The organism is Micromonospora sp. WMMD730 (assembly GCF_049178955.1).
GTDB lineage: Bacteria > Actinomycetota > Actinomycetes > Mycobacteriales > Micromonosporaceae > Micromonospora > Micromonospora wenchangensis.
Window position 1 is genome coordinate 2980201 of record NZ_JBMHML010000002.1, and the last position, 57313, is coordinate 3037513.

51 protein-coding genes, 2 tRNA genes and 2 pseudogenes (1 of these 55 cut by a window edge) are annotated in these 57313 nt (G+C 73.1%); 32 read left to right on the forward strand and 23 right to left on the reverse strand.

Annotated features, from left to right (window positions below):
* From ACN265_RS13015 to ACN265_RS13025, 3 genes are all read left to right on the forward strand, one after another.
* Window positions 1–245, forward strand: the end of a protein-coding gene (locus tag ACN265_RS13015; protein ID WP_421407692.1) for a D-alanyl-D-alanine carboxypeptidase family protein. 988 nt of this gene lie to the left of the window's left edge; the window shows 245 of its 1233 coding nt (coding positions 989–1233); its start codon lies beyond the left edge, outside the window; the stop codon is at window positions 243–245.
* On the forward strand, window positions 242–1084 hold the full coding sequence (locus ACN265_RS13020; RefSeq protein WP_421407693.1) for a M15 family metallopeptidase: 843 nt from the start codon (window positions 242–244) through the stop codon (window positions 1082–1084). The genes ACN265_RS13015 and ACN265_RS13020 overlap by 4 nt, the downstream gene beginning before the upstream one ends.
* A 142-nt stretch (window positions 1085–1226) precedes the next feature.
* The gene (locus ACN265_RS13025) at window positions 1227–1733 is read left to right on the forward strand and encodes a DinB family protein (protein WP_204928503.1); all 507 of its coding nucleotides are present in this window, start codon (window positions 1227–1229) and stop codon (window positions 1731–1733) included.
* 29 nt (window positions 1734–1762) lie between these two features.
* Here the strand turns inward: ACN265_RS13025 and ACN265_RS13030 are convergent, their stop codons facing one another.
* Complete coding sequence (locus ACN265_RS13030) at window positions 1763–2539, reverse strand: alpha/beta hydrolase (RefSeq protein ID WP_421407694.1); 777 nt, start codon at window positions 2537–2539, stop codon at window positions 1763–1765.
* Window positions 2540–2606: 67 nt separating this feature from the next.
* On the opposite strand from ACN265_RS13030, the gene ACN265_RS13035 reads away from it, so the two are divergent.
* The 6 genes from ACN265_RS13035 to ACN265_RS13060 all read left to right on the forward strand — a co-directional run bounded on the left by ACN265_RS13035 (window position 2607) and on the right by ACN265_RS13060 (window position 7101).
* The gene (locus ACN265_RS13035) at window positions 2607–3179 is read left to right on the forward strand and encodes a hypothetical protein (RefSeq protein ID WP_420117060.1); all 573 of its coding nucleotides are present in this window, start codon (window positions 2607–2609) and stop codon (window positions 3177–3179) included.
* A 291-nt stretch (window positions 3180–3470) separates the two neighbouring features.
* Window positions 3471–3543, forward strand: a tRNA-Trp gene (locus tag ACN265_RS13040).
* A gap of 24 nt (window positions 3544–3567) precedes the next feature.
* Window positions 3568–4767, forward strand: a complete 1200-nt coding sequence (locus tag ACN265_RS13045) for an RtcB family protein (RefSeq protein ID WP_421407696.1) — start codon at window positions 3568–3570, stop codon at window positions 4765–4767.
* 31 nt (window positions 4768–4798) lie between these two features.
* Window positions 4799–4871, forward strand: a tRNA-Arg gene (locus ACN265_RS13050).
* Window positions 4872–4930: 59 nt separating this feature from the next.
* Window positions 4931–6109: a MalY/PatB family protein gene (locus ACN265_RS13055; protein ID WP_421407697.1), complete on the forward strand. Its 1179-nt coding sequence runs from the start codon at window positions 4931–4933 to the stop codon at window positions 6107–6109.
* Between the two features lie 296 nt (window positions 6110–6405).
* Window positions 6406–7101, forward strand: coding sequence for a trypsin-like serine protease (locus ACN265_RS13060; RefSeq protein WP_421407699.1), 696 nt, complete (start codon window positions 6406–6408; stop codon window positions 7099–7101).
* 170 nt (window positions 7102–7271) lie between these two features.
* Here ACN265_RS13060 and ACN265_RS13065 read toward each other — a convergent pair whose 3' ends face one another.
* The 6 genes from ACN265_RS13065 to ACN265_RS13090 all read right to left on the reverse strand — a co-directional run bounded on the left by ACN265_RS13065 (window position 7272) and on the right by ACN265_RS13090 (window position 12568).
* A complete protein-coding gene (locus tag ACN265_RS13065; RefSeq protein WP_208570657.1) occupies window positions 7272–7952 on the reverse strand; it encodes a response regulator transcription factor in 681 nt (226 codons plus the stop codon).
* Between the two features lie 108 nt (window positions 7953–8060).
* A complete protein-coding gene (locus tag ACN265_RS13070) occupies window positions 8061–8726 on the reverse strand; it encodes an AMIN-like domain-containing (lipo)protein (protein WP_421407700.1) in 666 nt (221 codons plus the stop codon).
* Between the two features lie 125 nt (window positions 8727–8851).
* The gene (locus tag ACN265_RS13075) at window positions 8852–9373 is read right to left on the reverse strand and encodes a hypothetical protein (protein WP_421407702.1); all 522 of its coding nucleotides are present in this window, start codon (window positions 9371–9373) and stop codon (window positions 8852–8854) included.
* Between the two features lie 180 nt (window positions 9374–9553).
* The gene (locus ACN265_RS13080) at window positions 9554–10717 is read right to left on the reverse strand and encodes a helix-turn-helix domain-containing protein (RefSeq protein ID WP_421407704.1); all 1164 of its coding nucleotides are present in this window, start codon (window positions 10715–10717) and stop codon (window positions 9554–9556) included.
* Window positions 10718–10767: 50 nt separating this feature from the next.
* On the reverse strand, window positions 10768–10914 hold the full coding sequence (locus tag ACN265_RS13085; protein WP_421407706.1) for a hypothetical protein: 147 nt from the start codon (window positions 10912–10914) through the stop codon (window positions 10768–10770).
* A gap of 457 nt (window positions 10915–11371) precedes the next feature.
* The gene (locus ACN265_RS13090) at window positions 11372–12568 is read right to left on the reverse strand and encodes a helix-turn-helix domain-containing protein (protein WP_421407708.1); all 1197 of its coding nucleotides are present in this window, start codon (window positions 12566–12568) and stop codon (window positions 11372–11374) included.
* A gap of 496 nt (window positions 12569–13064) precedes the next feature.
* Here ACN265_RS13090 and ACN265_RS13095 point away from each other — a divergent pair, with 496 nt between their 5' ends.
* The 5 genes and pseudogenes from ACN265_RS13095 to ACN265_RS13115 all read left to right on the forward strand — a co-directional run bounded on the left by ACN265_RS13095 (window position 13065) and on the right by ACN265_RS13115 (window position 17343).
* A complete protein-coding gene (locus tag ACN265_RS13095) occupies window positions 13065–13646 on the forward strand; it encodes an HD domain-containing protein (RefSeq protein WP_420117053.1) in 582 nt (193 codons plus the stop codon).
* A gap of 21 nt (window positions 13647–13667) precedes the next feature.
* Window positions 13668–13831: pseudogene (locus ACN265_RS13100) on the forward strand (GntR family transcriptional regulator); the annotation flags it as partial.
* Between the two features lie 573 nt (window positions 13832–14404).
* Window positions 14405–15028 (forward strand): RICIN domain-containing protein, encoded by a 624-nt coding sequence (locus ACN265_RS13105; RefSeq protein ID WP_421407710.1) that lies wholly within the window; start codon window positions 14405–14407, stop codon window positions 15026–15028.
* 301 nt (window positions 15029–15329) lie between these two features.
* Window positions 15330–15527 (forward strand): annotated as a pseudogene (locus ACN265_RS13110) (hypothetical protein); the annotation flags it as partial.
* Between the two features lie 313 nt (window positions 15528–15840).
* Entirely contained in the window at window positions 15841–17343 is a 1503-nt protein-coding gene (locus ACN265_RS13115; RefSeq protein ID WP_421407711.1) for a carboxylesterase/lipase family protein, read from the forward strand.
* Here the strand turns inward: ACN265_RS13115 and ACN265_RS13120 are convergent.
* From ACN265_RS13120 to ACN265_RS13135, 4 genes are all read right to left on the reverse strand, one after another.
* On the reverse strand, window positions 17290–18357 hold the full coding sequence (locus ACN265_RS13120; protein WP_421407714.1) for a helix-turn-helix transcriptional regulator: 1068 nt from the start codon (window positions 18355–18357) through the stop codon (window positions 17290–17292). The two genes, ACN265_RS13115 and ACN265_RS13120, sit on opposite strands and share 54 nt — an antisense overlap.
* A gap of 116 nt (window positions 18358–18473) precedes the next feature.
* Window positions 18474–20753: an FtsX-like permease family protein gene (locus ACN265_RS13125; protein WP_421407715.1), complete on the reverse strand. Its 2280-nt coding sequence runs from the start codon at window positions 20751–20753 to the stop codon at window positions 18474–18476.
* Window positions 20750–21430, reverse strand: a complete 681-nt coding sequence (locus ACN265_RS13130; protein WP_204928519.1) for an ABC transporter ATP-binding protein — start codon at window positions 21428–21430, stop codon at window positions 20750–20752. Before ACN265_RS13130 ends, ACN265_RS13125 begins: the two co-directional genes overlap by 4 nt.
* Entirely contained in the window at window positions 21427–21951 is a 525-nt protein-coding gene (locus ACN265_RS13135; protein ID WP_204928520.1) for a PadR family transcriptional regulator, read from the reverse strand. Before ACN265_RS13135 ends, ACN265_RS13130 begins: the two co-directional genes overlap by 4 nt.
* A 278-nt stretch (window positions 21952–22229) precedes the next feature.
* Between ACN265_RS13135 and ACN265_RS13140 the strand changes: the two genes are divergently transcribed.
* Together ACN265_RS13140 and ACN265_RS13145 are read left to right on the forward strand one after the other, a co-directional pair.
* On the forward strand, window positions 22230–23969 hold the full coding sequence (locus tag ACN265_RS13140; protein WP_421407717.1) for a M28 family peptidase: 1740 nt from the start codon (window positions 22230–22232) through the stop codon (window positions 23967–23969).
* A gap of 85 nt (window positions 23970–24054) precedes the next feature.
* Window positions 24055–24468 (forward strand): type II toxin-antitoxin system Phd/YefM family antitoxin, encoded by a 414-nt coding sequence (locus tag ACN265_RS13145; RefSeq protein WP_204928522.1) that lies wholly within the window; start codon window positions 24055–24057, stop codon window positions 24466–24468.
* 296 nt (window positions 24469–24764) lie between these two features.
* On the opposite strand, the gene ACN265_RS13150 is transcribed toward ACN265_RS13145, so the two are convergent.
* Both ACN265_RS13150 and ACN265_RS13155 read right to left on the reverse strand, forming a co-directional pair.
* The gene (locus ACN265_RS13150; protein ID WP_421407719.1) at window positions 24765–26027 is read right to left on the reverse strand and encodes an MFS transporter; all 1263 of its coding nucleotides are present in this window, start codon (window positions 26025–26027) and stop codon (window positions 24765–24767) included.
* Window positions 26024–26596: a winged helix-turn-helix domain-containing protein gene (locus ACN265_RS13155; protein ID WP_204928523.1), complete on the reverse strand. Its 573-nt coding sequence runs from the start codon at window positions 26594–26596 to the stop codon at window positions 26024–26026. The genes ACN265_RS13150 and ACN265_RS13155 overlap by 4 nt, the downstream gene beginning before the upstream one ends.
* 247 nt (window positions 26597–26843) lie before the next feature.
* Between ACN265_RS13155 and ACN265_RS13160 the strand changes: the two genes are divergently transcribed.
* Entirely contained in the window at window positions 26844–27698 is an 855-nt protein-coding gene (locus ACN265_RS13160; RefSeq protein WP_421407721.1) for a hypothetical protein, read from the forward strand.
* Window positions 27699–27725: 27 nt separating this feature from the next.
* On the opposite strand, the gene smpB is transcribed toward ACN265_RS13160, so the two are convergent.
* Entirely contained in the window at window positions 27726–28229 is a 504-nt protein-coding gene (gene smpB, locus ACN265_RS13165) for an SsrA-binding protein SmpB (RefSeq protein ID WP_420117045.1), read from the reverse strand.
* Between the two features lie 83 nt (window positions 28230–28312).
* Between smpB and ACN265_RS13170 the strand changes: the two genes are divergently transcribed.
* The 8 genes from ACN265_RS13170 to ACN265_RS13205 all read left to right on the forward strand — a co-directional run bounded on the left by ACN265_RS13170 (window position 28313) and on the right by ACN265_RS13205 (window position 37252).
* Window positions 28313–28852: a DinB family protein gene (locus ACN265_RS13170; RefSeq protein WP_421407722.1), complete on the forward strand. Its 540-nt coding sequence runs from the start codon at window positions 28313–28315 to the stop codon at window positions 28850–28852.
* Between the two features lie 39 nt (window positions 28853–28891).
* Window positions 28892–29560 carry a class I SAM-dependent DNA methyltransferase gene (locus ACN265_RS13175; RefSeq protein WP_421407723.1) on the forward strand — a complete coding sequence of 223 codons (669 nt, stop codon included), beginning with the start codon at window positions 28892–28894 and terminating at the stop codon, window positions 29558–29560.
* A 65-nt stretch (window positions 29561–29625) separates the two neighbouring features.
* Window positions 29626–31527 (forward strand): molecular chaperone HtpG, encoded by a 1902-nt coding sequence (gene htpG, locus ACN265_RS13180; RefSeq protein WP_363657642.1) that lies wholly within the window; start codon window positions 29626–29628, stop codon window positions 31525–31527.
* Between the two features lie 110 nt (window positions 31528–31637).
* Window positions 31638–32846, forward strand: coding sequence for a D-arabinono-1,4-lactone oxidase (locus ACN265_RS13185; protein WP_421407724.1), 1209 nt, complete (start codon window positions 31638–31640; stop codon window positions 32844–32846).
* Entirely contained in the window at window positions 32843–33253 is a 411-nt protein-coding gene (locus tag ACN265_RS13190; protein ID WP_420117041.1) for a sensory rhodopsin transducer, read from the forward strand. Before ACN265_RS13185 ends, ACN265_RS13190 begins: the two co-directional genes overlap by 4 nt.
* An 8-nt stretch (window positions 33254–33261) precedes the next feature.
* Complete coding sequence (locus ACN265_RS13195; RefSeq protein ID WP_421407726.1) at window positions 33262–34401, forward strand: FUSC family protein; 1140 nt, start codon at window positions 33262–33264, stop codon at window positions 34399–34401.
* Between the two features lie 129 nt (window positions 34402–34530).
* The gene (gene nhaA, locus ACN265_RS13200) at window positions 34531–35859 is read left to right on the forward strand and encodes a Na+/H+ antiporter NhaA (RefSeq protein WP_421407727.1); all 1329 of its coding nucleotides are present in this window, start codon (window positions 34531–34533) and stop codon (window positions 35857–35859) included.
* Window positions 35860–35971: 112 nt separating this feature from the next.
* On the forward strand, window positions 35972–37252 hold the full coding sequence (locus ACN265_RS13205; protein ID WP_421407728.1) for a cation:proton antiporter: 1281 nt from the start codon (window positions 35972–35974) through the stop codon (window positions 37250–37252).
* Here the strand turns inward: ACN265_RS13205 and ACN265_RS13210 are convergent.
* The 7 genes from ACN265_RS13210 to ACN265_RS13240 form a co-directional block, all read right to left on the reverse strand.
* Window positions 37234–38532: an ArsB/NhaD family transporter gene (locus ACN265_RS13210; RefSeq protein WP_357768090.1), complete on the reverse strand. Its 1299-nt coding sequence runs from the start codon at window positions 38530–38532 to the stop codon at window positions 37234–37236. The genes ACN265_RS13205 and ACN265_RS13210 overlap by 19 nt on opposite strands.
* Entirely contained in the window at window positions 38529–38978 is a 450-nt protein-coding gene (locus ACN265_RS13215) for a CBS domain-containing protein (RefSeq protein WP_357768087.1), read from the reverse strand. The genes ACN265_RS13210 and ACN265_RS13215 overlap by 4 nt, the downstream gene beginning before the upstream one ends.
* Window positions 38979–39148: 170 nt before the next feature.
* On the reverse strand, window positions 39149–40210 hold the full coding sequence (locus ACN265_RS13220; protein WP_421407729.1) for an ABC transporter ATP-binding protein: 1062 nt from the start codon (window positions 40208–40210) through the stop codon (window positions 39149–39151).
* Window positions 40207–41037 (reverse strand): ABC transporter permease, encoded by an 831-nt coding sequence (locus ACN265_RS13225; protein WP_421411482.1) that lies wholly within the window; start codon window positions 41035–41037, stop codon window positions 40207–40209. Before ACN265_RS13225 ends, ACN265_RS13220 begins: the two co-directional genes overlap by 4 nt.
* On the reverse strand, window positions 41013–41843 hold the full coding sequence (gene modA, locus ACN265_RS13230; RefSeq protein WP_421407731.1) for a molybdate ABC transporter substrate-binding protein: 831 nt from the start codon (window positions 41841–41843) through the stop codon (window positions 41013–41015). Before modA ends, ACN265_RS13225 begins: the two co-directional genes overlap by 25 nt.
* Complete coding sequence (locus ACN265_RS13235; RefSeq protein WP_420117035.1) at window positions 41840–42265, reverse strand: TOBE domain-containing protein; 426 nt, start codon at window positions 42263–42265, stop codon at window positions 41840–41842. Before ACN265_RS13235 ends, modA begins: the two co-directional genes overlap by 4 nt.
* A 257-nt stretch (window positions 42266–42522) precedes the next feature.
* Entirely contained in the window at window positions 42523–44586 is a 2064-nt protein-coding gene (locus ACN265_RS13240; protein WP_421407732.1) for a M4 family metallopeptidase, read from the reverse strand.
* A gap of 470 nt (window positions 44587–45056) precedes the next feature.
* On the opposite strand from ACN265_RS13240, the gene ACN265_RS13245 reads away from it, so the two are divergent.
* The 7 genes from ACN265_RS13245 to fxsT all read left to right on the forward strand — a co-directional run bounded on the left by ACN265_RS13245 (window position 45057) and on the right by fxsT (window position 55127).
* The gene (locus tag ACN265_RS13245; protein WP_421407733.1) at window positions 45057–45959 is read left to right on the forward strand and encodes a DUF4231 domain-containing protein; all 903 of its coding nucleotides are present in this window, start codon (window positions 45057–45059) and stop codon (window positions 45957–45959) included.
* Window positions 45960–46098: 139 nt separating this feature from the next.
* A complete protein-coding gene (locus tag ACN265_RS13250; protein WP_269757004.1) occupies window positions 46099–46230 on the forward strand; it encodes a hypothetical protein in 132 nt (43 codons plus the stop codon).
* Entirely contained in the window at window positions 46202–48526 is a 2325-nt protein-coding gene (locus tag ACN265_RS13255) for an FxsB family cyclophane-forming radical SAM/SPASM peptide maturase (RefSeq protein WP_421407735.1), read from the forward strand. Before ACN265_RS13250 ends, ACN265_RS13255 begins: the two co-directional genes overlap by 29 nt.
* The gene (locus ACN265_RS13260; RefSeq protein ID WP_421407736.1) at window positions 48517–49311 is read left to right on the forward strand and encodes an aminoglycoside N(3)-acetyltransferase; all 795 of its coding nucleotides are present in this window, start codon (window positions 48517–48519) and stop codon (window positions 49309–49311) included. The genes ACN265_RS13255 and ACN265_RS13260 overlap by 10 nt, the downstream gene beginning before the upstream one ends.
* 74 nt (window positions 49312–49385) lie before the next feature.
* Window positions 49386–50072 (forward strand): TIR-like protein FxsC, encoded by a 687-nt coding sequence (locus ACN265_RS13265; protein ID WP_204928535.1) that lies wholly within the window; start codon window positions 49386–49388, stop codon window positions 50070–50072.
* Entirely contained in the window at window positions 50059–51231 is a 1173-nt protein-coding gene (locus tag ACN265_RS13270) for a TIR-like protein FxsC (protein ID WP_420117347.1), read from the forward strand. The genes ACN265_RS13265 and ACN265_RS13270 overlap by 14 nt, the downstream gene beginning before the upstream one ends.
* Window positions 51228–55127 carry an FxSxx-COOH system tetratricopeptide repeat protein gene (fxsT, locus tag ACN265_RS13275; protein ID WP_421407737.1) on the forward strand — a complete coding sequence of 1300 codons (3900 nt, stop codon included), beginning with the start codon at window positions 51228–51230 and terminating at the stop codon, window positions 55125–55127. Before ACN265_RS13270 ends, fxsT begins: the two co-directional genes overlap by 4 nt.
* On the opposite strand, the gene ACN265_RS13280 is transcribed toward fxsT, so the two are convergent.
* The gene (locus ACN265_RS13280; protein ID WP_204928538.1) at window positions 55121–56071 is read right to left on the reverse strand and encodes an alpha/beta fold hydrolase; all 951 of its coding nucleotides are present in this window, start codon (window positions 56069–56071) and stop codon (window positions 55121–55123) included. The genes fxsT and ACN265_RS13280 overlap by 7 nt on opposite strands.
* 209 nt (window positions 56072–56280) lie before the next feature.
* Window positions 56281–57252 (reverse strand): helix-turn-helix domain-containing protein, encoded by a 972-nt coding sequence (locus ACN265_RS13285; RefSeq protein ID WP_204928539.1) that lies wholly within the window; start codon window positions 57250–57252, stop codon window positions 56281–56283.
* Window positions 57253–57313: the final 61 nt, after the last annotated feature.

Here is a 57313-nt window from a genome sequence, read left to right on the forward strand (position 1 = left end):
TGCCCCGGGGCGCGGCGGTCGGCCGGCTGGTCAACCCGGGCGAGCTGACCGCCGGCCCGTCCGCGTCGGCCACCGCCACCCCGCCCGCACTGGCCGCCGCCGGGGGACCGGGCCGGCTCGACCCGGACGGTCACCCCTGGTCGCGTCCGCTGCTCGCGGTCTCCCTGGCCGCCGTCGTGGCCGGGCTCGCCGGGCTGCTGCTCGCCCTGCGGCACCGACCCCAGCACGGACGCCGACAACGGTGAGAGCCGGCGCGGACCACCCCCGGTGGCTGCCGCTGCGGTTGCTGGTCGCGGCGGCGGTGCTGGCGACGCCGGGCTGTGGCCGGCCGCCGCAGCCCGCGCCGGTGCCGAGCGCCGCCATGCCCACCCCGAGCGGGCCGCGCGCCCCCGCCGACGTGGTGCTGCTGTCCGAGGTCGACCCGAGCATCGTCGTCGACATCCGCTACGCCGGCCCGCACAACTTCGTCGGCCGCCCGGTGGACGGCTACGACGAGCCGCTGTGCCTGCTCACCCGGCCCGCCGCCGAGGCGCTGCGCCGGGTGCAGGCCGCCGCCCGCGCCCAACGGCTGAGCCTGCGGGTGTACGACTGCTACCGGCCGCAACGCGCCGCCGACGAGTTCGTCCGCTGGGCGAAGGACCCCGCAGCGCAGCAGACGAAGGCGGAGTTCTATCCCCGGGTGGCCAAGTCGAGGCTGTTCGCCGACGGCTACCTCGGTGCGCCCACCGCGCACAGCCGGGGCAGCACCCTCGACCTGACCCTGGAGCCCCGCCCGGCCCCGCCCCGCGCCTCGTACGCCCCGGGCCAGCCGCTGGTGGCCTGCACCGACCCGGCCGACCGGCGGTTCGCCGACGGCACCCTCGACATGGGCACCGGATTCGACTGCTTCGACCCGCTCGCGCACACCGCCGACCCCCGGGTGACCGGTGCCGCCCGGACCAACCGGGGCCTGCTGGAACGCCTGATGACCGAGGAGGGTTTCGTCAACTACGACCGGGAGTGGTGGCACTACCGGTACGCCGACGAGCCCTACCCCGACACCTACTTCGACTTCCCGGTGGCCCGCGCGTCCCTGCCCCGCTGAGCGGCCCGGTCGCCGGCTCCGGCGTCGGGCCGCCCACCGCCGGTCGGGGTAACTGCGGTGGGTCGGCGGCGGCAGGCCGCTAGGCTGCCCGACGGCTCCCGGCCGCCCGCCCGGGGCGGTCCCGTCCCGTGAAGGACCCGACATGACCACCGAACGGATCGGCCCGCCGCTGCTCGCCGGGGAGCGGGAGACGCTGCGTGCCTTCCTCGACTTCCACCGGGCCACCCTCGCCATGAAGTGCGAGGGGCTGACCGACGAGGAACTGCGCCAGCGGGCCGTGCCGTCGTCGCAGCTGACCCTGCTCGGCCTGCTGCGGCACCTCGCCGAGGTGGAGCGCGCCTGGTTCCGGCGGGTGATCGACGCGCAGGACGTGCCGCTGCTCTGGTCGGACACCGGCGACTACCAGCAGGCGTACGACCCGAGCGGGTCCACCGGGGCGGAGGCGTTCGCGGCGTGGCAGCGGGAGGTGGAGCACTCCCGGCGGATCGAGCGGGCGGCGGCCTCGCTCGACGTCACCGGTCACCAGGCGCGCTGGGGCGAGGACGTGTCGCTGCGCCTGGTGATGCTGCACATGATGCACGAGTACGCCCGCCACAACGGCCACGCCGACCTGCTGCGGGAGGCCGTCGACGGCAGCGTGGGCGTCTGACCCGCCGACCCGACCCGACCCGACCCGGCTCAGCCGGCGGCCGGTCGGGTGCGCAGCGGCAGCCAGGCCAGCACGTCGCGGATCGTGGCGTCCCAGTACGGCCAGTCGTGGTCGCCGGGGGAGAAGTCCACGGTCACCGGCACGCCCCGGCCCCGGGCCGCCGCGACGAAACGTTCGTTGTCGTCGTAGAGGAAGTCCTCGGTGCCGCAGGCGACGTAGAGCGGGGGAGTGTCGGCTCCGGCCCGACCGACCAGCGCCACGGTGTCGTCGTCGGGGCCGGCGGTCGGGGCGTCGCCCCAGACGGTGTGCCAGACGTCCGGGTCGAGCGGACGGTCGGGGGCGTGGCGGCGGTGGGCGACGTTCAGCGCCCCCGACAGGCTGGCCGCGGCGGCGAACCGCTCCGGCTGCCGCAGCGCCCACTTCACCGCCCCGTAGCCGCCCATCGACAGCCCGGCGACGAAGGTGTCCTCCCGGCGCTCGGAGAGCCGGAAGAACGACCGGCAGACCTGCGGCAGTTCGTCGGTGAGGAACGTCCAGTACCGGTTGCCGTGCGTCTCGTCGGTGTAGAAGCTGCGCCCGGCCTGGGGCATCACCACGGCCAGGCCCAGCGGGGCCACGTAACGCTCGATCGCGGTCTGGCGGGTCCAGGCGGTGTCGTCGTCGCTGAGGCCGTGCAGCAGGTAGAGCACCGGCGGGCCCGCGTCGGCGGGCGTCGGCCGTGCCGGGTCGGGTTGCGGCAGGATCACCGTCATCGACGTGCTCATGCCCAGGGCCTCGGAGTCGAACTCGCACCGCATCAATGCCATGGCCGACCGTACCGCGTGCCGGCCCTGCCGGACACGACGTCGCCGCCAGCGGCCCTAGGCTGTCGCCATGCCCGCCGAGGACGCCGTGATCGACCTGGACGCGCACCGGAACGAACCCGTCGGGCCGACCACCGGCCGCGTCCGGCGTACCGCCCGGCCCGGGGCAGTCCTCGGCCTGGTGGCCGCCTTCGCGGCCGGCGTCGTGCTGGGCGGCTGGGGCGTCGACCGGTCGCGGGAGGCCCGTGCCCGGCAGGAGCGGGACGCGACGGTGGCGCTGGTGGCCGTCGCCACCGGAACGAGCGGAGGCGGCGTGAACTCCGGGGGCCGAGCCCGGATCGAAGGGTCGCTGGCCGTGGTCAACGCCGGGCCGTCCCCGATCACGGTACGGTCGGTGCAGGCGGAGAGCCCCACCACGGTCATCCGCGATCTCGGCCGGACCCGGCTGATCCGGGCCGGCGGCACCGGCTGGATCGACGTGGTGGTGCTGTTCCAGTGCGGGGAGCCGGCCACACCGGAGCCGCTGTCGGTGCGGTTCTCCGTGCAGACCGCCGACGGGCAGGTCAGGGAGGCCCGCTACCCGGTCGCCATCGTGGGCAGCGTCTGGCTCGACATGCTCCCCATGATCTGCGGGCCTCGATAGCCGGAACGTCAGCAGCGCGAACGTGGATATCCGTTTGCGGCGGTGCGGGCGTCCGCCTAGGTTCAACGGCAACGTCACACCGACCAACCGGGGAGCACACCGTGTCGCCGTACCTCAGCACCGAGACCACGCGGTCCCAGCCGCGCGGCGGCGTGCTGTTGCCAGCCGGCGAACGAACCCGGGGTTGTCGGTGGCGATCGGGGTGGCGGCGCGGATAGCGCCGGCGCGACCTGCGCAGCCGCCCACCCCACCAGGGGACCGGGCGGCTTTTTCGATCCCCGACACCCGCCGAGGGGTGTAGCTCAACGGGTAGAGCACCGGATTCCAAACCCGACGGTCGCAGGTTCGAATCCTGTCACCCCTGCTCCCACGAACGAGGAGAACGACCATGGCATTCACCCCGCTGCCGGGCACGAAGGCGCCGGTACGGGTCTGGACCGACCCGTACGGCATCGAGCCGCAGGCCGCGCAGCAGTTGCGCAACATCGGCGCGCTGCCCTGGGTGCAGGGCGTCGCCGTGATGCCGGACGTGCACTACGGCAAGGGCGCCACCGTCGGCTCGGTGATCGCGATGCGGCAGGCCGTCTCGCCGGCCGCCGTCGGGGTGGACATCGGCTGCGGGATGAGCGCGGTCCGCACCTCGCTCACCGCCGCCGACCTGCCCGACGACCTCGCACCGCTGCGGTCGGCGATCGAGGCGGTGGTGCCGGTCGGTTTCGCCAAGCGGGACGACCCGGTCGACCCGCGTCGGGTGCGGGGCCTGGAGCAGCGCGGCTGGGACGACTTCTGGGCCCGGTTCGCCACCCTGGACCGCCGGGTGGCGCAGCTGGAGAGCCGGGCCCGGCACCAGCTCGGCACCCTCGGTGGGGGCAACCACTTCATCGAGGTCTGCGTCGAGCAGGACGGCCCGGACGCCGGGCAGGTCTGGTTGATGCTGCACTCCGGTTCCCGCAACATCGGCAAGGAGCTGGCCGAGCGGCACATCGGGGTGGCCCGTGCCCTGCCGCACAACACCGACCTGCCCGACCGGGACCTGGCGGTGTTCCTCGCCGGCACCCCGGAGATGGACGCCTACCGGCGGGACCTGTGGTGGGCGCAGGAGTACGCGCGGCGCAACCGGGCGGTCATGCTGGCCCTGCTCTGCGGCGTGGTGCGGGACGCCTTCCCGCAGGTCAGCTACGGGGAGCCGATCTCCTGCCACCACAACTACGTGGCGGAGGAGCACTACGACGGGGTGGACGTGCTGGTGACCCGCAAGGGGGCGATCCGGGCCGGCCGGGGGGACCTGGGCATCATCCCGGGGTCGATGGGCACCGGGTCGTACATCGTGCGGGGGCGGGGGAACCCGGACGCGTACTGCTCGGCGTCGCACGGGGCCGGGCGGCGGATGTCGCGGGCGCAGGCGAAGCGGACGTTCACCGTTGACGACCTGGCGGGGCAGACCGCCGGGGTGGAGTGCCGCAAGGACGCCGGGGTGGTCGACGAGATCCCCGGCGCGTACAAGGACATCACCGAGGTCATGGCGCAGCAGGACGACCTGGTCGAGGTGGTGGCCCACCTCAAGCAGGTGGTGTGTGTGAAGGGTTAGACCGGCCGACGCCCCCGGGCGTCGGCCGTGAGCCCCGGTGGCGCAGCGGACAGCGCGCCGGTCTACGAAACCGGAGAGCCCAGGTTCGAATCCTGGTCGGGGCACTCTCCGCCCGGCTGCCGTGCGACCGCGCGGTGGCAGGGGGCGGAATAGTCTTCACGTCATGAGTGGTGCGCACCAGGGCTCCCGGGACCAGGCGAATCCCCTGCGCCAGCTTCGGCTGGACCAGCTGCGGCGACGGACGAGCGTCAAGTGGCGGGAGTACCCGGACGACGTGCTGCCGCTCTGGGTGGCGGAGATGGACGTGCCGCTCGCCGAGCCGGTCGCGCGGGCCATCACCGACGCCGTCGCGCTCGGGGACACCGGCTATTCTGCCGGCACGGCGTACCCGGAGGCACTGGCGGAGTTCGCCAGGCGTCGGTGGGGCTGGGACGGGCTGGCCGTGGAGCGGACCGCGCTGGTGCCCGACGTGATGCACGGCGTGGTCGAGGCGTTGCGGCTGCTCACCGGGCCCGGTGACGCGGTGGTCGTCAACTGCCCGGTCTACCCGCCGTTCTACGGGTTCGTCGGGTACGCCGGCCGCCGGATCGTGGAGGCACCGCTCGGCGACGACCTGCGGATCGACCTCGGCACCCTGGAAGAGACGTTCCGGGAGGCCCGCTCCGGCGGGCGACCGGCGGCGTACCTGCTCTGCAACCCGCACAACCCGACGGGCGTCCTGCACACCGCCGACGAGTTGACCGCCGTCGCCGCGCTGGCCGGGCGGTACGGGGTGCGGGTGGTCGCCGACGAGATCCACGCCCCGCTGGTCGGCGCGGGAGCGCGCTTCGTGCCGTACCTCTCGGTGCCCGGCGCGGAGCACGGCCTGTCGCTGATGTCCGCCTCCAAGGGGTGGAACCTGGCCGGTCTGCGGGGTGGGCTGCTCGTCGCCGGCCCGGCCGCCGCCGGGGACGTCGCCCGGGTTCCCTTCGAGGTCAGCGTCGGCACCAGCCACCTCGGGGTGATCGCCCACACCGCCGCGTTCCGGGACGGGGGTGACTGGCTCGACGCCCTGCTGACCGGCCTGGACGACAACCGTCGGCTCCTCGCCGCGCTGCTCGCCGAGCACCTGCCGGCCGTCCGGTACCGACCCGGACAGGCCACCTACCTCGCCTGGCTCGACTGTCGGGGGCTGGGCCTCGGCGACGACCCCGCCGCCGTTCTCCTGGAGCGGGGCCGGGTGGCGCTCAACTCCGGTCTGGCCTTCGGCACCGGCGGCGTCGGTCACGTCCGGCTGAACCTGGCCACCTCCCCGGAGCTGCTCACCGAGGCGGTACGCCGGATGGCCACCGCCGTCACCTGAGCGCAGCGGCTCCGGGGGGCGTGCTGAAGACCCCTGCCCCATCCCATACGGAGCCGTCTGGCGTCAATCCTCCACTCTGGAGTTCTGGCATACGGCCTGCGCCACCACGAGGTGACCAGCAGGCGGGATATGCCGATCCCCATACGCAGTACAGGATCGAGTAGTCCCAATCCGGTGGCCGACACGTCCGCGAGCCGGCGACCCACTGCCGAAACGGCATCGGGAATCCCTACACCTGTACTGAAGTGGAGAGACGTATGCGTACACCATCGTTACTGCGGCGGGTCGCCGTTGCGGTGACCCTGTCCCTGACTCCCATTGCCGCCGTGGCCGGCACCGCGCAGCCGGCCGGCGCCGTCATCGGCGGAAACTCCGCCGGTTACCTGCGCGGTCAGGTGCAGATCTTCGTCAACGACTCCTACAAGTGCACCGGCACGCTCATCGCCAGCAACTGGGTCCTCACGGCCCGCCACTGTTTCGACAACACCGGCGGTAACGTCAACAACAGCCTGGTCGCCGCAGGCGAGCGCACGCTCGCCAAGGGCCACCTGATGGCGATCGCCGGAATCTACAAGGAGCCCTTCCAGGACGCGATGCTCCTCAACCTCTGGCAGGACGTCCCGAACTGGTCCCGGATCGTCGTGGGCTACTCGCTGGCATATCCCCCCATCAACTCCACCCCGTCGATCAGCGGTTGGGGGGCCACCACCCGCGGGAGTACCACTCCCGCCTCCTTCCTGCGGATCTGCGGCATGCGGGTGACGGACTACAACATTCACCACGATCTCGTGGGGGCCGGCAACAGCGCCATGCGAATGGTCAGCTATGGAAGCGGCGTGCCGGGGCAGGGTGATTCCGGGGCCGGGATCTACTGGCTCGACAAAATCTACGGTGTCCACATCGCGAACAACGAGACGGACCTGGCCTACGGCCTGACGACCCACTATCTCGCCGATTGGATCGAGGCCGTAAGCGGCGTCGGGCCCAGCTGAGCGTCGGGGTGGCCGGTCCGGCCCCCGGACCGGCCACCTGGGGTCGTGACCTGGCTCGGTGCCGGGGCGCTGCCGCGCCGGGGCCGGTCACCGGTCGTGCCCCGGCACCGGCACGGGGTGGGTGGCTTCGCCGCAGCGGGGACACCACCGGTCGGTCACGAGGGGCGAGGTCACGCCGCGTCGAGTTTGTAGCCGACCCCGCGTACGGTGCGCACCAGCCGGGAGGCGGCCGGGTCGTGGTCGACCTTGGCCCGTAGCCGCTGCACGGCCACGTCGACCAGGCGGGAGTCGCCGAGGTGGGAGTGCCGCCACACCCGGTCCAGCAGCGCCTCCCGGGTGAACACCTGACCGGGCCGGCGGGCCAGCTCGGTCAGCAGCCGGAACTCGGTGGCGGTGAGGGGCAGTTCCCGCCCGTCGCGGCGGGCCACGAAGCGGGCCGGGTCGACCTCCAGTGGCCCGACCGTCAGCACGGGTTCGGTGGGCACGGCGTACCCCCGCCGCAGCGCCGCCCGGACCCGGGCCACCAGTTCCGCCAGGTCGAACGGTTTACGCAGGCAGTCGTCGGCCCCACACTCCAGGCCGACCACCACGTCGATGGGGTCGGTGCTGTCGGTGAGCAGCAGGATCGGCAGCTGGCTGCTGCGCCGGACCGCCCGGCAGACCTCCAACCCGTCGAGGCCGGGCAGTAGCACGTCCAGGACGATCAGGTCGACCTGCTGGGCCCGCCAGGTGGCCAGCGCGGTGCGGCCGTCGGCGGCGGTGCTGACCCGGAACCCGGCCCGGCGCAGACCGAGGGCGGTGACCTCCCGAATGGAGGCATCGTCCTCGACCAGCAGCACCCGGCCGTCCATGGTGTTCCCAGGGTAGTCCCGGGGCGGTCGGTCCCGACCCGGCGCAACGGCCGGTGCCGGGAGCCGATCGACGTCGGCCCCCGGCCCGACCGGTGGTCACCGTCGCGGTCACTCCTGCCACTGGTGCGCCACGTCGAGCACGATCCGGCTGTGCGTGCCGGGGCCGGCGAGCAGCAGCACCCGGAACGGCAACTGCGCCCGGACGCCGACGGCGAAGGTGCTGTAGCCCTCGAAGGTGCCGCCGTAGACGACGTCGCGCAGGGTGCGGTAGCCGAGCACCGCCGCCACGTGGTCGCCGGCCCGGTACGGGTAGCCCACGGCCGGCTCCCGCAACTGCACCCGCAGCACCGCCCCGCCCGCCGTGTACGGCGACATCGCCAACCCCTGCCCCTCGGTGAACACCTCGCCGTAGCCGACCGAGTAGCCGTCGGCGTTCCCGTCGAACTCGAAGACCAGCCGGTCGTAGCAGTCCTGCTGGCCGGTGCGGGTGGTCAGCAGCGGGGCGGGGTTCAGGTCGCCCCCGGTCTTCCCGGCGCTGCCCCAGGTGATCCCGCAGTAGGGTGCGGCGGTGACGTCGGCGCGGAGCCGGCCGGCGGCGGTCGCCGTACCGACGGTGGTGAGCAGCACGGCCAGCACGGCCGTGGCCGCCATCAGGGTCCTGGTGGAACGCATGGTGACCTCCCGGTCGACGGTGTCCGGCCACGGTGGCCGGTCGAGGTCGACGGTGCGCCACCTGTGCCACAGCGCCCGCACCGTGACGTAACAGCGGGGCAACAACCGCGACCCTCGTCGCCTCCTGCGCTCAGGCGCGGGTCAGGCCGATGGCGGCGGCCTGGCTCAAGCAGGTGGTCTGGGTGGGGAGGCTGCCCACGATCGTGACAGGCTCCCTGTCGCGACTGCTAGCCGAGGTCGTGTACCTCCAGCCCTCGCATGATCAGCATCTGCATCGAGCCGATCCCGTAGAGATCCGCGTCGGATGACAGGTTCGCCACCTCGCGGAGCACCGGTTCGACGTCGATGGCGCACTCGCGGGCTCGGTTGCACAGCCACCAGATCGTCATCAGCTCGTCGCGCGGATCGGCACCCTGATCCATAGCGGAGACATGGACAAGTCGTCGGCGGAACTCTCCGACCGAATTCCACACCACCGGTAGGTGGGCAGCCCAGCGGAAGGACGGGTAAGCCCGAAAGATGTCTCGGACCTCCTCACGGGCCGGCGCTCCGCCGGTCTCGTACGCATCCAACAGCGCATCGAGCGCGGCGGACGCCTCGGCCGCCACCCCGGCTTCCTCCACCGGCGACTGCGCCTTTCGGATCTCGGCCAGCGCGTTCGGATCGCTGAGGTCGACCGGGCGCTTGGCGACGTACCGCAACAGGTCGTCGATCACCGCGACATCCGCACGGACTGCGGCAAGACTCATGCCGTCATTGTGCTTGTCCCCCAGGAGATCGACCAGTTCAGGAGGGCCGCTGGGGCTCAGGGCCGGCGATAGGCGTAGTAGCCGCTTACCGGTCCGAACTCGTTGGCGGTTTGCTGGCTGATTGTCAGGTGCGCTTCCTGGACATCACTCCACGGCCGGTCCGGCCACGAGGTGTACAGGTCAGGGGCGGGTCAGCCCGATGGTGTCGGCGAGGCGGGCGACGTCGGCCGGGGTGGGGCCCGTGCGGAGCACGGCGGTCAGGGCGGCGCGGGCGGCGGGGCGGCTGCGGGTCTCACCGGGGGCGGTGCGGTCGGCGGTGAGCAGGGCCCGCCCGGCGGCGTCGGGGTCGCCCAGGTCGAGGTGGCTGCGGGTGATGTCGATGAGGTGGGCGGCGCGGTGTTCGGCGGGGAGTTGCCGCCAGCCTTCCTGCCCGGTGGCCCGGCGGTGCAGGTCGACGGCCCGGTGGTGGTCGCCGAGGTGGGTGGCGGTCAGGGCGCGGGCGAGTGCGACGCTGGTCGGGCCGAACGTGATGCCGTCCGGGTCGGGCGGCTCGTCGGCGGTGGCGAGCGGGGCGGCGCGTTCGGTCAGGTCGTGGGCGGTGGCGGCGTCGCCGTAGCTGGCGGCGGCGAGGGCGGCCTCGATCAGCAGCGCCCCGGTCAGGGCCAGCGCCGGCGGGTCGCCCTGCGCCGCCGCCGGGTCGAGCTGGCGTACGGCGGTGAGGGCGGCGGTCCTGGCCAGCCGGCCCCGCCGCAGCGCCCGGAGCACCTGCGCGAGGGTCACCGCCGCCCGGCCGATCCGCACCGGGTCGCCACGGGTGGCGGTCATCATGGCGCGGTCGGCGGCCAGCCAGGCCAGGTGGGCGTCGCCGAGCTTGACCAGCGTCTGGGCGGTGAGCCGGTGCACCCGCACCAGCAGGTCGAGGACGGGCGGGTCCACCGGGCCGGTGTGGCCGGCGTGACGGCTGTCGGCGAGCAGGTCGGGCAGCATCCGCAGCACCTGCGGGTGCTGCCCGTTGCGGTACGCCGCCCAGGCGTAGCCGGCCTGGTCGTCGAGTTGCCGCAGCAGGGGACCGGCCGGGACGGACGCCGGGGGGTCGTGGCGGGCCAGCGCCGCCCTGACCCGTTCCATGCCGGCACCGACGTCGGTGACCGGTGCCGGCGGGTTCCGCCCGGCGAGCAACAGTTGCGGCGCGACACCGAGCGCGCCGGCCACGGTGTCGATGACGGAGAGCCGATCGAGGGTACGCACCCCCCGTTCCACCTTGTCGACCCAGCTCTTGGACTTGCCGATCCGGTCGGCGAAGACCTGCTGGCTCATGCCCCGCCGGGCGCGTAGCTCGGCCATCCGGCGGCCGATCGCCGGCTCGTTTCCGGTTCGCTGCCGGCCGGGGCCGGTCACCGGTCGTGCCCCGGTACCGGCATGGTGTGGGTGGACCCGCCGCAGCGGGGACACCACCGGGACTTGACCCGGAACGCGAGCAGCCCCAGCAGGAAGCCCGGCACCAACCCCCCGAACAGGACCGACAGCAGACCGGGAATCACGAGCGCTCCCGCTCTCCGGCTCCGGCAACGAGGCTGTCTGCCGTGGTGTGGTGGTGGGACCAGGGGTTGACGACAGAGCCGTGCTGCATGGGGCCGCTCCTACGCGGGTCGATTCCGTGGTGAACTGTCGGCCGTCCGGCCGGATCGGGTGTCATCCGAGGCCATCCGGTCAGTCGCGCTCATCCTGGGCAGGTTCGGCAGGCCCAGGCGCTGTTAATCGCTGATGTACTGCTCGCGGTTGCCTGTCCAACCGGTGGGTCGTGGCTGGTCACCGCTCACCGTCCCCGGGAAGTACCGGCTGACGACCCGCCGTAGAAGTCCGATACTCACCGTCATATGACCGACCCCCCGTCGTCAGGACGCGGAGGGCCCTGCTGATGTGCCTCGTCCCGTGTCCGGCTTCAGTGAGGTTCAGCGTGCCGCCCGACTCGCCTTCGATCCAGAAGGTGATCGTCCGCTAACCGAGCGTGCTGTCCGCTGGTGGCTGCCGTCCGGGTGCGTACTCCATGCACGCGTCACGCAGTGTCGACGCCTCGGGTGCTCCCGACTGCTCCACCTTTGCCAGCAACTCCGCAGCCCGCCACCAGTTCGACGGCACCACCCGGCCGGACGTCACCGCCTGCGCCCCCAAAGCAACCGCCTCGTCCGGCTGGCCGGCGGCGACCAGGGCGAGACCGAGGTCGAGGCGGGCCGACGCCGATCGGCGGGGCCGTGCTCCACCGTCGCCGTGCGGGTCCAACTCGGTCAGCACCGCCCGCGCCACCTGCTCCGCACCGGGGTCACCCGCCCACGCCAAAGTCGTGGCCGTGTATGCGGCGGCCTTGGCCGGGTCGTAGCGATAGTGGTGCTCGGCCCGCTCAGGGACGGGCAGATTCGCCGTCAGACGCTCCACCCGGTCCAATGCTCGCCGGGTCGCACCGATGTCCCCGATCCGCGCCCATGCACGAGCCTCCTGAGCAGTCGCCTGAATGCGGGCAGAACTCCCCCTCGGAGCGACCCGCTGCGCTTGACGGGAAAGATCGAGTGCCGCCTGGTAGTCACCTTGGGTCAACACGTCCCAGGCCCGGGTTTCGAGACACCACGCCTGGATCTCGCCATGCTCAGCATGTTCGGCAAGATCATGAGCAGCACGCAGGTGAGCAACCGCAGCAGTCCGTTGCCGCAGGTCGATGTGAACCGTCGCCCGCAGCACCGCCAGCCAGCCACCGGCCACCAACAGCCGTCGCTGCTGCGCGAGCGTCACCCGGCCATCCAGCAGCCGGCCCACGTAGGAAAGGTGCCGCCGCACCAACGGCAAGAGATCCGTAGGAGCCATCGTCGGATAGGAACTGGCGAGATCGTCAACACCCTGCTCGATCCGATCCAGGATGTCCCCGCTGACATCGCTGGCGGCAACTCTCGCCCGCAGCTCACCGGCCTCGGCTGCATGGTCGACTGGCGCATCTGCCAACCGAGCGAGCGCACCCCCCGCTTCGAGAACCCGGTCCAGGTGACGTGCCGTGTCGACCGTCGGAGCCTTGAGCCCCGCCTCCAACTCGTGCAGATGACTCTTGCTCCGATGAGCAAGCTGTCCCAGGAGCCGAAGCGACAAACCTCGCCGCTGCCTAAGCTCACGCAGAGCTGTGCCGAAGCGCGGATCAACGGGCGAGACCATAGCGCCGCTCCAAGCTCACGAGGCCCTGGCAACCTCAACCGGCAGCCACCTCGTCGGACGGTACCCCGACACGTCGCGCGCAGAGTCCCCCCTCGCCTGCAACCTCCGGATGTTCCGTTGGGTTCCGTCCACGCACATCATCCGAAGTCGAGATCATCTATTCGGCCCGTCGAGTGCGCCGTACGTGATCGGCGTTGACCGCCGCATGGGGCACGCTGCGAGCACGGCTGGCTGGGTGCTTACGGAGGGCATCGAGGCTGGGGCCATGTTGCTGTGTGGCGCGCTGAGTTGCCTATTCGTCTGCCTCATGCTTTGGGCCGCTGCTGCGGCTTGGGCCACTCGGCCCGAACGTGGGCGCTGACCCCACGGATCGACCTTCGCGTCCCGAACGAATGATCCGGATCGATCAAAAGAAACTGTGCAAGCAGCCGAAGAGCCAACCCTCTATCGTCTACAGCCTGCGAGCAGACGGAGTCACCGGCACAGGGACGGGCAGATGAACGACGACCACGACGCCGCCGGAGCCATGAGCTTCATCTTCGAGGCTGGCGTACTCAAACGCGCCGCCCGTACCGGCTGGTGGTTCGCCGGCATCAAGCACCCCGAGTCCATCGCCGACCACTCGTTCCGGACCGCGCTGATCGGGATGATGCTCGCCGCCATGGAAGGTGCCGACCCGGCCCGGGTGTCGATGCTGTGCGTCCTGCACGACACCCAGGAAACCCGGATCACCGACATCCCCCACATCGCCCGCCGCTACCTCACCGCCGCACCCAACACCATGGTCACCGCCGACCAGGTCGCCGCCTGCCCGCCGGTTGTCGCCGACCTCATCAACGCCGCTGTCGCAGAATACGAAGCGGGCGAGACACCGGAGGCCGTCGTCGCCCGCGACGCCGACAAACTCGAATGCCTCGTCCAGGCAGTCGAATACCGCCACCAGGGCATCGACAACGTCCAACGCTGGATCGACAGCTCACGCGCGGCGCTGAAGACCGCCAGCGCCCACCGCCTCGCCGACGCCGCCCTCACCGGACAACCCCTCGCCTGGCTCACCCCTCGCCCACCACCGGCATAGCCACCAGCCACCTATGAGCAGATCGCCGACGACCTCGCCGAACGCATCAAGTCCGGTGAGTTCCCGCCCGGCTCCAAGCTGCCCAGACGCCGAGAGTTGATCGAGCACTATCGCGTTACTGAGCCCGCGTCATGCAGGTGCTACGGATCAGGGGCATGACCGGGACCCTGCCTGGCGTGGGCGTCGCGCGTCATCGAGGAACCACCGCGCGGCACGTTCGTCCGCGCCGTCGAGCTGACCGAGACGGTGACTCTCCTCAAGGGCGACACCGCTACCGCCCGGATGCCTGCCCCCGCCGAGCGACGCGAGCTGGAAGATGGCTGAGGGCATCCCGGTCATCGTGATCTTCCGCGCCGACGGCTCCCGCGAGCTGTACGCTGCCGACCGCATCCGCGTGGGTCGCTGACCCTCGCCCAATTTTGGGAAGCCCCGCCGCGGGATGCGGCCTGAACCTGTCGACTGGTGACGATCCGGGGCCTTGAGCAGGTGCCGGACGCCATCGGTTCAGGCGCAGGTTGACCTGTGTCGACGCTTGCACTGTCTTCTTGCCGCTCCGCGCCGCCCAGTACCGGTCGCTGTTCTCCGCCCGCAACACCGCGTTTTCCTGCCGCAAACCGGCATTCCCACGCCTGGTGCCCGCGTCTCGGAAATATCGCTAGGCGATCAGGAGGAGGGGCGGTGATCGATGCAATGGTCGAACGGCTATTGCAATCTCCTTCTCGCGTCCGGATACTCATGAGTGGCATTCACATCTACGAATGGATCAACGCATGAATCATCTCCATCGTGATCGTCGTGCCCTCACGGCAGGATTCGGAGCCGTCCTTCTCGCGCTGAGTCTTCTGGTGTGGCCGGCCGCCGGCGCGACGGCGCACCTGGAAGCGTCCGATCGGAATGGCACACAGGCGGGTGTCAACGCTAACTACTATCAGCTCAAGAATCCAGACTCCGGATTGTGTCTGACGCTCTACAACGGCAACATGTTCGATGGCGCACCGCTGGTCGTCATGCCATGCGCCCAAGGTGGGAAGCCTATGAGCTGGGCTTTCAGTGCTGGGAACGCTGGCAGCCTTTCCTCCCAAGCCGATCCGAGCCGATGTGTCGATGTCCTGAATGGCGTGACCGCCGACGGAACCTCCGTGCTCGACTGGACCTGCGGCTCCACCAACCAACAGTGGACTCTCACCAATGGTGGCAGATTGCTGAGCGGTCTGTCAGGCGGTTGGTGTCTCTCTATTTACGGGAATAACCCGGCACCGGGGACGATCGTCGTCCTGATGTCGTGCCTGAATGCGGGTGGAAGCCCTGCACCCTCTCCCTCTTCGTCGCCATCCTCGCCTCCGAGTGGGGCGGGCGACTACGCGAAGTGGGTTATCAGCTAGTGGCATGACCATGAACGTTCGCGGCGTTGGGCCGGGCAGTCGGTGGCGGGCCGGCCAATGGACTTGGACGACGTAGCGCTACCCTGGCGGCGTCCCCTCGCCCACTGGTCGTGCCAGCCGTCCCGGCCGCCGACAGGGCTACGTTTCAGCGATGTGGCGGTATCCAAGGTGCGGGGATACCGCCACATCGGCGGAACGCGAATCCGGATTCTGGTCAGGCTCGTGTACGTGGCGTTATCGAGATGCCGGAAGGGGGAGTGGGATGGCGCCCGAACTCTCTCCCGGCCAGCACGTACGTCTCGACGTCGCCCGCGACGCCAACAAACTGGAATGGCTCGTTCAAGCAGTCGAATACCGCCACCAGGGCATCGACAACGTCCAACGCTGGATCGACAGCTCACGCGCGGCACTGAAGACCGCCAGCGCCCACCGCCTTGCCGACGCCGCCCGCACCGGACAACCCCCAGCCTGGCTCACCCCACCCCCACCACCGGCATAACCACCGGGCGCCAGTGCTTCGACTTCCCTGCCGCGCCGTCAGGCCCTGACGACTCCTGAATCGTCGCGGAACCGGAACGACGCCGGGTTGTGGCAACGGGCTGGTCGCGGGACGGCGTGGCGGTCGAGCTGGCACCGGCGCGGCCGGAACGGGCCGCGTCATGACCGGTGTCCGGCCGCCCCGACCCGATCTCGTACCGATGACCGACGACCACGCCCCGGCGGTGCCCGACATCTCGTTCGAAGGCCCTAAATGGTTTGCCGGTGGTCGGCGGGCGCTGGGATGCTGCGGCCGGGAGCGGGGAGGGGCCAGCATGCCGTCGGAGTCCGAGCCGGAAGTCCGTACCGTGGCCGGTGTCCTGCGTGGCTGCCGGGAGGCGGGCCGGGCGGTGTTCCGGGGCATCCCGTACGCCGAGCCGCCGGTCGGTGCCCACCGGTTCGCCGCACCGCAGCCGGTACGCGGCTGGGACGGCGTACGCCCGGCGCTCGCCTTCGGTCCGCCGCCCCCGCAGCCCGACGCGTTCGGGACCGCCCCACAAGCCACCGGCGACGACTGGCTGACGCTCAACGTGTGGACGCCGGAGCCGGACCCGGCGGCGGGGTTGCCGGTGCTGGTGTGGATTCCCGGTGGCGGTTACCTCGTCGGCTGTTCCGGCCTCCCGGAGTACGACGGCGGGCACCTCGCCGGCGGCGCAACCGTGGTGGTGACGCTCAACTACCGCCTCGGCTTCGAGGGTTTCGGGCTGCTCGACGGTGCCCCGGCCAACCGGGGGCTGCTCGACCAGGTGGCGGCCCTGGAGTGGGTGCGGGACAACATCCGCGCCTTCGGCGGCGACCCGGGCCGGGTGACGGTCTTCGGGCAGTCGGCCGGCGGCGGTTCGGTCGCCGCGCTGCTGGCCATGCCGCGCGCCGCCGGGCTGTTGCGGCGGGCGGTCGCGCAGAGCGTGCCGGGGACGTTCCTCTCGCCCGAGCTGGCCGCCGACGTCACCGCCGCCTGCGCCGCCGAGCTGGGGGTACGACCGACCCTGGCCGACCTGTCGACGGTGGCTGCGGACCGGCTGCCGGCCGTGGTGCAGGCGATCTCCGCCGGGATCGTCAGGTGGCGGGAACGGTGGGGACAGATCACCCACCGGCCGATCCCGTTCGCGCCGGTCGTCGACGGCGACGTGCTGCCGGCGACCCCGTGGCGGGCGCTGGCCGACGGTGCCGCCCGCGACGTCGACCTGCTCGTCGGGCACACCCGCGACGAGCACCGGCTGTTCAGCCTGCTCGACGGGGTGCTCGGCCAGGTCACGCCCGAGCGGACCGGGACGGCGCTGCGGATGCTGGCCCCGGGCCCGGACGGTGCCCACCGCTACCGGGAGGCGTTCCCGGCCGCCACCGACGAGCAGCTCTACGAGCTGGTCAACGCCGACTGGTTGTTCCGGATGCCGAGCCTGCACCTGGCCGAGGCGCAGGTCGCCGGTGGCGGCCGGGCGCACCTCTACGAGCTGACCTGGCTGGCGCCGGGCCTGGGCGGCGCCCTCGGCGCCTGTCACGGCCTGGACGTGCCGCTGGTCTTCGGCAACCTGACCAGCGGGCAGCCCGCGATGCTGATCGGTGATCCGCCTCCTCCGGCGGCGTACGAGCTGTCCGAGCAGTTCCGCAGCGCGTGGACGGCGTTCGCCGCGACCGGCGACCCCGGCTGGCCGCCGTACGACGCGGGGCGCGGCACGCGCGTCTTCGACGAGCGGCCGACGGTCGTGGCGTACCCGGAGGAGACCTCACGGCTGCTGTGGCGGGACCACACCTTCGCCGCGCTCCCGCTGCTGGCCTGACCGCGTCCCGGCGACGGAACCCGGCGGCCTCCCGGCGGCGGCAGCACCGGTGGCGGTGCGGGCGAACCGGTCGGCCAGCAGCGCGAACGCGTCGGCGAGCGGCGGCGGGTCGACGACGGTGATCGCGGCGTCGTACCGGGCGACGGCGGCGGCGAGGCTCACCCAGGACCACGACCCGAGGGTGAGCCGGCACCGGTCGGGGGCGACCTCCTCGACGAGGCCGTCGCGGGTGTACCGGGCGACGGTCGCCGCGGGCAGGTCGAGCAGCACGGTGCCCCGGCACGGCCAGTCCGCCGACCCGCCGGCCGACCCCCGGAACACCCCGGTGAGGTACGTGGCGACGTCCCCGCCGGGCAGCGGCCTCGGGGTGAAGCGCGGCCCGTGGGGCGGGCGCAGGGTGATCCGGTCGACGCGGAAGGTCCGCCAGTCGGCCCGGTCGAGGTCCCAGGCGACGAGGTACCACCGGTCGTCCCAGGTGACGACGTGGTGCGGTTCGGCGTGCCGGGCCGGCCCGTCGGTGCTGTCGGGCCCGTAGTCGAAGCGCAGGATCTCGCGGGTCCGCACGGCGGCGCTGAGCGCCAGCAGCACCCCACCGTCGACCGGCGCGGTCGGCGTGGTGGCGGGCCGGGCGACGGCGGTCACGCTGAGCGCCCCGACCCGCTGCCGCAGCCGGGTGGGCAGCACCTGCCGTACGGTCTGCAGCGCCCGCGCGGCGGCGTCAGCCAGCGCACCGTCCGCGCCGGTCGCCGCGACCTGGAGCGCGACGGTGAGGGCGACGGCCTGCTCGTCGTCGAACAGCAGCGGTGGCAGTTCGGTGCCGGCGTCGAGCCGGTAACCCCCGTCGGGGCCCTTGACGGCGGCGACGGGGTAGCCGAGTTCCCGCAGCCGGTCGACGTCGCGGCGCACGGTCCGCAGGCTGATGCCGAGGCGTTCGGCCAGCACCCCGCCGGGCCAGTCCCGACGGCTCTGCAGCAGCGACAGCAGGGCGAGCAGTCGGGCGGACGTGGTCGGCATGGATCTCATTCTGCCCGTGGTAGGTGCCACATCCTGGCCTCTACCACCGCGACTCGACGTCGGCCCGACCGCGACCCGGTCCGGGTCGGCGCGGTCGCCGACCCGGACCCGGGAGGTCATTCGGTGCGCAGCCCGTCGGCGCGGGTGAGCCGCCACAGCAGGGGCAGGCTCAGGCCGGTGATCACCAGGACGGTCAACGCGCCGAGTCCGACCGAGAAGCCGACCACCGGCCAGGCGACCGTGACGGGGGCCTGCACCATCCGCAGCAGGGCCGCGCCGAGGCCCAGCCCGAAGCCGGCGGCGAGCACCAGCCCGACCCCGACCGGCAGGGCGGTCTGCCACAGCACGGACCAGCCGAGGGTGCTGCGTCGGGTGCCCACCGCCACCAGCATCGCCAGCAGGCGGCGGCGTTCCCGTAGCTGCTCCAACGTGCCGACCAGCATGCTGGTGGCGATCAGCGCCAGGGTGACGACCGTGCCGATGGCCAGGCCGCGCTGGATGTCGGCGAACCGGGGCGACACGATGGTCGAGGACAGCACGGACACCGGGGTGGTCAGGTCGATCGCGGCGGTGGCGTTGCGGACGTGTTCGACCGCGTCGGGGGCGGCCGGGTCGAGCTGGAGGTAGACCGTCGAGCGCAGCGGACCGAGGGTCCGCGGGCCGACCGCGCCGGGGGTGACCAGCACCGCGTTCTGCAGCCAGCCGGCCGGGTCGGGCCGGGCCGTCGCGGGCCGCGCCGTGGTGGGCACCCGCCACCGCGACCCGTCCTCGACGGTCAGCGTCGTGCCGGCGGGGACGACCGCCGGGTCACCCGGATCGGACACCAGGAAGGTGTCCCCGTCCACGCACCGGTCGAGGTGGGCGAACTCGGCCAGCGCGGCGCAGTCGCCGACCCGGATCTCCACCGGTGGGCCGTCCGGCGCGCCGACGTTGGCCCCGGTGCTGAGGGTGCCGGTCGCGGCCGTCACCCCCTCGGCCCCGCCGAGCTGCCGCAGCACCCGGGCCAGGTCCGGCTGGTTCGGGAACTGCACCTGCACCTGCGCCCGGGAGGTGTCCTGGCCGCTGGCGGTGGTGAAGTCCCCGGCGATCCCGGCGAAGAGCATCTGCAGGCCGATGGTGCCGGCGACGGCGACGGCGATGCCGTTGACCAGCCGGGCGGAGGTGGCGCTGTCCAGCTGCACCCGGCGGACCGCCAGCTGCCAGGACACCGGGCCGCCGCGCAGCCGCCGTACCAGCAGGTCGGTCAGCCAGGGCAGCAGGGTGACCGTGCCGATCAGCAGCAGCACCGCGCCGGCCGGCACCACCCACCGGGTGATCCCGCCGTCGCCCTCGCGTAGACCGGCCACGGGCAGCAGCAGGGCCAGGCCGGCCGCGGGCAGCAACAGCCGCCACCAGAGCCGACGGCGCACCGGGGTGCCGCGCCGGGCCACCCCGAGCGGCTCCACCACGACCGCGCGCAGCGCCAACATCGCCACCAGCACGGCCAGTGCCGGCACCGCCAGCACGACGGCCAGCAGCAGCGCGGTGGGCGGCCGGATGTCGGCGGCGTACACGCTGATGTCGTAGAGGGTGACCAGCGGGACCAGCTGGCGGCCGGCGAGCAGGAACCCGATGCCGACGGCGACCCCGAGCAGGGCGCCGGCGGCGGCCTCCCCGGCGGCGATCCGCCGGACCATGGTGGTGTCCGCGCCGACCAGGCGCAGCGCGGCGAGCCGCCGGTCACGTCGTTCGCCGCCGTAGCGCACGGCGGAGCCGAGGAACACCGCGATGGGCAGCAGCAGCACCACGAAGATGACCGCCACCAGGAGCATCAGCACCGGGCCGAACCCCTCGCCGGGCAGCCCGCCGCCGAAGCTGTCCAGCCGGGTCGCCCCGGACGTGTCGGACAGCCGGTCGTCGCCCTGGTAGTAGGCCAGTTCGTTGGGGCCGGCGAGGCCCTCGTCGGCGATGGTCCCGGTGACCTTCGCGCCGCCCAGCCGGGGGGCGAACAACGGGCCGTCGGAGGAGTCGAGCAGCCGGCGCAGGGCGGGGGAGACGACCACCTCGCCGGGGGCGGGCAGGGCGGTCAGCCCCGGCGGGACGGGCGCGGCCGGACCCTCCGGCCGCAGCAGCCGGCCTCGCACCGGCCGGCCCCGGAACTCGGTGTCCAGCGCGTGCACCAGCAGGGTGCCGGGACCGGCCGCGACCTGTTCGCCGAACCGCAGGTCGTCGCGGGCGTCGCCGCGCGCCTGCCGGGCGTCGAGCGCCCCGGGCACGGCGGTGGCCAGCAACAGCATGGCCACCCCGATGCCGACGCCGACGGCGGTGAGCAGCGCCCGGGTCCAACCCTCCCGGCCGCCGGTGAGCGCCATCCGGGCACCCATCGCCAGGTCCGCGAGCGCGCCCCGACCGGTCACGCCGCCACCTCCAGGTTGCGGGTCCGCCCGTCGCGCACCACGACCTCCCGGTCGGAGTACGCGGCCACCCGTGCCTCGTGGGTGACCAGGACCACCGCCGCCCCGGTGTCCCGGGCGGCCTCGGTGAGCAGCCGCATGACCCGTTCGCCGTTGAGCGAGTCCAGCGCGCCGGTCGGTTCGTCGGCGAAGATCACCCGGGGGCGGGTGACCAGCGCGCGGGCGACGGCGACGCGTTGCCCCTGGCCGCCGGAGACCTCGCCGGGGCGCTTACCGGCCACCTCGGTGACCTCCAGCCGTTCCAGCCACTGCCCGGCCCGCTGCTCGGCCTCGCGGCGGCCGACGCGGGCCAGCCGCAGCGGCAGGGCGACGTTCTCCAGGCAGGTCAGCTCGGGCACCAGTTGCCCGAACTGGAAGACGAACCCGAAGGCCTCCCGGCGCAGGGCGCTGCGCTGGGCGTCGGTCATCGTCACCAGGTCCCGGCCGTCGAAGACGACCCGGCCCCGGTCGGGGCGGACGATCCCGGCCAGGCAGTGCAGCAGGGTGGACTTGCCGGAGCCGGACGAGCCGAGCACCGCGACCACCTCGCCCTCGTCGATGCGCAGCCCGGCGTCGACCAGCGCGACGGTCTCGCCGAAGCTGCGGTGCAGGCCCTCGGCGACCAGCAGCGGGGCGCTCATGCGCGTACCCGCGCGGCCAGCTCGTCGAGCCGGGCGGTGGTCAGTTCCAGCCAGCGCAAGTCGGCCTCCAGGTGGAAGAGTGCGTGATCGCAGATCAACTGTTCGGCGAAATCGCCGCCGCGCTTGCGCCGGGTCAGTTCCCGCATCAGGCGCAGGTGCTCGGCGCGCTGCACGTCGAGCAGTTCGGCCGCCTCGCGGCCGGTGAGCAGGGCGAGCACGACCTTGGTGTAGAGCACGCTCTGCAGGTAGGGCTCGGGCTGTTCCGGGCGGGCCAGCCACTGCGCCACGTCGGCGACGCCCGCCTCGGTGATGGCGTACCGCTTGCGGTCGGGGCCCTCGCCGGGCTCGACCGCCTCCACCTCGACGAGGCCGCCGCGCAGCAGCCGGGACAGGGTCGCGTAGACCTGGCCGTAGGCGACCGGGCGGGAGTGGCCGAAGTGTTCGTCGTAGCGCCGTTTGATGTCGTAGCCGTGCCGGGGGGTTGCCTCCAGCAGGCCGAGGAAGGTCTGGCCGATGGACATGCGGGGGACTATACACACCGCGTATACGCGCGTTGTCTACACCCCGCGCCGACCTCGTCCCGACCGGTGTCCGGCGTCGCGACCTCCGGCGTCCGCGAATGTGACACCGTCCGACGCATTGACCCGCAGATTGATACATGTCAGTGTTTGCTTCCCCGGCGTTTCCGCCGCGATCCCACCCCCGGATCGCGGGTCTCCCGTCCACCCCCCGGTCGCCTCCGACAGACGGGACGGTGACGCCTGGGCGGATGCCCCGCCGACCCCCATGAGGAGCTCGCATGAAGCGCAGAACCCTGGCGATCGCCGCCGTCACCGCGGTGACGCTCGCCCTGGCCGCGCCACCGGCCTCGGCCACCCCGACCGCCCGGCCGGCCACCGCCGCGCCGGCCGTCGCCGCGCTCGCCGCGCCGGACGTCCAGGTCGCCAACGTGCAGGCGCACCTGGCCCAGTTCCAGAGCATCGCCACCAGCAACGGCGGCAACCGGCGGGCCGGCTCGGCCGGCTACACCGCCTCGGTCGCCTACGTGAAGTCCAAGCTCCAGGCCGCCGGCTACACGGTCACCGAGCAGACCTGCACCACCTGCACCTACCGGGGCAACAACGTGATCGCCGAGTGGCCGCAGGGCCCCGCCGACGACGTGATCATGTTCGGCGCGCACCTCGACGGCGTCGCCGCCGGACCGGGCATCAACGACAACGGCTCCGGCTCGTCGGTGCTGCTGGAGAACGCCCTGGTGCTCGCCCAGCAGAGCCCGACCATGACCAAGCGGGTCCGGTTCGCCTGGTGGAACGGCGAGGAGCAGGGCCTGCAGGGCTCGAAGTTCTACGTCAACTCCCTGACCACCGCCCAGAAGGGCTACATCAAGGGGTACTACAACTTCGACATGGTCGCCTCGACCAACGGCGGCTACTTCATCAACCGGGTCACCTCCACCACCGCCGCGCCGCTCAAGGCGTACTGGGACTCCCTCGGGCTGTCGCCGGAGGAGAACACCGAGGGCCAGGGCCGCTCCGACGACTACTCGTTCCAGCAGGCCGGCATCCCCACCTCGGGCTACGCGATGGGGGCCAGCGCCCGCAAGACCAGCGCCCAGGCCAGCAAGTGGGGTGGCACCGCCAACGCCGCGTACGACCCGTGCTACCACTCGTCCTGCGACACCACCAGCAACATCAACGCCACCGGGCTCAACCGCAGCGCCGACGGCGTCGCGTACGCCATCTGGGACCTCGCGGTCGGCGGCGGCACCCCGACCAACGACTTCTCGGTCGCGGTCAGCCCGACCGCCGGCGGCGTCGCCCGGGGCGGCTCCACCACCGCCACGGTCAGCACCGCCACCACCAGCGGCAGCGCCCAGCCCGTCGCGCTGTCGGCCTCCGGCGCGCCCAGCGGCGTGAACGTCGCGTTCAGCCCGTCGTCGGTCACCTCCGGCGGCTCGGCCACCATGACGGTCAGCGCGTCGTCGAGCGCCAGCCTCGGCACCTTCACGCTGACCGTGACCGGCACCGGCTCGGCCACCCGGACGGCCAGCTACACCCTGACCGTCACCGGCGGCACCGGGAGCTGCACGGGCGGGCAGGTCGTCGGCAACGGCGGCTTCGAGTCCGGCACCAGCCCGTGGACGGCCACCACCGGCGTCATCACCAACTCGTCCAGCCAGCCGGCCCGCACCGGCTCCTACAAGGCGTGGCTCAACGGCAACGGCAGCACCAGCACCGACACGCTGTCCCAGTCGGTGACCGTGCCGGCCGGCTGCTCCTCCTACACCCTCGCCTTCTACCTGCACATCGACACCGCCGAGCGGACCACCACCGTCGCGTACGACAAGCTGGTGGTCCAGGTCGGCAGCACCACGCTGGCCACGTACTCCAACCTCAACAAGGCCAGCGGCTACACGCTGCGCTCGTTCGACGTGGGCGCGTACGCCGGGCAGACGGTGACCCTGAAGTTCACCGGCACCGAGGACTCCTCGTTGCAGACCAGCTTCGTCATCGACGACGTGACGTTGCAGGCGAGCTGACCGACCCGGGTGGGGTGGACACCTGGTCCACCCCACCCGGACCGTCATGGCGATAAATGTCATACCCGGGGCGGACCATGGGGACATGGCTGCCCCCGCGCTGTCCCACCACAGTGGTCAACCGCGATCCGTGCCGCTGCGCGAGCTGCGTACCCGGCTGACCCAGCTGATCGCGATGGCCGAGCTGACCGACACGGTCACCCTGGTCACCCGCGACGGCGACCCCCGGCCGGTCGCCGCGATCGTGCCGGCCCCCGCCGCCCGCAGCGCCGCCCAGGCCCGCGCCGACGGTGAACGCCTCGCCACCGTGACGGCGGGTTGGGCCCGCCGGCTGGAGGAGTCGCACCGGCAGGGCGCCCTGCGGCACGCCGCCGAGCTGCGGGCCGTGACCGACGCCCTCGCCGAGGTCTGGGCCGCACTCGACCGGCACGTCCCACCCGGCACCGACCCGGCCGTGGACCGGCTCCGCGCCGCCCACGCCGACCTACGCCGCGACTGACTCCCGGGCCGCCCGCCCCCGGGCCGGGGCCTGCCCGCGCCCCGCGCCGCACCGTGTCGGCACGGCCGCCGCCAGACGCGTCGCGCCCCCACCTCACCGCGTCCCGCCTCGGCCCCCCACCCCATCCCACCCTGGCCCGGTCCCGGTCCACCCCGCCCGGGTGATCAAGAAGTTTGCGTCAACTGATCAAGAGGTTTGCGTCAACGTGAAGATCGAAGTTGACGCAAACCTCTTGATCACCGGGAACGAGCGGCGGGCCGGGGCCGGGGAACAGGGGCGGCCGGGGGCGGGGTCGGTCAGCCGACCGGTGTGGGGGTCCGTGTCGGGTGGGTGGGGGTGTTCGGGCGGTTCAGGGTGCGCCACGGGCCGCCGAGTAGTGGGGTGAGTACCACCAGCAGGTAGCAGCCGCCCACGGTGAGCAGGACGGGCGTGGTGCCGAAGCCGTCGACGGCGATCCCGGCGGCGAGCGCGCCCAGCGGCATGCCGGCCCAGCAGCCCGCCCCGATCACCCCGAACACCCGGGCCCGCAGGTGGGCCGGCACCCGTTCCAGCTCCACCGCGCCGAGCAGCGGGTTGATCGCCCCGGCGGCGAATCCGGACAGGGCGAAGACCGCGACGATCCAGGGCAACGGTGGCGCGGCGGCCAGCGCCCAGAAGGGTGGTCCACCGGCGACGGCGAAGGCGGTGACGAAGGTGGCCCGGCGGGGCAGCCGGTGGCCGACCACGCTGAACAGCAGCGACCCGACCAGCGCGCCGCCGCCCATCGCGCCGACCAGCAGGCCGAACGCGGTGGCCCCGCCGAGTTCCCGGTCGGCCACCACCGGTAGCAGCACGCTGCTCTTGGTCGCGTCGAAGAAGTTGGTCACCAGCACCAGCAGCACCACCGCGCGCAGCAGCGGCTCCCGGGTCAGGAACCGCACCCCGGCGGCGAATTCCCGCCAGTAGCCCCCGCCGGCCGGGTCGGTGGGCGTGGCGGGACGCAGCGACCGGGGCACCAGCAGCGCCACGACCAGCGCCGAGACCGCGAAGGTGGCGGCGTCCAGGGCCAACACGGGCAGCGCGCCGAGGGTGGCGACGAGCAGTCCGGCCACCGGGGCGCCGACCAGCCGGGCACCCCGCTCGCTGGCCTCGTACCAGCCGACGGCCCGCTCCAGTGGCACCCCGGCGGCGGTGGCCGCCTCCGGCAGCAGGGCGTTGCGGGCGGTCTGCCCGGGGGTGTCGAGCAGGCCGCTGGCGAAGACGAGCACGAGCAGCGCCCAGAACGGCAGGCCGACGGTGGCGTCGAGCAGCGGCACGGCCGCCACCGTCAGCCCGGAGACCACGTCGGCCAGGACGCTGGCCCGCCGGTAGCCGATCCGGTCCACCAGCACCCCGCCGAGCGCGCCGCCGAGCACCACCGGCACGGTGGCTGCCGCGCCGGTCAGGCCGGTGGCGGCGGGCGAGCCGGTCTCGGCGAGCACGTAGAGCGGCAGCGCGATCAGGGTGAGCATGTTGCCGGTGAGCGAGACGGTGTGCCCGAGCAGCAGGCCGACCAGCGGGGCGCGGCGACGCGGCGTCACCGCGGGTCCCGGAAGGCGTGGTACATCAGCGTCACCGTCTCGGCCCCCGGCCGGGCGGGGTCGCTGCGGGCCTGCCAGCGGGCGGCCAGCGCCTCCAGGTCGGCCCGCAGTTCGATCAGCTCGTCGCTGGTCAGGTGCAGCCAGGAGTCGCTGCTGGCGGTGCCGCGCACCCACTGCGGGTCGAGGGTCGCCTCGACGTCGAGGTAGTGGCCGAGGCGTTCCGCGTACCGGTCGAGCACGGCGCGGCGCAGCAGGTCGGAGGCGGTCCGGCGTTCCGGGTCGGCGAGCATCTCGACCGGCTCCCAGGAGGTCCGGGCGTGTGTCGCCCGCCACCAGTGTTCCCGGCGGTCGCGGGCGTGCTCGGGGGCCTCCTCGACGAAGCCGTGTTCGGCCAGCTTGCCCAGGTGGTAGCTGACCGAACCGACCGCCTCGTCGATGGCGTCGCTGAGCATGCCGACGGTGCGCGGGCCCCGCACCCGCAGCTCGCCGAGCAGTCGCAAGCGGGTCGGGTGGGCGAGCGCGCGCATCGCCCGGGGGTCGGTCAGGTGCCGGGTGGGTTCCTCCGTCATGCGCCCACCCTAGAAGTACAAGACATGAAGTACAAGAAGTCTTGTGGAATTGTGAGGGCGCGCCGCGGTGGCGCCGCGCTGCGGTGCGCGGACGCGGCGGGGAGAATGCGACGGAGCGACGGCTGACGCGGACCCGGCCGGGACCAGGAACAGAGGCGGTGCCGATGACCGTGCCGGCGGTGACCACCGCAACCGGGTCGGCGGCGTCCACCGGGCCGGGGGCGTTCGACCGGGTCGGGGGCGGGCCGTGACGTCCGGCCTGGCGCTGACCTTCGCCCTCGGCGCGGCGTTCGGCTACGGCGTCGGCTCGGTGCTGCAGGCCGTCGGGGCCCGGCGCGGGGCCAGCACCCTGCGCGCCCTCGGCCACCCGCTCTACCTCGCCGGCCTGGCCTGCGACACACTGGCCTGGCTGGCCTCCCTGGTCGCCCTCCAGAAACTGCCGGTGTACGCGGTGCAGTCGGTCACCGCCGGCTCGCTGGCCGTCACCGTGGTCATCGCCCGGATCGTGCTCGGCGCGCGACTGCGCCGCCGGGACACCGGGGCGATCCTGCTCACCGTCGCCGCCCTGACCGTCATCTCGCTGGCCGCCGGCCCCGAACCACCGGTCACCGCGTCCATGGCACTGCGGGTCGGACTGGCCGGTGCGGCGGTGCTGACCGCGCTCGCCGGCCTCGCCGCCCTGCGGGTCGCCCGGCCGGTCGTCGCCGCCACCCTGGCCGGCCTCTCCTGGGGCATCACCGCGCTGTGCGCGCGGGCGCTGACCCCGCCACCCGACCCGCTGGGCCACCCCGGCGCGGCGGCCTGGGACCTGCTGCTGGAGCCGGTGACCTGGGGACTGGTCATCTCCGGGGTGGCCGGGACGGTCCTCTACGCGCACGCGCTGCGCCACGGGCAGGTCGGGCCGGTCACCGCCGTGCTCTGGGCGGTCGAGATCGTCGTCCCCTCGGTCGCCGGGGTGCTGCTGCTCGGCGACGGCGTCCGCGCCGGCTGGCTGTCCTGGGCGGTCCTGGCCACCCTGACCACCGTGGCCGCCGCGATCGTGCTCGCCAGCGCCCCGGGCACCGCCGACACCGCCGCAGCGGACGACCACGCCCCCGGCTGAGCCCGCAGGGCGCTCCGGGGGAAACGGTCAGCCCGGCCGGCGGCCCTCGCCGGCCGGTCGTCGGCCCTTGAGCCGGCGGCCCAACTCCCGGGCGATCTCCCGGTTCGCGTCGCGTTCGGCGAGCACCTGACGCTTGTCGTAAGAGCGGCGGCCCCGGGCCAGCCCGACCTCGACCTTGGCCCAGCCGTTGCTGAAGTACATCGACAGTGGCACCAGGGTCACCCCGGGGTCGCGCAACTTCTCCAGGATGCGGCCGATCTCCACCCGCCGCAGCAGCAGCTTGCGGGTCCGCCGGGGCTGGTGGTTGGTCCAGGTGCCGAAGCCGTACTCGGCGATGTGCAGGCCGTACAGCATGATCTCGCCGTCGCGTTCCTGGGCGAACGCGTCGACCAGCGACACCCGCCCCTCGCGCAGCGACTTCACCTCGGTGCCGACCAGCACGATGCCCGCCTCGTACGTCTTCAGGACGGTGTAGTCGTGCCGGGCCTTCCTGTTGACGGCGATCAGCGTGCGCTCCGCGTCCCGTGCCACGACGACCACCTCCGCCCGGATCTGCCAGCGGCGTACACCCTACCGCCGGTGCCGCCCCGGCAGCCGCGTGGCAGGATCGCCGCATGTCGGAGTGGGCGGCGATCGTGCCGGAGGACCGGGACTGGACCGGCGTCATCGACGACGGGTGCGCCGAGTGCGGTTTCGTGCCGCAGCGGGCCGAGGCCACCGGGGGTCTGCTGCGGGCCACCGTCCCGGTCTGGCGGGAGGTGCTGTCCCGGCCCGACGCGACCCGGCGGCCCGAGCCGACCGTCTGGTCGCCGGTGGAGTACGCCTGCCACGTGCGGGACACCTGCCGGATCTTCCGGGGTCGGCTGGCGCTGATGCTCGACGAGGACGACCCGGTCTTCCCCAACTGGGACCAGGACGCCGCCGCCGTCGAGGACGACTACTTCCACCAGTCACCGGCCCGGGTGGCCGGGGAACTCGCCGAACAGGCCGAGTCGACCGCCGCCGCGTTCGACGCCGTCACGCCCGGGCAGTGGGCCCGGCCGGGCCGGCGCAGCAACGGTTCGGTGTTCACCGTCCGCCGCTTCGCCGTCTACTTCCTGCACGACGTGGTGCACCACGTGCACGACGTCACCCGCCCGACGACCTCCCGCTGACCCTCCGGCGCAGCCGCGCGGCCGGTAGGGTCCGCGACCGTGACCGATGCCGACTTCCTCGCCGAGACCCGCGCCTCCTACGACACGATGGCCGCCGAATACACCACCCGCAACCGTGGTGAGCTGGCCGCCCGCCCGGTCGACCGGGCCATGCTCGCCGCTTTCGCCGAGACCGTGCTGACCGGCGGGGGCGGGCCGGTGCTGGAGGTCGGCTGCGGCCCCGGGCGGATCACCGGCCACCTGCGCGACCTCGGGCTGGCCGTCACCGGGCTCGACCTGTCCCCGGGCATGTTGGCGCAGGCCCGGCTGGCCCATCCCGACCTGACCTTCGTCGAGGCGTCCATGCTGGACCTGCCGGTGGCCGACGGCGTGCTGGCCGGCCTGGTCGCCTGGTACAGCGTCATCCACGTGCCCGACGAGTGGCTGCCCCGGGTGTTCGCCGAGTTCCACCGGGTCCTCGCCCCCGGCGGGCACGCCCTGCTCGCCTTCCAGGTCGGCGACGAGACGGTCCGCTACACCGAGGCGTGGGGCCACCCGGTGGCGCTGGCCTTCCGTCGCCGCCGCCCGGACCACGTGGCCGCGCTACTGGGCGCCGCCGGACTGTCGGAGCAGGCCCGGATGTGCCGCGCGCCGCAGGAGTTCGCCGGTGCCATGGAACGCACCCCGCAGGCCAGCCTGCTGGTTCGTCGGGACGACGACCGGGCGTGACCGGGCCGCCACGGCACCTCGTATCCTGTTGCGCGGATCTGGCCCACCCGTACGAGGAGGTTGGTGTGAGCAGTCGGACCGAGACGCTGGAGTTCCAGGCGGAGACACGCCAGCTGCTGCAACTGATGGTGCATTCCATCTACTCGCACAAGGACGTCTTCCTGCGCGAGCTGATCTCCAACGCCTCCGACGCGTTGGACAAGCTCCGGCTGGAGTCGCTGGTCGACTCCGACCTCGACGTCGACACCTCTGACCTGCACATCGAGTTGGTCACCGACCCGCAGGCCCGGACCCTGACCGTGCGGGACAACGGCATCGGCATGTCCCGCGAGGACGTCGTCTCGCTGATCGGCACCATCGCCCGCTCCGGCACCGCCGAGCTGCTGCGCAAGCTCAAGGAGTCCAAGGAGACCGCCGGCGGCGAGCTGATCGGCCAGTTCGGTGTCGGGTTCTACTCGACGTTCATGGTCGCCGACCGGGTCACCCTGCTCACCCGGCGGGCCGGGCAGGCCGAGGGCACCCGCTGGGAGTCCAGCGGCGAGGGCACGTACGTGGTGGAGACCGTCGACGACGCCCCGCAGGGCACCTCGGTCACCGTGCACCTCAAGCCCGCCGACGACGAGGACAATCTGCACGACTACGCCGACCTCGCCACGATCCGGCAGATCGTCAAGCGGTACTCGGACTTCATCGCCTGGCCGATCCGCACCACCGTGCCGGGCGTCGACGGCGGCGAGCCCACCGAGGAGACCCTCAACTCCCGCAAGGCGCTCTGGGCGCGTCCGCGCGACGAGGTCGCCGAGGAGGAGTACCGGGACTTCTACCGGCACGTCAGCCACGACTGGACCGACCCGCTGGAGACCATCCACATGCGCGGGGAGGGCACCTTCGAGTACGAGGCGCTGCTGTTCCTGCCCGCGCACGCGCCGTACGACCTGTACCAGGCCGATGGTCGGCGCGGGGTGCAGCTGTACGTCAAGCGGGTGTTCGTGATGGACGACTGCGCCGCGCTGATGCCGAACTACCTGCGCTTCGTCAAGGGCGTGGTGGACGCGCACGACCTGTCGCTGAACATCTCCCGGGAGATCCTCCAGCAGGACCGGCAGATCCAGATCGTCCGCCGCCGGCTGGTCCGCAAGGTGCTCGCCACGGTCAAGGACATGCGCACCGGCAACCCGGAGAAGTTCGCCACCTTCTGGGGCGAGTTCGGCCGGGTGGTCAAGGAGGGTCTGCTGGAGGACCCGGACAACACCGAGACCATCCTGGAGCTGGTCTCGGTGGCCTCCACCCACCACGACACCGAGCCCACCACGCTGGGCGGGTACGTGGAGCGGATGAAGGACGGCCAGACCGAGATCTACTACGCCACCGGCGAGAACCGCACCATGCTGGAGAACTCGCCGCACCTGGAGGCGTTCCGGGCCAAGGGCTTCGAGGTGCTGCTGCTCACCGACCCGGTCGACGAGGTGTGGGTGGAGCGGGTCGGCCAGTTCGACGGCAAGCCGCTGCGCTCCATCGCCAAGGGCCAGGTCGACCTGGAGACCGAGCAGGAACGCAAGGACACCGAGGTCGCCCGGGAACAGCAGAACAAGGAGTACGCCGAACTGCTCACCTTCCTCGGCGGTGCGCTCGCCGACACGGTCAAGGAGGTCCGGCTCTCCTCCCGGCTGACCACCTCGCCCGCGTGCATCGTCGGCGACGCGCACGACATCACCCCGACCCTGGAGAAGATGTACCGGGCGATGGGGCAGGAACTGCCGCCGGTCAAGCGCATCCTCGAACTCAACCCGACCCACCCGCTGGTCACCGGCCTGCGGGTCGCCCACCAGCGGGGCGACGACAGCGCGGCGCTGACCGAGACCGCCGAACTGCTCTACGGCACGGCGCTGCTCGCCGAGGGCGGCGACCTGGCCGACCCGGCCCGGTTCGCCCGGCTGCTCGCCGACCGGCTGGCCCGCACCCTCTGATCCGCCTCCGCTCCCGGCCGGGCCGACGCCCGGCCGGGAGCGGGCGGGGGTCGGCGTGTAGCCGCCCGGACGTCGGGTAAGCGCCGGGCCCGGCGGCAGGAGGCGGTGCGGTGGCAGACGCGTTCGTCAACTGGTCCGGCAGCCTCACCTTCACCCCGGCCCGGTACGCCCACCCGGCCGACGAGGCCGAGGTGTGCCGGCTGGTGCGGCGGGCCCGGGAGAACGGCACGACGGTCCGCCCGGTCGGCTCCGGCCACTCGTCTAGCCCGCTGGTGCGCACCGACGGCGTGCTGCTCAGCCTGGACCGGTTGGCCGGGGTGCTGGCCGAGGACGGCGACCGGGCCACCGTGCTGGGCGGCACGAAGCTGCGGGCGCTGGGGGAGGGGCTCTACGACGCCGGGCTGGCCATGGACAACCTGGGTGACGTCGACTACCAGTCGATCGCGGGGGCCACCGCCACCGGCACCCACGGCACCGGCCTGGGCTTCGGCAACCTCAGCACCCAGGTCGTCGGGGCGCGGCTGGTCACCGGCACCGGCGAGGTGCTGGACGTCGACGCCGAGCGGCACCCCGAGCTGCTGCCGGCGGTGCGGCTGTCGCTCGGCGCGCTGGGGGTGGTCACCCGGCTGACCCTGGACGTGCAGCCCCGCTACGACCTGCGCCGCCGTACCTGGTGCGCCCGGCTCGACTGGACCCTCGACCACCTGGCCGAGTTGCAGCACACCAACCGCAACATGGACTTCTACTGGTATCCGCGCAGCGACCAGACCCAGGTGCGCACCATGAACCGGGCCGACCGGCCGCCGGTGGAGCAGGGGGTGTGGGACAGTGCCGGCACCGCACCGGCGCGGACCCGGGAGAACGAGGTGGGCCCCACCCACCGGACCATCCCCCGGGACCGGGCACTGCGCTTCGAGGAGATCGAGTACATGCTGCCGTCGGAGGCGTTCCCGGCCTGCTTCGCCGAGGTACGCCGCCGGATCATGGCCCGGCACCGGCGGGTGGCCGCCTGGCGGGTGCTGGTGCGTACCGTCGCCGCCGACGACATCTGGTTGAGCAACGCCCACGGTCGGCCCACCACCACCATCGCCTGCCTGCAGAACGCCGGCCTGCCCTACGAGGAGTACTTCCGGGACATGGAGGCGGTGTTCCGCCAGTACGGTGGCCGGCCGCACTGGGGCAAGAAGCACTGGCTGACCGCCCGCGAGCTGCGCCCGCTCTTCCCCCGGTGGGACGACTTCCAGGCGGCCCGCCGCCGGCTCGACCCGGACGGGGTGTTCCTCACCCCGGACCTGGCCCGGCTGCTGGAGACGGTGTGACGCCGCAGGTGGGGGCCCGGGTGTGGGTGGTGCCGGGCGGGCACATCCCGTTCCCGGGCAGCGGGGAGGAGCCGCAGTTCACGGGCTTCGACCAGCTCTGCGTGCTCAACGCCACACCGACCGACGCCGACGTGGAGTTCGACCTCTACTACGAGGACGCCGAACCGGTCGGGCCGTACCGGATCACCGTGGCCGCCCGCCGGATCCGACACGTACGCCTCAACGACCTGATCGATCCGGAGGCGGTCCGCCTCGACCGCCCGTACGGCTGCCTGCTGCGCTCGCCGGTGCCGGTGGTGGTGCAGTTCCTGCGCCAGGACACCCGGCTGCCCGGTGCGCTGGCGCTGGCCGCCACGATGGCGTACCCGGCCGGAGCGGGCGGGTTCGTCGGTGACGGTCCCGGGTAACCGGGTCCATGGGTCAGACGGGCCGGGTGGCCGACGGGCGGTCGGGGGCGACCCGGCTCGGCGACCGGATCTCCGCCGTCGGGCGGGACTCGCACCGCCGGTTGCAGACGTACCTGATCGTCGCGGTGCAGGCGGGGCTGGCGGCGGCGCTGGCCTGGGTGCTGGCCCGGGAGGTGCTGGGCAACGCGGAGCCGACCTTCGCCCCGGCCGCCGCCGTCGGTGTGATCGCCGCGGCGTTGGGCAACCGGGCCCGGCGTACCGTCGAACTGGTCGTCGGGGTGGTGCTCGGCATCCTCGTCGGTGACCTGCTCATCCTGCTGGTCGGCACCGGCGCCTGGCAGACCGGCGTGATCGTCTTTCTGGCGATCACCGTCGCGGTGCTGGTCCGGGGCACCGGCGCGCTGATGACCCAGGCCGGCGGTACGGCGGTGCTGATCGCCACGCTCACCCCGACCGCGCCGGACCTGGAACTGCCGCGCACGCTCAACGCGCTGATCGGCGGCGCGGTGGGTCTGTTCGTGGTGCTCGTGCTGGCCCCGCTGCACCCGCTGCGCACCGTGCGCCGGGTGGCCGGCCCGGCGCTGGAGCGGTTCGCCCGGGACCTGACCGCCTCCGGACGCGCCCTGGCGGGTCGGGACGCCGACGCCGTCGAGGGGGTCCTGGACCGGATGCGCGACGCCGAGCCGGAACTGCGCCGGCTCGGCGAGGTGATCGAGGCCGCCGACGAGGTGGTCCGGCTCTCCCCGGTGCGCTGGCGGCGACGCCGGGCGCTGGCCGCCTACCGGCAGGGTGCCCACCACCTGGACCGGGCCTTCCGCAACAGCCGGTCGTTGGTCCGCCGGATCGGCACCGCGCTGCGGGACGACGAGCCGGTGCCGGCCGGGTTGCCGGTCGCCGTGACCGATCTCGGGGAGGCGGTGCGGCTGCTGCGCGGGGAGTTCCTCGGCACCCGCGAGCCGGTGCGTGCCCGGGAACGGGTGCTCGACGCCGTCCGGGCGGCCGGTGCCGCCTGCCGGCAGGAGGTCGGGTTCTCCGGCACCATCGTCGTGTCCCAGCTCCGGACGGTCGCCAACGACCTGCTGCGGGCCACCGGGGTGCCGCGTGACGAAGCCAGGCGGATGGTTCGTCGCGCCGCCGCCGGGTACTGAGGCGCGGGTGCCTGTGCCCCCGTCGCGAACGTCGATGTGTTCGCCGCGGAGGCGGATAGGGTTGGCGCTGGTGTGCCGGGAAGTCTGGTCGGCGATGGATGACGCGACCCCTGCCGACGAGGAGTTCCCGTGACCGACGCCGACCGGCGCCGTACCAGCCTGTTCGCCCGCCGCTCGTGGGGCGAGACCAGCCGCATCTCCAACATCCTCCGCAAGGAGACGGTGGGCGGCGCACTCCTGCTCGTCGCGGCGCTCATGGCCTTGATCTGGTCAAATTCGCCCTGGTCCGGGGAGTACCAGGCGTTGCGGGACCTCACCGTCGGCCCGGCGGCGCTGCACCTGGATCTCAGCCTCGCCACCTGGGCCGCCGACGGTCTGCTGGCCGTCTTCTTCTTCGTCGCCGGTCTGGAGCTCAAGCGCGAGTTCGTCGCCGGTGACCTTCGTGACCCCCGCCGGGCGGCGGTGCCGGTGGCTGCGGCCGTCGGCGGGGTGATCGTGCCGGCGGCGCTCTACTACGTGATCGCCGCCGGAGCGGGGGGCGACGCCGGTCGGGGGTGGGCCATCCCCACGGCCACCGACATTGCCTTCGCCCTGGCGGTGCTCGCCGTGGTGGGCCGCTTCCTGCCGTCCGCGTTGCGGACCTTCCTGCTCACCCTGGCAGTGGTCGACGACCTGCTCGCCATCATGATCATCGCGGTTTTCTACACCTCCGACCTGTCCGTCGTCCCGCTGCTGGGCGCGTTGCTGCCGCTTGCCGGCTTCGCGTTCCTGGTGCAGCGCCGCGTGCGGTCCTGGTGGCTGCTGCTGCCGCTCGCGGCCCTCACCTGGGTGTTGGTGCACGAGTCGGGGGTGCACGCCACCGTGGCCGGGGTGCTGCTCGCCTTTACCGTCCCGGTGGTCCGCAGCGCGGCGGCGGGTGGCCCGAACGCCGGCCCCGGCCTGGCCGAACACTTCGAGCACCGGATCCGGCCGATCTCCGCCGGGATCGCCGTGCCGGTCTTCGCGTTCCTGTCCGCCGGCGTCACCGTCGGCGGCCTCGCCGGACTGGCCGCCGCGTTGACCGACCGGGTCGCGGTCGGCATCGTCGTCGGCCTGATCATCGGCAAGCCGGTCGGCATCCTGATCGCGACCTGGCTGGTGTCCCGGTTCACCCGGGCCGACCTCGACGAAGGCCTCAACTGGCTCGACGTGCTCGGCCTTGCGCTGCTCGGCGGGATCGGCTTCACCGTGTCGCTGCTGATCGGGGAGCTCGCCTTCGGCCTGGGTAGTGAGCTGGACGACCACGCCAAGATCGCCGTACTCGCCGGCTCCCTGCTGTCCGCGCTGCTGGCCAGCGTCATCCTGCGCGCCCGGGGCCGCGTCTACCGGCGGGTGCACGAGGCGGAGAGCGTCGACCTGGACCGCGACGGCGTGCCGGACGTCTTCGAACCGGAGTCGGAGCGGCCCGCCGGGCGGTGACCCGGCCACCGCAGCGGTGCGGCCCACCTGGCCGCTATGATCACGGCGATCCGAGGAGCGCCGGGAAGTCTGGTCGGCACCGTGCTGGTCCGCGCCCCCGGAAGGCCCCACCGTGCTGCTGCTCTGCTTCGCCGCCGTCCTGCTCGCCGCGGTTCTGGTGTCCGCGCTGGCCCACCGGACCATCCTTTCCACGGCGGCGCTGTTCCTGGTAGCCGGGTTTCTGCTCGGAGAGGACACCGGCGGGGTGCTGCACCTGCGGGCGGATTCGCCGATCGTGGCGCAGCTGGCCGAGCTGGCGCTGTTCGCGGTGCTGTTCACCGACGGAATGCGGGTCGGCTGGGCCGACCTGCGTGCGGCGTGGCGGCTGCCGGGACGCGCCCTGGGCTGGGGTCTGCCGCTGACCCTGCTGGTGACGGCGGTGCTCGCGCACTACGTGGCCGGGCTGGACTGGCCGGAGGCGTTGTTGATCGGCGCGGTCCTGGCCCCCACCGACCCGGTGTTCGCCGCCGCGCTGGTCGGTAACGACAAGGTCCCGGCCCGGCTGCGGCACCTGCTCAACGTCGAGTCCGGCGTCAACGACGGCCTGGCGCTGCCGTTCGTGGTGGTGCTGCTCGCGGTCGCGGCCGGCTCGGACGACCTGCACCTGGGGGAGTTGGGCACCGAGTTGGCGGTGGGGCTGCTGATCGGGGTGCTGGTGCCGCTGGCGGCGATCGCGTTGGAGCGGACCCGGTGGTTCGCCGCGTCGGCGGCGTACGCGCCGCTCAACGGGGTCGCCATCGGTCTGCTCGTGCTGGCGCTGGGCAGGGTCACCCACGGCAACCTGTTCCTGGCCGCGTTCGCCGCCGGGATCACGGTGGCCACGTTCGGGCCCCGGGAACGGGCCGCGTTCGAGCACTTCGGGGAGAACATCGCCGAGTTGTTGAAGTTGGCCGCGCTGCTGGTGTTCGGCGCGCTGATCTCGGTGGAGTTCCTCGGCGAGATCTCCTGGGCCGGCTGGGTCTTCGCGGTGCTGGCGATCGTGGTGGCCCGTCCACTCGCGTTGTGGATCTCCTTCCTGCGCTCGGGGCTGGGCCTGCGCGAACAGGCCGCCGCGATGTGGTTCGGGCCCAAGGGGTTCGCCTCGGTCGTCTACGGGTTGCTGGTCCTGGATTCCGGCATCGCCGCCGGCGACGAGGTGTTCCACCTGGTCGCGCTGACCATCGTCATCTCCATCCTGGCGCACTCCTCCACCGACGTGGTGGTGGCGCGCGCCTTCGACGAGGCCCGGGAGGCACCGGCGTGGCACGGGGTGCTGCACCGGTGGCGGAGGCCCGGTCGCCCCGTGAAGGTCCCCGAGGCGGGAGACGGGGCCGACCGCGCCGGCGACGACGACGGTCAGGCCAGCACGAAGTAACGCAGCCACAGGTACGGCACGGCCAGCCCCACCGTGACCAGGGTCACGACCAGCCCGTACCGGGTGAACTGCCAGAAGGTGATCCGCTGCCCGGCGCGTTCGGCCAACCCCAGCACCACGACGTTGGCGGACGCGCCGACGGCGGTGGCGTTGCCACCGAGGTCGGCACCGAGGGCCAACGCCCACCAGAGCACCCGGGACTGGGCGGTGTCGCCGTTGGCGTTGACCAGGTCGGCGACGACCGGGCTCATGGTGGCGACGTAGGGGATGTTGTCGACGATCGCCGACAACGCGGCCGATCCCCACAGCAGCACCATCGTGGCGGGCAGCAGCCGGTCGGCGGTGGCGTCGGTCGCGGCCCGGGAGATCTGCTCGACCACCCCGGTGTTGACCAGCGCGCCGACCATGATGAACAGGCCGGCGAAGAAGACCAGGGTGGGCCACTCCACGTCCCGGCTGACCTCCCCGACATCCAGGCGGGACAGCGCGAGCAGCAGCAGCCCGCCGAGCAGGGCGACCACCGCCGGTTCGAGGTGCAGGGTGGTGTGCAGGACGAACGCGGCGGTCACCGCGCCGAGCACCGCCAGCCCGAGGACGAGCAGCCGGCGGTCCCGGATCGCGTCGCCCTCCCGCAGCGCGGCGATCTGCGCGGCGCGGGTCGGGTCGTATCGGAAAGCCCGCCGGAACAGCACCCGGCACAGGCCCAGGAAGACCACCAGCAGCAGCACCACCAGCGGGGCGAGGTGGATCAGGAAGTCGTTGTAGCTCAGCCCGCCCCGGCTGCCGATGATGATGTTCGGCGGGTCGCCGACCAGGGTGGAGGTGCCGCCGATGTTCGACGCCATCGCCTCGGCGATGAGGAACGGCACCGCCGGCACGTCCAGGCGTTCACACACCAGGAAGGTCACCGGGGCGATGAGCAGCACGGTGGTGACGTTGTCCAGGGCCGCCGAGGCGACGGCGGTGATCAGCACCAGGATCACCATCACCCGGAACGGCCGCCCCTGGGCGCGCTTGGCCGCCCACACGGCGACGTACTCGAAAGCGCCTGTGCGTTTGAGCACCGCGACGATGAGCATCATGCCGATGAGCAGGAAGATGACGTTCCAGTCGATGCCGGACCGCTCGGAGAAGAAGGCGTGCTCGGTGTCGGTGGCCCCGATCAGGAACATCACCGCCGCGCCGCCGAGGGCGGCGGCCACCCGGTGGATCTTCTCGGTGGCGATCAGCACGTACGCGACGGTGAAGACGGCCACTGCCGTCCAGGCCAGGCCGCTCACGCCGGGCCCAGCATCCGGTCGAGCAGTGCGTCCAGGGTGATTCCGCCCGTCATCGCCGCGCCCCGGGCGGCGACCGCGACCAGCGGGCTGCGCTTCTGGGCCATTACCGCGGCGATCTCCAGGACCGTGGCCTGTGGTTCGACCACGGGCGGTTCGAGGTGCTCGTGGGGCAGCAGGTCGGCTACCGTACGACCCTCGGCACCGCGCAGGAACACGTCCGCGGACGGCTCGTCGATCATCCGGGCCAGCGTCGGGTCCTCCCGGCAGTAGCCGGGGATGACCAGGCGCAGCACCTGGGTGCCCGCCAGCACGGTGACGGGACGGTCAGCGGCGTCGACGACGATCAGGCCGGGCAGGTTGTGCCCGGCGAGCAGCCGGGCCGCCTCCAGCACGGGTGTACCGACGGTGATCGTGGGAAACGGCACCGCCAGGTCTTTCGCGCGCACGGCGACTCCTCGAAAGGTGCTTCGGGCATGGACTACCGCACGCCGACCAGTCTTCCCGGCACACCTCCCGTCACCCTAGTACGAGATTCATCCTTCGCCGGGGACCGGTCGCCACCCGGCCGCCCCGCCCCTGCCGGTGGAGAAGGCAGAGCCGGTGGTCGATGTGCCGCTCAGGTCGGATAGGCGCGCGCATCGGCGGCCCGGACGGTCGCCCAGACCTGCTGACCGGGGAGCAGCCGCAGCCCGGCGGCGACGGCCGGGGTGACGTCGGCGACGGTGCTGACCGGCCCGGTGAGCTGCACCCGCAGGTGGTCGCCGTGCCGGTGCACCCCGGCGACGGTGGCCGGCCAGGTGTGCGGAGCGTCGCCGCCGGGTCGGTCCGGGTGCAGGGTGACGGCGGTCGGTGGGAAGACCACGAAGGCGTCGCCGTCGAGCCGGTCGACGGTCGGCACGGCGAACCCGTCGGCAAGGTGGACGAGATGCCCGTCGGCCCGACCCCGGTGCAGGTTGAGCCCGACCAGTCGGGCCACGTAGTCGGTGCGCGGCCGGGTCGTCACCGCGCTGGCGTCGCCCTCCTGGACCACCCGGCCGTCCTCGACGACGACCAGCCGGTCGGCCAGCGCCAGCGCGTCCAGCGGGTCGTGGGTGACCAGCACGGCCGCCCCGGCATGGTCGGTGAGGTGGCGGTGCAGTTCGGCGCGGGTGTCCAGCCGGGTCCGGGCGTCGAGCGCGGCCAGCGGCTCGTCGAGCAGCAGCAGGGTCGGGTGGACGGCGAGCGCGCGGGCCAGCGCGACCCGCTGGGCCTGCCCGCCGGAGAGCTGCCGGGGTCGCCGCCCGGCGTACCCGGCCAGGCCGACCCGGTCCAGCCACCGGTCGGCCCGTGCTCGGGCGGCCCGCCGGGGCAGGCCCTGCCGGCGCGGGCCGAAGGCCACGTTGTCCCGGGCGGTCAGGTGCGGGAAGAGCAGGTAGTCCTGGAACACCACGCCGACCGGTCGCCGCTCGGGTGGCACGAACCGGCGGGCGTCCGGGTGGTCCAGTTCCACCCCGCTGAGGCGTAGCCGGCCGGCGTCGAGCGGCTGCAGCCCGGCCAGGGCGCGCAGCGCGGTGGTCTTGCCGGCGCCGTTCGGGCCGAGCAGCGCGACCACCTCCCCGGCGGCGACGTGCAGCCGGACGTCCAGCCGGAACCCGGCCCGGTCGACGACCAGGTGCCCGTCGAGCAACGGCGGTGTCACGGGCCGCCGATCCACCGGTCGCGCAGCCCGGCGAGGATCACCACCGAGACGGTGAGCAGCACCAGGCTGAGCACCACGGCGGCCTCCAGGTCGGTCTCCAGGGCCAGGTAGACGGCGAGCGGCATGGTCTGGGTACGGCCCGGATAGTTGCCGGCGAAGGTGATGGTCGCGCCGAACTCGCCGAGCGCGCGGGCCCAGCACAGCACCGCCCCGGCGGCGACCCCCGGGCCGACCAGCGGGAGGGTGACCCGGGTGAAGGTGGTCCACCGGCCCGCGCCCAGGGTGGCGGCGGCCTCCTCGTAGCGGTGGTCGACGCCGCGCAGCGCCCCCTCCACCGCGATGATCAGGAACGGCATCGCCACGAACGCCTCGGCGAGCACCACGCCGGTGGTGGTGAACGGCAGCGTGACGCCGAAGGTGGCGTCCAGCCAGCCGCCGACCGGCCCGCGCCGGCCGAAGACCAGCAGCAGCGCCACCCCGCCGACCACCGGCGGCAGCACCAGCGGCACGGTGACCAGCGCCCGGACCAGCCGCCGGCCGGGGAACTCCACCCGGGCCAGCAGCCAGGCCAGGGGTACGCCCAGCGCCAGGCAGAGCAGCGTGGCGAGGGTGGCGCACTGCACCGACAGCCGCAGCGCGGTGAGTACCCCGGGTGCGGTGAGGCGCGGTCCCAGCGACGTCCACGGGGTGCGCAACAGCAGGCCGCCCAGCGGCAGCACCAGGAACAGCAACCCCAGGGCGGCCGGTACGAGCAGCGCGACCGGCACCCGTTGACCGGCGCCGCGTCGACGGGTGGGCGCGGTCACGGGCCTGCCGGCGGCTGGAATCCGGCGTCGGTGAGGACGGCCCGGCCGGACGCCGACCGGACCAGCGCGACGAAGGCGCGGGCGGCGACGGGGTTCGGCGCGTCGGTGAGCACCACGATCGGGTAGTCGTTGGCGGCGCGGGCGGATTCGGGGAACTCGACGCCGTCGACCTCCCGGTCGGCCGCGCGGGCGTCGGTGCGGTAGACCAGCGCCGTGTCGACCTCGCCGAGTCTCACCTTGGCCAGTGCGCCCCTGACGTCCTGTTCGAGGGTGACCGGGGTGACCCGTACGCCGGCCGCGTCCAGGGCGGTGGTGGCCGCCGCCCCGCACGGCACCTGGGCGGCGCACAGCGCGACCTTCAACCCCGGGCGGGTCAGGTCGGCCAGCCCGGTGAGGCGCTGCGGGTTGCCCTGCGGCACGGCGATGACGAGCTGGTTGCGGGCGAAGACGGTGGGGGCGTCGGCGGCGTGCCCGGCGTCGGTGACGGTGGCCATGTTCCTCGGGGCGGCGGAGGCGAACACGTCGGCGGGCGCGCCCTGGGTGATCTGGGTGGCCAGGGCGGAGCTGCCGGCGAAGTTGAAGGTGACAGTCGTGCCCGGGTGTTCGGCCTCGAACCGCCGGCCAAGGGTGGTGAACGACTCGGTCAGCGACGCGGCGGCGAAGACGGTCAGCGTGCCGCGCGGTCCACCGTCGGCGGCCGGTGCGGTGCTCCCGGCCGCGCATCCGGCCAGGGCGAGGACGGCCGCGACGAGGGGGACGACGACGGCGCGACGGTGCCCGCCCGGCGGGTCGGCGGTCGGGGCGGGCGGTCCGTCGGAGCGGGTCACGGGTCGGTCCTTGTCCTGGTGGGGCCGGTGGGCGCGGGCCGCTCCACCACGACGGTGGTCGACTTGATGACGGCGACGGCCACCGAGCCGACGCGCAGGTCCAGTTCGTCGACGGCCTCGCGGCTCATCAGGGAGACGATCCGGAACGGCCCGGCCTGGATGTCGACCTGGGCCATCACGGTGTCCCGGACGACGGCGGTGACGATCCCGCGCAGCCGGTTGCGGGCCGAGGAGAACTCGGCCCCCTCGTCGGGGGCGGCGGACTGGGCGCGGACGAAGCCGGCCAGGTCCACGCCGTCGACGAGTCGGTGGCCGTGGGTGTCCCGCCGGGCGGGCAACCGGCCGGCGTCCACCCAGCGCCGCACGGTGTCGGCGCTGACTCCGAGCAACTCGGCGGCCTCGCTGATCCGGAACACGCTCACCCGGTCACCCTAACGACCCGCATCTGCTGAGCGGAAGGAGGTATATCCCTCGCAGAAGCGAACGGTGAGGCCGTCTGCGGCCCGCAGTCGCGGCTACCAGCGGAAGCGGCCCGCGTCGGTCCGGCCGGTTCGGCTGTCGTCGGCTCGGCGGGTGGGGCCGCGGCGGCCGCCGGGCTACCGGGGGAGCGGTGGGGTGGAAACGCCGACGGCCGGCCGTCGCGGGTGGCGACGACCGGCCGCTGCCGGCGGTGGGAGGGTCAGCTCAGGGTGAGCGCGGTGTCGTCCACCACGAAGGACGTCTGCAGGCTGCTGTCCTCCACTCCGCTGAACGAGATGGTGACGGTGCTGCCCGCCAGCGCGGACACGTCGAAGCTGCGCTGCACGTACCCGCTGGCGGCGTTGACGTTGGAGTACGTCGCCAGGGTGGTGCTGCCGGCCTTGACGGTCAGCTTGTCGTACGCCGTGCTGCCCGACTCGGCCGTGTCGATGTGCAGCCAGAAGGACAGGGTGGCCCGGCAACCGGCCGGGATCGCCACCGACTGGGTGACGGTGTCGGTGTGGGTCGAGCCGTACCCGTTGAGCCACGCCTTGTACGAGCCACCGTGCGCGGCCTGGCTGGCCGACGAGGTGATCACGCCCGAGGTGGCGGTCCAGCCGGTGCCGCCGGACTCGAAGCCGGGGTTGGTCAGCTTCTGGCCCGAGCAGCCGCCCGAGGTCGGGGTGGGCGTCGGGGTGGAGGTCGCCGTCGGGGTGGGCGTCGGGGTGCCGCCGGTGCAGGTCGGGTCGGCGGACTGCGCCGGCACGCTCACCGCGTCCCAGGCGGCCTTGACCGTGTTGAACTCGGTGCAGCTGCCCGGGTAGAGGGTCTTGGCGGCCTGCAACGTCCAGGTGCGGTACTTCAGGTACGACGAGGTGGTCGTCTTGATCAGCATCGCGTTGTACATGATCTTGATGGCCTTCTGGATGCCGAGGCCGGTCACCGTGCTGCTGTTGCAGGTGGGGCTGGTCGGCTGCCCGTTGGTCGGGTTGCTGCCCATGGCCAGCAGGTAGAACCAGTGGTTGCCCGGACCGGCCGCCGCGTGCACCTCCTGGCTCGGGATGCTGCTGGAGTAGCAGTTCGCGTCGCCGAGCGCGGACGGGTTGTACATGTTGCGGATCGGGCCGCTGCCGACCAGGTTGATCTTCTCGCCGACGAGGAAGTCCGGCGCGTCGTAGGTGGACGGCTCGTTGGCGAACCACTCGGTGGCCGCGCCGAAGGTGTCGGCGACGAACTCCTGGGTGTTGCCCCGGGAGATGCCGCCGGGGGTGGTGTCGTCGATGCCGTGGCCGATCTCGTGGGCCACCACGTCGAGCGAGCCGATCCACTGCCCCGCGGTGTTCTTGCCGATCTGCACCTGGGAGCCGTCGTAGTAGGCGTTCTGGTCGTTGAGCCCGACCCGGATGGGCCACGCGCCACCGCTGCCGTTGGCGCCGTTGCGGCCCAGCCACTGCGACAGCATCTTGTGCTCGGTCTGCGCCGAGAACAGGGCGTCGACGCAGCCGGTCTCCTTGTTGGTGCCGGTGCCGTTGCCCCAGACGTCGTCCGGGCCGGAGAAGACCGTGTTGTTCGCGGCGTCCTGGCAGCTCAGGTTGGTGGTGCTCGGGTCCCTGAGGGAGTAGGTGCTGCCGGACTGGGTGGTGTTGAGGGTGACCGGGCCGTTCCACGCCCCGGTGCCGGTGCCCCGTACGACGTGCTCCTGGGTGTCCAGCACCGCGCCGGTGGCGGCGTCCACGTCGACGGTCAGCCGGCTGGGGCCGTCCGCGCCGGTGCCGGTGACGGTGGTCTCCCAGGCCAGCGCGGGCCGGGCGCCGAGGGTGTGCACGACCAGCGTGGTGCCCTCGACGCCGCTGACCGTGCGCAGCCGGGCGCGGGCGGTCCGCTCGGCGGCGGCGGCGGTGAGCTTCGGCGTGGTGGACAGGTTCCCGATGCTCTGCTGCTGGGCGACGGAGGCGTAGGTGACCTCGCCGGTGGCGGTGGTCGCCAGGACGAAGTCCCCGCCGACCACGCGCAGGCCCTTGTAGGTGCGTTCGTAGGGGACGTACTGGATGCCTTCGGAGGCGATGACCGGCCGCTGCACGAACGTGTCGTCGGCGCTGGCGTGCAGGTAGGCGGGGCGGCTGGCGACCAGCGAGCTGGCCGCGCCGACGGCGGCGGCCCGGGCCTGGGCCGGGTCGGGGGCGGGGTGGGACGGCGCGGCCTGGACCGCCGCGGCGGTGCCCGCGGCGATCAGGCCGGCCGCGACCGCGCCGGAGAGCGCGACGAGGCGGGGTGAGAGCGTCAAGGGGATGCTCCTGTTCTCGGGCGGCGTCGCGGTGCCCGGTGGGGTCGCGCGCCGATGCTGCGTGAGGCGTGGCCGCGACGGGTGGTCTCCGGGCTGCCGGCGGGCCCGGTGGGGGTGACTGTCCGTCGCGTGTCGCCGGGGGTTGGCGACTGCTGGAGGCACGATCACACGGGCAGGCATCCATATCAATGGGTTGACCTGGGCAACCATGCCGTCGGACTGCCGAAACCCCTGTTGCCAGGTGATGAACGACCCTCGGCCACCCCGGTCTGAACAGGTCATCCCCGTCGATCTCGGTCCCGCCGACCGCCCCAGTTGCGGGTTTTCGCCGGAACGCGCGCCGGATGCACATACACCCGCCGACCAGCGGTGCGACACCTTCGCCGGGTCCGTCGTGCCCGGCCCGGCGGGGCGTGTGCCCGGCCCGTCGGGTGCGGGCCGGACGGGCACCGGTCGCCTACCATGCGGCTGTGCCGGACATCGACGGATCCCTCGCCGCCGGGCAGGTCTGGCGGGGGCAGGGCGACTGGTCGCAGGCCGCCCGACGGGCCAAGCGACGGATCACCACCGGGCGGCGGGCGGTCGCCGCGCTGACGGCCGCCGCTGCCGTCGCCGGCACCGCGGCGGCCCGGCTGGCCACGTCCGCGCCCACCGCCGGCCGGGTGCTCGCGCTCGTCGCCGCCGTGTCGCTGCTGCTGGTGCCGGTGCTCGGCCGCCGCGCCTCCCGCGACGCGGTGGCCGTCTGGACCCGGCTCCGGGCGGTCTCCGAGGCGTCCAAGGCGGAGCTGTACCGCTACCTCGCCCGCGTCGCCCCCTACGCCGGTGCCGACGCCGACGCCGTCCTGCTGCACCGCTACGGACTGCTCGTGGACGGCGTCGGCGACCTGGTCGGGCACACCCTCGACGGCACCCCGGCCGACCGTCCGCTGCCCCCGGTCACCGGCCTGCCGAGCTACCTGGCCGAACGGGTGCAGCGGCAGGTCGACGGCTACTACCTGCCGGCGGCCCGGCAGGCCGCTCGCGCCGCCGCCCGGATCGGCCGGGCGGCGACCGCGTTGACCGTCGTGGCCGCCGTGCTCTCCGCCGTGGTCGGGGTGTTCGGTGACGCGCTCGGCCTGACCGCGTGGGTGCCGGTGGTCGCGGCGGTCACCACCGCGCTGGTCGGCTACGGCGCGGCCGAACGCCACGAACAACAGCACCTGGAGTACGCCCGGACGGCCGACCAGCTCACCCGGCTGCGACTGACCCGGGCGGCCGGGCTGGGCTGGACCGACGACGAGGCGTTCGTCGCCGAGGCCGAGCGGATCATCGCCCAGTCCAACGCGGCCTGGATGGCCAAGATGATCGAGGATGATGGCGCTGCGCAGCAGTGACATGACGGGCTGTGGCGGATAGCATCATCGACATCCGTGATTGGTCGTCGACGTGGGCGGACCTCCGTCCACCTCCGACACAAGATGGGGGCCCGACGTGGACCGCACCCAACGCCCGTCCGATCCGTTCCCGACGCCGATGAGCGACGTGCGACGCACCCCGCTCGGTCAGATCCCGGTCGAGCGGGCCGTCGCCGTCGCCCGCATCGACGACCGCCGGGCCACCCACCCGACCCGGGTCGATGTCGCGTCCTTCAGCTCGCACGTCTGACCCGGCCACCGCGCCCCGCGCCCCGGTCACCCCGCTGCGCCAGTACGTCCTCAAGCTGACCAGCCGGTGCGACCTGGCATGTGACCACTGCTACGTCTACGAACACCCCGACCAGTCGTGGCGTCGTCAACCCCGGCTGATGACGCCCGACACGGTCGAGGCCACCGCCCGGCGGATCGCCGAGCACGCCACCACCCACCGGCTCACCGAGGTCCGGGTGGTCCTGCACGGCGGGGAACCCCTGCTGGCCGGTGCGGCCCGGCTCGCCACCACCGCCACGATCCTGCGCCGGGTGATCGACCCGGTGACCCGGCTCGACCTGCGGATGCAGACCAACGGCGTGCTGCTCACCGCCGAGATCGCCGACGTCCTCGTCGCCCACGACGTCAGGGTGGGCGTCTCACTGGACGGCGACCGGTCGGCCAACGACCGGCACCGCCGGTACGCCAACGGCGCGAGCAGCCACGACCAGGTGCGCCGGGCACTGGCCCTGCTGCGTCGCCCCGCCTACCGCAGCTCCTACGCCGGGCTGCTGTGCACCGTCGACCTGGCCAACGACCCGCTGCGGGTCTACCAGGCGCTGCTCGCCGAGGAACCGCCCCGGATCGACTTCCTGCTGCCGCACGCCAACTGGGACCGCCCGCCCGCCCGCCCCGACGGGGCCACCACCCCGTACGCGGACTGGCTGCTGACCATCCACCGGCGCTGGCTGGCCGACGGGCGGCCGGTGCCGATCCGGCTGCTGGAGTCCCTGCTGGCCACGGCCACCGGCGGCAGCACCGGCACCGAGGCGGTCGGGCTCGCCCCGGCGGACCTGGTCGTGGTGGAGACCGACGGCAGCTTCGAGCAGGTCGACTCGCTCAAGTCCGCCTTCCACGGTGCCGCCGCCACCGGCCTGGACGTGTTCCGGCACGCCGTCGACGAGGCGGCGGCCCATCCGGGCATCGCCGTGCGGCAGACCGGCCTGGCCGGCCTGTGCGCCACCTGCCGCTCCTGCCCGCTGGTACGCCGCTGCGGCGGGGGCCTGTTCGCCCACCGCTACCGCTCGGCCACCGGTTTCGACAACCCGTCGGCGTACTGCGCGGACCTGGCCGCGTTGATCCGGGCCACCGCCGTCCCCGCCGGGTCGCCGCAGCAGCCGCCGGTCGACACGTTGCCCCCCGCCGTCCTGGCCGACCTCGGCTCCGGGCAGGGCGGCCCGGGCTCGGTGGATCAGCTCGCCGCCGTCCACCACGGCATCGCCCGCGCGCTGACGGTCGCGCTCAGTCCCGCCGCCACCGCCGACCCGGTCGCGGCGGCCGGTTGGCACCTGCTGGTGGCGCTGGACGTGTCCGCGCCCGACGCCGTCGACCACGTGCTCACCCACCCGTTCGTCAGGCGGTGGGCGCAGCGGTGCCGGGCCGGGGCGACGGGCGACCTGTCCCACCTCGCCGCCGTCGCCGCCGCCGCGGCGGTCCGGGCCGGCGTCGACGCCGACCTCGTGCTGCCGGTGCGGGCCGGCGCGGTGCACCTGCCGACCCTCGGCGCGATCATGGTGGACACCGACGCCGCCACGGTGCCCGTCACGATCTCCGGCGGCGGTGTCGCGCTGCGGGCCGGCCGGCGACGGGTCCTGGTCCGGCCGGCCGTCGGACCCCACCCGGACCGGTGGCGGCCCACCCGGGCGGCGCACACCGGCGACGGGACCGTCCTGCTGGAGGACACCGACCCGTACCGCGACTGCTTCGACCTGCCGGTGGCGGCCCGGCTCACCCCGGCGGTCGCCGACCGCTGGACGCGGCAGGTGCGTCGGGCGGTCGACCGCCTCGACACCGAGGCCGCCGGATACGCCGCCGGGGTACGCGCCCTGCTGCGCGCCGTGGTGCCGCTGCGGCCGGACCCGTCCGGCCGCTCCCGCAGCGCCGCCGCCCGGTCCGCGTTCGGCGCGGTCGCCGTCACCCCCGTCGCCGACGACGCCGCGCTGGCGGTGCTGCTCGTGCACGAGGTGCAACACCTCAAACTGGATGCCGTGCTCGACGTCTGCGAACTGTTCGACCCCGCCGACGCCCGGCGGCTACGGGTGCCCTGGCGCGACGACCCCAGGCCGGTGGAAGGCGCGCTGCACGGCGTCTACGCCCACCTCGCCGTCGCCGACGTGTGGCGGCACCGCCCGGGAGCCGAAGCGGCGGCACACCACCGGCGCTACCGGGAATGGACCGACGGGACGGTCGACGCGCTGCTCGACCTCGGCAGCCTCACCGCCGACGGCGAGCGGTTCGTCCGGCGGATGCGCGCCACCCTGGACGGATGGCGGTGAACGACAGGGCCACCCTCGCCGCCGACCTGCGGAAGCTCGGACTACCCACCGGCGCGACCGTGCTGGTGCACTGCGCGCTGTCCCGGGTCCGGCCCGAGCCGGCGGGGCCGGCCACCCTCCTCGCCGCGCTGCGCGACACCCTCGGTGACCACGGCACGGTGGTCGTGCCGACGCAGACCGCCGGCTACTCGGTGACCTCACCGGCGTTCCGGGCCGCCACGGCGGGGATGACCCCGGCCCAGGCCGCCGCCGTCGAGGCGACCATCGCGCCGTTCGATCCGGCGCACAGCCCGGCCCAGGGGATGGGGGCGTTCGCCGAACACGTCCGCCGCCAGGCCGACGCCCGGCGCAGCGCCCACCCGCAGACCTCCTTCGCCGCTCTCGGCCCGGCCGCCGCCACCCTGACCGCCCGGCACGACCTGGACTGCCACCTCGGCGACCGGTCCCCCCTGGGCGCGCTGTACGCCGCCGACGCCCTGGTCCTGCTGCTCGGCGTCGACTGGTCGGTGTGCACCGCGTTCCACCTCGCCGAGTACCGGTGCGCCCGGCCCGCACCGCACCGGGCGTACCGCTGCTACCTGCGTGACCCGCAGGGTCGCCGGGTCCGCCGGGACTTCCGCGCCCCGCACCTGGACGACGGCGACTTCCCGCGGATCGGGGCGGCCGTGGTGGCCGACGGGGCGGTCCGCTCCGGGCCGGTGGGCGCCGCCGACGGTCACTGTGTACGGCTGCGCCGCGCGGTCGACCTCGCCCGGGGGTGGATGGATGCGCACCGACTGGCGTGAACGGGACAGCGCTGGGTTGGCACCTGTCGATACTGTGGTCGGCCGGGAGCGGCGACGCCGGGCGGGAGCGGTAGGTGGTGGAGGAACAGTTCCGGGAGGACGAGAGCGCCCCCGTGTTCTTCCTCAGCTACGCCCGCACCCGCACCCGACCCCGGGCGGTCGCGCCCCCACGGGACAACAACAAGAAGGTCTCCCAGCTCTTCGTCGACCTCTCCGACCACGTCGTCGAACTGCTCGGCCTCGGCCCGGGCCGCATGGCCGGCTTCATGGACCAGATGCTCGACGGAGGGCAGCTGTGGACCGACGATCTCGCCTTCGCCGCCGGCCACTGCCAGGTCTTCATCCCGCTCGTCTCGCCGCAGTACCTGCGCAGCCAGTGGTGTGCCCGGGAGTGGGACGCGTTCACCCGGCGGCGGGCCGTACCCCGCCCGGACGCCGAACCGTCGGTGGGGGAGACGCCGGTGATCCCGGTCAACTGGTCGGTGGTGGACCGTCGACGGGTGCCCGAGGTCGTGTCGCGGCGGCAGATGTTCACCCCCACCCGGTTACCCTCGGACATCGCCCCGCAGTACCACGAGGAGGGCATCTACGGCCTGCTCAGCCTCGGCAGCAACGGCAAGGACGCCTACGACGCGGTGGTCTGGCGGCTGGCCCAGCGGATCGCCCGCGCGTACCGCACGCACTGGGTCGAGCCGGCGGTCACGACCGACCTGCGGCAGCTGCGCGACCGGTTCGAGGAGGACGGGCATGACCTGGTCTGACCCCTCGCCGGTCGGGACGCCCGGGCAGGAGACCTACTTCTTCCTCAGTTACGCGCACTCCGTCCCGCTGTCCGACGCCGCCCGGCCGGACACCGACTACTGGGTCGGCAAGTTCTTCCAGGACCTCGCCAAGTCGGTCCGGGAGCATCCCCGGCGCACCGTCGAGATCGAGGCGGGCTTCTTCGACGGCCAGGTCGTCCCCGGCGCCGACCTGCGCCGCACCCTCACCGACGCGTTGAGCCTCGCGCACGTGTTCGTGCCGCTCTATTCGCCGAACTACTTCCGCAACGCCTGGGCGCTGGGCGAACGGGACTCGTTCCGCAGCCGGCTGGCCCGGCTGCCGGCGGGACACGCCGACCGGCACGTGCTGCCGGTGCTGTGGATGCCGCTGCCGTCCTGGGAGGACCGCCCCGAGATCGTCCAGGCGCTGTCGGTGACCGACCACCCCGACCACCCCGACGACCGCGCCGACTACGCCGAGAACGGGCTGCGCGCGCTGTGCAAGCTCAGCGCCTACGGCCCGCAGTACCGGCGGCTACGCGACGCGCTGGCCGACCGGATCGTCACGGTGACCGAGCAGCAACCGCTCGCCCGCTCCCGGGCGGCGGCCCTGATCAGCAGGCCGGTCCCCGACGGTCCGGGCGCCGCGCTGGTGGTCACCACCCTCGCCGCCGACCAGGCCCGCTGGCGGCCCTACGGCGACCAGCACCAGTTGGCGGTCGCCGACTACGTGGCCGCGACCGCCGAGCGGCTCGGTCTGCCCACCCGGGTGGTCGGGCTGGCCGAGGCCCGCGACCGGGCCCCGCACAGTCCGGCGGTGGTGCTGGTGGACGCCGGGGTCGGGGTCGAGGCCGCCCGCGCCGCGCTCGACGGGCTGCCGCAGTGGGTGGTCCCGCTCGTCATCGCCGCCGACCATGCGCGTGGCGAGCAGGCACCCGAGGAGATCGCCGGTACCTTGCAGAACGCCCGGTTCCCCCGGGTGTTGCCGGTGCGCACCATCGACGAGTTCGAGCGCTGCGCGCCGCTGCTGGTCACCGAGGCGCGCAAACAGTTCCTCCGGCACGGGCCGGTCGATCCGCCGGAAGGCCCGCACGATCCGAAGCCGAGCCTGGGGCCGGTCGGACCGTTCGACGTACGGCGAGGGAAGGCAGAACGATGACTCCACCCCGCGACGGCCAGGTCGTCACCTTCTACTCGTACAAGGGTGGCACCGGTCGCACCATGGCGCTGGCGAACACCGCCTGGATCCTCGCCGCGAACGGCCACCAGGTGCTCGTCGCCGACTGGGACCTGGAATCCCCCGGCCTGCACCGGTTCTTCGCGCCGTTCCTCGATCCGGACCAGGTCGCCTCCACCGGCGGCGTGATGGACCTGATCCTGGAGTACGAGTGGGAGAACGCCCGCCGCCGGCAGGCCGGCGACGACTCCCGCCCCGGCGACTGGCACCGCCAGTACGCCCGGGTCCACAAGTACGCCTTCTCGGTGAGCTGGGAGTTCCCCGGCGGCGGCACCCTGGACCTGCTGCTCGCCGGCCGGCACAACCCCGACTACGCCACCAGCGTCACCGGGTTGAACTGGGACAACTTCTACAACCGGCTCGGCGGCGCGCAGTTCTTCGACGCGCTGCGGGCGGACATGAAGCGGCACTACGACTACACCCTGATCGACAGCCGCACCGGCATCAGCGACGTCGCCGAGATCTGCACCATCCACCTGCCCGACGTGCTGGTCGACTGCTTCACCCTCAGCGACCAGGGCATCGACGGTGCCGCCTCGGTCGCCACCCGGGTCCGCGGCTACGAGGGACGCCGCGCCCGCCGGGTGCTGCCGGTGCCGATGCGGGTCGACGAGGGGGAGAAGACCAAGACCGACGCCGGCCGGGCGTTGGCCATGCAACGCTTCACCGGGCTGCCCAGCGGCATGACCGAGCTGGAACGGCAGGACTACTGGCTCTCCGTCGAGGTCCCCTACCGCGCCTACTACGCCTACGAGGAGACCCTGGCGACGTTCGGCGACGTGCCGGGCAGCCGGGGGCTGCTGTCGGCGTACGAGGCGCTGACCCGGCACATCACCAACGGCACGGTCGCCGGGCTGCCCCGGATGGACGAGGGGCTGCGCCGGCAGACCTTCCAACGCTTCGAACGCAAACCGGTGATCGTCGACGAGCTGATCGTGCTGCGGTACGTGCCGGAGGACCAGGCGTGGGCGGAGTGGGTGCAGTCCGCGCTGCACGCCGCCGACCTGCGGGTGCTGGCCACCCCGCTGGGTGCCCCGGCGGCGGTGCCGGCCGGCACGGCCTCCCGCGAGCTGCACCTGGTGTCCCGCTCCTCCCTGGCCGCCCGCCGGGCCCTCGGCGGTGCCGCGGGTTCCCCGGCGCTCGCGCTGCACCTGGACGACACCACCCCGTCGGTGGACACCCCGCCCGGCAGTTGGGCGACCGTCTACGAGCGGGGCGCCGCGGCCGCCGCCGAGCAGGTGTGGGAGCTGGTCGGCCGGCCCACCGACGGCCGGGACCGGCCGGTGCCGGCGACCCGCTACCCGGGCGTCGAACCGCTCGTCTTCTACGCCCCGGCGCGCAACGTGCGGTTCACCGGCCGGGACCGGCTGCTGCTGACCCTCCGCGAGGAGCTGAAGACGGCGGCCCGGGAACGGGTCCCGGTGGCGCTGCGCGGCGGGGCCGGCATCGGCAAGACCCAGCTCGCCACCGAGTACGCCTACCGCTTCCACGGCGCGTACGACGTGATCTGGTGGGTGGAAGCCGACCCGGTGCAGTTCATCGACGTCCGCTTCGCCGACCTGGGCCGCCGGCTCAACCTGCCCGACCTGCAGAGCGTGCCGGACAACGCCCGGGCGGTGCGGGACTGGTTCAGCCACGGTGGCGGCCGGGGCGCCGACGGGCCGCCCCTGCGTTGGCTGATCGTCTTCGACAACGTCGACCAGTACGAGCACGTCCGGGACTACCTCCCCCAGGGCGAGGGGCACGTGCTGGTGACCACCCGCAACCCGGACTGGGGTGACCTGGCCCGCGCGGTCGACGTGGACGCCTTCCAGCGCGGCGAGAGCGTCAGCCACCTGATCGGCCGGACCAGCCGCCGGGGCATGACCGTGGCCGAGGCGCAGCAGGTCGCCGAGGCGGTGGAGGACGTGCCGATCCTGGTGGCGCTGGCCGGCGCATGGCTGGCGGAGAGCCCCGACTCGGTCGCCACCTACCTGGCCGGGCTGGCCCGCACCGGCCCGGACAGCGACGTGTGGGGCCGCTCCCTGGCCGGCCTGCGGAAGCAGTCCCCGGGCGCCTACCGGCTGCTGCAGCTCGGTTCGGTGCTCGCCCCCGACATCGCCCTCGACCTGCTCTACGGCGACCAGGTGGCGAAGGTCATCGCCCCGCACGACGAACTGGTCGCCGCGCAGGTCACCGACCGGGTCTCCGAGCGGGACATCGCCGCCGCGCTGGTCCAGCGGATCAACCGGCTCGCCCTGATCAAGGTGGACCTGCACGCCCAGCGGGTGCAGATCCACCGGCTGCTGCAGGCGGCGTTGCGGTCCCGGATGTCCGAGCGGGAGCTGGCCGAGGTCAAGCACGACGTGCACCGCATCCTCGCCGGTTCCCGCCCCTCCGGCGAGGTGGACGACCCGGCCTTCCAGTCCGGCTACCGGCACCTGTGGCCGCACCTGGACGGATCCGAGGCGGTGTCCTGCCACGACGACACGGTCCGGCAGCTGGTCATCGACCGGGTCCGGTACATCTTCCTCAACGGCGGCTTCGAACAGGGCGCACAGTACGCCCAGGACGCGGACAAGACCTGGACGACGATGCTGGAGGGGCTGTCCCCGGAGACCGGCGCCCACCGGTCGCTGCGCGTGCAGCTGCTCAACCTGCGCTTCAACCGGGCCAACCTGCTGCGCAACCTCGGCCAGTTCGAGCAGGCCCTGACCCTCGACGAGGCGACCCTACGCCAGCAGGAGGAGCTGATCGGCGAGAGCCACCCGTACACCCTGATGACCGCCGGCGGGTACGCGGCGGACCTGCGTGCCCTCGGCCGCTACCAGCAGGCTCTGGAGCAGGATCTGCGAACCTACGACGCGTCCGTGGAGGTGTTCGGGGAGGACCACCGGCGCACCCTGAACGCGGCCAACAACCTGGCCGCTTCCTACCGGCTCTCCGGCGACTTCGCCCGCGCGCTCGACATCGACCAGACGACCTACCGCAGGCTGCGGGTCGTGCTCGGCCCCGAGCATCCCCGGACCTTGCTCTCGGCCAACAACTACGCGCGTGACCTGCGGGAGACCGGGGACTACCGCGCCTCGGTGGCGTTGCTGGGGGAGGTGGTCGAGGTGTACCGCCGCGTTTTCGGCGAGGATTTCCGGCCCGTGCTCACCGCGCAGGCGAACCTGGCGACGTCGCTGCGCAGCACCGGCCGGATCGCCGAGGCGGGCCGGCTGCTCGACGACGCCTACACCCGGCTGCGCTCCACCGTCGGGCCGACCAACCCGGACACGTTGCTGTGCCGGTTGAGCCGGACGGCCAACCTGATGCTCCAGGGGCAGGGGGTGCAGGCACGCTCGGAGTTGGAGGAGGTGCAGCAGACCCTCACCCAGGTGTTCGGGGCACGGCACCCCTACACGCTGGTGTGTGAACTCAACCGGGGGGTGGCCCTGTGGGACGCGGGGGTGCAGGAGGAGGCGTACGCGTTCACCGTGGCCGCGGCCGACGGGCTGCGGGAGGTGCTCGGACCCGAGCATCCGTTCAGCATGGGCGCGGACAACAACGCCGCCGTCTTCACCCTCCTCACCGGGCAGGCCGAGGAGGGCCTCACCCGGTTGCAGGCCGTGGTGGCCAGGCTGACCGCGGTGCTGGGGGCCGACCACCCGGACACGCTGCGCAGCCTCGGCAACGTGGAGACGGCCCGGCAGGCGGCGAGCGGGGGAGTGGTCAGCATCGGGCGGATGCGGCTGGCGGACCGGCTCGCCGACCGGATCGGGCAGGAACACCCGAGCGTGGTGGTGCTGCGCGACGGGCGGTACGTGCGGCGGGTCCTCGACCCGCATCCCTACTGACCGGGCTGGGCGCCGATGAGCACATCAGAGTTCACCGGCGTCCCCGCTTCGCTCAGCCAGCGCAGGATGCGGGGCAGTTGTTGCATGGCGTCGAAATGGGCCGCGCCCGGCTGCACCTCGATCTCGGCGCCCGGAATCCGCTCGGCCAACCAGCGGCCGTGGCTGGCCGGGGCGAAGGTGTCCTCCGCGCCGTGCCACAGCCGCACCGGGGTGGCCCTGGTGTCGATCGCGTCGAGGTCGAACTTCCAGTTCCGGCGCAACGCCAGCACGTCGTCGATCCAGCCGTACGGGCCGGTGCGCAACGCCTCCTGGTAGGTGTCGAAGATGATGCCGCGCAGCGCCGCGTCGTTGATCGCCCGGCGGTCGGGGAGGCCCATCTGCGTCATCAGGTCCCGCAGCAGGAACCGGGGGTCCTCGGCGGCTCGGGCGGCCCGCTGCCGGATCTCCTCCACCACGGCGTCGGTGTCCGGCCGTTCGGCCCCGAAACCCCGTTGGTTGTCGGTGTTCATGCCGTCGAACCAGTCCAGGCCGGTGGCGTCCGAGGGGGCAAGGCTGACCAGCACCGCGACCCGGCTCACCCGGCCGTGCAGGCGTTCGTCGGCGGCGCAGGCCAGCGCGTGCGGCCCGCCACCGGAGCGGCCGGCGACCGCGAACCGGTCCAGGTCGAGCTGGTCGGCGATGGCCTCCACGTCCCGCGCGGCGTCGGCCACGTCCCGACCCTCGAACCGCTCGGAGTCGCCGTAACCGGGGCGGTCGTAGGCGATCAACCGGATGCCCATCCGGTAGAGCACGATGCCCCGGGGTTTCGGCCCCCGCCGACTGCCGGGCGTGCCGTGCATCAGGAAGACGGGGAACCCGTCGGGAGCACCGGTCTCCTCGTACGCCACCCGCTTGTTGTCCGCGCGGTGGGCGTATCGCGGCCCAGGCTCACCTTCTCGGGTCACTCCAGCCTGCCTTCCGGTGCCACTACCAGCAAATACTCGCAACCCGCATCGAGCGGAAACGATGTTTTCGTCGTCCCCGTTCAGCCTTCGAGCCTAACGGTCGGGCCCGCCGCACCGCTATGGCGAGCCCGAACAACGGGCCGGATCTGTCGGAAACGACACCTGTCGGCCCGTCCGTTCGGAACGTCCGGACGAATCGACAGCGGCGTTCAGCAGGCCAGAGGTCGGATATCCGACGGCGCGTCGACCAGCGCGGCGCGCGGATCGGCATAGCGCCACTCCACCCGGTACTGCGCCCGCAACCGGGGCCGCGACACCACCCACTCGTACGCGATCCGCCCCTGCCGTTCCCGACCGTCCGGGCGCACCTCGGCGCTGCTCTCCGCGGTGAACGAGGTCTCGTTGCCCCAGACGGTGGGGCCCGTCTCGGCCGGGAAGTCGAGCCGGATCACCAGGTTGCGGGTGGGCAGCCGGATGTCCCGTTGCAACCAGTCGCCGAACTTCCACGCCGGCACCCGGTAGGAGTAGTCCACCACGGTGCGCTGGCCGGGATAGAGCGGCACCGGGGTGCCCCCGCCGTCGAGCAACAGCACGATCTTGAGGAAGGCGTCCCGGCTGCGCCCGACCCGCCACCGCATCGGCTCCGGTTGGTCGACGCCGATGGTCGCCCGGAAGTCGACCTCGTCGATGGTGAGTGGATGGCGACCGTGGAAGACCGTCGACCGGGCCGGATCGTCGGGGAACCGGTCGATGTCGATCTGCACGGTGTGCCGGGTGATCGGCTCGGTGCCCACGCTGTGCAGCACCCGCCGGAACCGGCACTCGTACACCCCGTCGACGAGGGAGAGGCTGGCCTGCTCGTCCTCGATCACCAGATGCGACCCGGCCGGGGGCGGAACCGCGGTCGGGCCGAGCGGGGAACGGCGGCCCCCGGCGCCACGGCTGTCGGCGAAGGCGACGTACTGCTGCCAGATCCGGTTGCCGCTGTCCAACACCAGCTCGACCCGCCGGGCGAACTCCTCGGTGGGTTGGTGCCGACCGTTCTCGATGTGGCTGACGTACGACGGGTCGAAACCGGTGCGTTCGGCCAGCTCCTTCTTGGACATGCCCCGCTGGTGACGCCAGTGGGTCAGTTCCCGCACGAAATCCGCCGCCGCATCGTCCTGTGTGGAGCTGCCCATGCCCCCGTCCTCGTTGTCGGGCCTCAAGTCTGTCCCACCCGTGGCGTCCGCGCCAGGGGTC

What these genes read in the sequence shown, in the direction of transcription:
- ACN265_RS13025 (WP_204928503.1), top strand. Translation starts at nt 1,227, where the DNA reads ATGACCACCGAACGGATCGGCCCGCCGCTGCTCGCCGGGGAGCGGGAG.
- ACN265_RS13030 (WP_421407694.1), bottom strand. Translation starts at nt 2,539, where the DNA reads ATGGCATTGATGCGGTGCGAGTTCGACTCCGAGGCCCTGGGCATGAGC.
- ACN265_RS13035 (WP_420117060.1), top strand. Translation starts at nt 2,607, where the DNA reads ATGCCCGCCGAGGACGCCGTGATCGACCTGGACGCGCACCGGAACGAA.
- ACN265_RS13045 (WP_421407696.1), top strand. Translation starts at nt 3,568, where the DNA reads ATGGCATTCACCCCGCTGCCGGGCACGAAGGCGCCGGTACGGGTCTGG.
- ACN265_RS13055 (WP_421407697.1), top strand. Translation starts at nt 4,931, where the DNA reads ATGAGTGGTGCGCACCAGGGCTCCCGGGACCAGGCGAATCCCCTGCGC.
- ACN265_RS13065 (WP_208570657.1), bottom strand. Translation starts at nt 7,952, where the DNA reads ATGGACGGCCGGGTGCTGCTGGTCGAGGACGATGCCTCCATTCGGGAG.
- ACN265_RS13075 (WP_421407702.1), bottom strand. Translation starts at nt 9,373, where the DNA reads ATGAGTCTTGCCGCAGTCCGTGCGGATGTCGCGGTGATCGACGACCTG.
- ACN265_RS13080 (WP_421407704.1), bottom strand. Translation starts at nt 10,717, where the DNA reads ATGGCCGAGCTACGCGCCCGGCGGGGCATGAGCCAGCAGGTCTTCGCC.
- ACN265_RS13090 (WP_421407708.1), bottom strand. Translation starts at nt 12,568, where the DNA reads ATGGTCTCGCCCGTTGATCCGCGCTTCGGCACAGCTCTGCGTGAGCTT.
- ACN265_RS13095 (WP_420117053.1), top strand. Translation starts at nt 13,065, where the DNA reads ATGAACGACGACCACGACGCCGCCGGAGCCATGAGCTTCATCTTCGAG.
- ACN265_RS13105 (WP_421407710.1), top strand. Translation starts at nt 14,405, where the DNA reads ATGGATCAACGCATGAATCATCTCCATCGTGATCGTCGTGCCCTCACG.
- ACN265_RS13115 (WP_421407711.1), top strand. Translation starts at nt 15,841, where the DNA reads ATGCCGTCGGAGTCCGAGCCGGAAGTCCGTACCGTGGCCGGTGTCCTG.
- ACN265_RS13120 (WP_421407714.1), bottom strand. Translation starts at nt 18,357, where the DNA reads ATGCCGACCACGTCCGCCCGACTGCTCGCCCTGCTGTCGCTGCTGCAG.
- ACN265_RS13130 (WP_204928519.1), bottom strand. Translation starts at nt 21,430, where the DNA reads ATGAGCGCCCCGCTGCTGGTCGCCGAGGGCCTGCACCGCAGCTTCGGC.
- ACN265_RS13135 (WP_204928520.1), bottom strand. Translation starts at nt 21,951, where the DNA reads ATGTCCATCGGCCAGACCTTCCTCGGCCTGCTGGAGGCAACCCCCCGG.
- ACN265_RS13140 (WP_421407717.1), top strand. Translation starts at nt 22,230, where the DNA reads ATGAAGCGCAGAACCCTGGCGATCGCCGCCGTCACCGCGGTGACGCTC.
- ACN265_RS13145 (WP_204928522.1), top strand. Translation starts at nt 24,055, where the DNA reads ATGGCTGCCCCCGCGCTGTCCCACCACAGTGGTCAACCGCGATCCGTG.
- ACN265_RS13155 (WP_204928523.1), bottom strand. Translation starts at nt 26,596, where the DNA reads ATGACGGAGGAACCCACCCGGCACCTGACCGACCCCCGGGCGATGCGC.
- ACN265_RS13170 (WP_421407722.1), top strand. Translation starts at nt 28,313, where the DNA reads ATGTCGGAGTGGGCGGCGATCGTGCCGGAGGACCGGGACTGGACCGGC.
- ACN265_RS13195 (WP_421407726.1), top strand. Translation starts at nt 33,262, where the DNA reads ATGGGTCAGACGGGCCGGGTGGCCGACGGGCGGTCGGGGGCGACCCGG.
- ACN265_RS13250 (WP_269757004.1), top strand. Translation starts at nt 46,099, where the DNA reads ATGAGCGACGTGCGACGCACCCCGCTCGGTCAGATCCCGGTCGAGCGG.
- ACN265_RS13255 (WP_421407735.1), top strand. Translation starts at nt 46,202, where the DNA reads ATGTCGCGTCCTTCAGCTCGCACGTCTGACCCGGCCACCGCGCCCCGC.
- ACN265_RS13260 (WP_421407736.1), top strand. Translation starts at nt 48,517, where the DNA reads ATGGCGGTGAACGACAGGGCCACCCTCGCCGCCGACCTGCGGAAGCTC.
- ACN265_RS13270 (WP_420117347.1), top strand. Translation starts at nt 50,059, where the DNA reads ATGACCTGGTCTGACCCCTCGCCGGTCGGGACGCCCGGGCAGGAGACC.
- fxsT (WP_421407737.1), top strand. Translation starts at nt 51,228, where the DNA reads ATGACTCCACCCCGCGACGGCCAGGTCGTCACCTTCTACTCGTACAAG.
- ACN265_RS13285 (WP_204928539.1), bottom strand. Translation starts at nt 57,252, where the DNA reads ATGGGCAGCTCCACACAGGACGATGCGGCGGCGGATTTCGTGCGGGAA.